The sequence below is a fragment of the Rhizobium sp. H4 genome (genome assembly GCF_003013335.1).
Lineage (GTDB): Bacteria > Pseudomonadota > Alphaproteobacteria > Rhizobiales > Rhizobiaceae > Rhizobium > Rhizobium sophoriradicis.
In genome coordinates, this window is the sequence record NZ_PSOW01000011.1 from 111,649 (window position 1) to 166,957 (window position 55,309).

The window sequence follows — 55,309 nt, forward strand, 5'->3', positions numbered from 1 at the left end:
CCTGATGGCCGATGTATTGCTCTATTCGATCTTCGAATTCCTGACCGGTTTCTCTACCGGCCTCACCATGTTCCTCGTGTTGAGGGCGCTCTATGGTATAGCCATGGGCGGCGAATGGGGCGTTGGCGCCTCGCTTGTTATGGAGACGGTGCCGGAGGAGAGCCGCGGCATCGTTTCGGGCATTCTGCAGGCCGGCTACCCCACCGGCTATCTCCTCGCCTCGATCGTGTTCTTCCTGCTTTTTCCGGTCATCGGCTGGCGCGGCATGTTCTTCGTCGGCGCGGCTCCGGCGCTGCTGGTGCTCTACATCAGGCGCAATGTCGAGGAGAGCCCAGCCTTCCTGAAGCGGCAGGCCGAGGGAAGCCGGCCATTCCTCACGGCCTTGCGCCAAAATATTCCGCTGTTCATTTGGGCAGTGCTGCTGATGACGGCATTCAACTTCTTCAGCCACGGCACCCAGGATATCTACCCGACCTTCCTGGAAACCCAGCGCAGCTATTCGAGCTATACGGTCGGCGCCATCGCCATCGTCTACAATATCGGGGCGATCTGCGGCGGGCTGTTCTTCGGGGCGCTGTCGCAGCGGATCGGACGCAGACGCGCCATCGTCATCGCTGCGCTGATCGCCGTGCCGGTCGCGCCGCTCTGGGCCTATGCGCCGGGGCCGGTGCTGCTCGCCATAGGCGCCTTCCTGATGCAGTTTTTCGTGCAGGGCGCCTGGGGCATCGTGCCGGTGCATCTGAACGAGCTGTCGCCGGACGAGGTGCGCGGCACATTCCCGGGTCTTGCCTACCAGCTCGGCAACCTGCTGGCGTCAGGCAATGCGACGCTGCAGGCGGGGTTAGCTGTCCGCTGGGACGGCGACTATGCCTATGCGCTGCTGATCGTCGCAGCGATCGTGGCGCTCGTCGTCGCAGCACTTGCCGGCTTCGGCTACGAGAAGAAAGATGTGCGCTTCGGCACGGAGGAGGCCGACGAACCGCATCGCGCGATGCAAATCTAGCGCTGCCTGCGGCTATGGAGGGCCGGCGGCGATGTCGCCGTCCTTCCTTGCTGGCTGCCGCTGTGTCCTTCGAGTTCCTTACAACCCGGCTGGCGCGGGCGTTCCGGCAGCAACGGCGGAAGGCGAGGCGCATGGGCTCTCTCGATTTGAATCGCTGGCGGCGTGAGACGATTGGTCATGACCTTGTGGGCTTGCCGTCGGATGGCAGCATGCTAGGTAAGACCCGCCGGTATCGAGCTTTCGCTACCGGATCGACCGTTTCCTCCACAGCCCCCGAGTTTCTCCATGCTATTTTCTCCCGCCGCCCTCTGGCCTGTCGTCATGCTGTTTGCCTCCAACATCTTCATGACCTTTGCCTGGTATGGGCATCTCAAGCACAAGGGCACGGCCATCTTCCTTGCCATTATCGTCAGTTGGGGCATCGCCTTTTTCGAATATTGCCTGGCGGTGCCGGCCAACCGGATCGGCTCGGCGGTCTATACGACGGCGCAGCTAAAGACGATGCAGGAGGTGATCACGCTGCTGGTCTTTGCCGGCTTCTCGATCTTCTGGCTCGGCGAGGACCTGACCTGGAACCATGCGATCGGCTTCGCGCTCATCGCAATCGGAGCATCCTTCATTTTCCGGGCGTAAACCCCTAGCCTTTTCAATAGATTACAAATCGTCCATGTCTTGATAACGCCACATTTCCTACAGATTGGCGTCGCATTCGGCTGTCAGCGTGTCACTACGTAGTGATCAGGAGTTGATCGGCCATGAGCCTCTCTTTCCCGACGATGGCGGCGATACGGTTCGGCTATGGATTCCGGCCGGGCGAGGCGCCGCCGCAAAACAAGGATGAGCTGATCGGCCAGCTTGTCATAGGGGCCGCGGCAACGCCGGATTTTCCGCTTGGCGGCCCGGACATGCGTTACCGCGCAATCCTCAGCCTGCAGGAGCAGTTGAAGCAGATCCGCCAGGAGGCGAAGACGACGGAAGACGATCCGGCGCGGCGCGAGATGCGCAAGGGCGTCCAGCGTCAGGCGCAGCAGCAATTCCAGCACGACGCGAACCTGCGGCTGATGCAGGCGGTGCTGTCGCCCTACGGCTTCTTCGAGCGGCTTTCGACCTTCTGGACCGATCATTTCTCCACCAGCGCCAACAAGAACCTGTCGATGCGCCTTATCGTGCCGCTCTACGAGGCAGAGGCGATCCGGCCGTTCATATCCGGCAGGTTCGGCGATCTCCTGCGCAGCGCCACGGCGCATCCCGCCATGCTGATCTATCTCGATCAGGCGGATTCGCTCGGGCCGGATTCGGCCGGCGGCATGAAGCGCAACAAGGGGCTGAACGAAAATCTCGGCCGCGAACTTCTGGAACTGCACACACTCGGCGCCGGCAGCGGTTATACCCAGGCGGACGTCACCGCTGCGGCCAAGGTGCTGACGGGACTTACCATCGATCGCAAGGAGATGGACATCGCCTTCCGGCCGAATATTTCCGAGCCTGGGGCGCATGAGGTGCTCGGCGTCAGCTATGGCGGGCGCAAACGCTCGCGCGACGACTATCTCGACATGCTGGATGACCTCGCCGTTCATCCGAAGACGGCGGCGCATATCAGCCGGAAGCTCGCGGTTCACTTCGTTTCCGATCAGCCCGACGAGGGCATGGTCTCCGACATGGCCGCGGCCTGGAAGAAGACGGATGGCGATCTCACCGCCGTCTACACCGCCATGCTCGACCATCCCGCTGCCTGGCAGAACGAAGGCGCCAAGGCGCGCCAGCCCTTCGATTATGTCGTTGCCGGCTTCAGGGCGCTGAATGCCGGGCCGGTCAACGGCGTCGTCGGCAGCTTCCTTGCCGCCAATCAGCAGGGCACCGATGACGGCGACATGGCGGCGAATACACCCGGCATGGCCGGATCGCCGGTGCCGACGGACCCCGCCGGCGAGGCGAGGGACAAGCGTCTCAAGGCTTTCCGGACGGCGCGGGCGCTGGGGCAGGGGGCGCTGAAGCGCATGGGTCAGCCGACCTGGCTGCCGCCGAGCCCGGCCGGTTTCGAGGAAGGCTTTTCCGCCTGGATCACCGGCAGCCAGCTCGCCGAGCGGCTGGCCTGGGCAAGGCGGGCCGCAGCGCAGTTCGGCCGCGACGAGGATCCGCGCGAATTCCTGAAGTCGACGCTTGCCGATGCGGCGCGCGACGAGACGATCCGCGTGGTGTCGCAGGCGCCGAACAAGATCAGCGGGCTTACCCTGGTGCTGGCATCGCCCGAATTCAACCGCCGCTAAGCAGACTTTCGTTGGCAAGCCAACGCTTTGTCTGCTCAGCTCATTTGTTTTGTCGCAGGTTCTGACCGGAAAACCGCTGTACACTTTTCCGGACCCTGCTCAGGAGCCCCGCCCATGACGCTGTCGATGAACAGGATCTCGCTTTCCCGCCGCGGCTTTCTGACGTCTGCCTGCTGTCTTGCCGCCGCTCCCGTCTTCACACCGGTCGCCTTCGCGACGATGCCGGGTGATAAGCGCTTCGTCACCATCGTGCTGCGCGGCGCGATGGACGGGCTGGATCTGGTGCAGCCCTATGGCGATGCCGGCTTTGCGGCGCTCCGGCCGACGCTGGCGCTGACGCCCGATACCGGGCTTCTCGATCTCGACGGGCATTTCGGGCTTAACCCGGCCGCCGCGGATCTGATGCCGCTGTGGAAGAGCAAGGAGCTTGCCTTCGTGCACGCCGTCTCGACACCCTATCGTGACCAACGCAGCCATTTCGACGGGCAGGACATGCTGGAGTCAGGCGGCGAGCATGTCGCCGAGGAAAGGACCGGCTGGCTGAACCGGGCGCTTGCCGTCATTCCGCGCTCGGATTCCCGCAAGGCGATCGACGTCAACACCTCGACGGAACTGATCCTCTCCGGGCCGAACGAGGTCGATGTCTGGGCTTCGGATTCCAATCTGGCGCCGGCGCGTGACGAGATGCAGTTCCTGGCGCGGCTCTATGCCGGCGATCCGCCGTTTGCCGCAGCACTTGCCGAGGCGACGCGGGCCGATAGCGCCTCGATGATGACCGAGCCGGACGGCCAGCGCGGCGAAAAGACCGCCGATGTGGCGGCACTCGCCGCCAACATGCTGAAAGGCGATTACCGCATCGCCAGCTTTTCCATCACCGGCTGGGACACGCATATCGGCCAGGCCGGTCAGTTCAAGCGGCCGGCCCGGGATCTGGCGCAGGCGATCAATACGCTGAAGGCGACGCTCGGGCCGGAGATCTGGACGAAGACGGTGGTGCTGGCGATGACCGAATTCGGCCGCACCGTCCGCCAGAACGGCTCTGATGGCACCGACCACGGCACCGGCAGCTGCGCCCTGCTATCAGGCGGCGCCATCAACGGCGGCCGTATCCTCGGCAAGTGGCCCGGGCTCGGTGACGGCCAGCTGCTCGATGACCGCGACCTGATGCCGACGGCCGACGTGCGAGAAGTGGCGGCGGCGATGCTCTACCGGCAGTTCGATGTGGGTCCGGATGATCTGACGGGGAAGATTTTTCCCGGATTGAGCTTTGATAAGGGATCGCAGTTTTTGAAGGTGTGAAGGGCGGCGATTTTCTTCCTCTTCCGAGTGACGGGCACTGTGAGGAGAGGCGGGACGGCACGGCACACCGACCAGCCCTCATGGTGAGGGGGCCAGAAGGGCCGTCTCAAACCACGGGGGCGGGTGGCTTGGGGCCACGCCAGCCTTGGCATTTGGCGAAGCGGTGGCCACCCCGTCCTTCGAGGCCCCTGCGGGGCGCCTCAGGATGAGGCTGGACAGATGGCGGGGGCTTGAGACGCAGTTGTGGAGCAAGCCGCTGCCCCTCCGGCGAGCTGACCGTTTCCATGCCCTCGATCCTGGTCTGTCACTCCTCGGGGACTTGTTTTGGTTTGCCCTCTTCGTCGAGCGCCACCATGATGAAGGTGCCGGCGGTGACCTTTTCCATCTTGGCGTAACGCGAACGGTGCGCCCAGGCTTCGACAATCAGCGTGATCGAGGTGCGCCCGACGCGGTCGATATCGGTATAAACCGACAGCGTGTCGCCGATCTTGACCGGCAGTTCGAAGGCCATCTCCTTGACGGCGGCGGTGACGACGCGGCCCTTGGCGCGCTCGGCGGCGCGGATGCCGGAGGCAAGGTCCATCTGCGCCATAACCCAGCCGCCGAAAATATCGCCGGCGGGATTGGCATCGCCGGGCATGGCGAGCGTGCGCAGCGTCAGTTCGCCTCTCGGCTTGGCGGCATCGGTCATCAAGGGTTCTCCATCTGATGTTGGTCATGGGGCCGGCGATTCATCGAGATCACCCTAGTGCATGATCGCGAGCCGTGTCAGCGGTTTTCCCAGAGTCGACAGAAAAGTTCGAGGTCGCACTCTGGATAACACTATTTGTGGAAAATAACGGGTGATGCCGACCTAAATCCCAACCTCATTCAACGGTTGAATTTTACAACCAACACCTCACCAGGCGCTGTTTAAGTCAACCCTAAATAAGCTTTACGCTCCAGTAATTCCGGTGGTGCAGAATGAGACAGATCTCTCATAAGAATCGCCGGGAACCTCATGCGCAACGTCAAGATTTCCACTCGTCTTTATTGCCTCGTCGCCTTCACGCTTGTCGTGCTCGCAGCGACGATGGTCTTTTTTCTGAACTATTCCTATTCCGAGCTGGAAGAGGAGCGAAAGGCAGGGCTGGCGCAGCTGGATGCGACAGCGCTCGGCATCTTCGACAAATATTACAAGATGGAGCAGGCGGGCACCATGACCCGCGAGCAGGCGCAGACGGCGGCGAAGGATGTCATCGGCGCGATGCGCTACGGCGCAGACGGCTATTTCTGGATCAACGACATGCACCCGAAAATGGTGATGCACCCGATCAAGCCGGCGCTCAACGGCACCGATATCTCCCAGATGAAGGATCCGAACGGCAAGTTCCTGTTCGTCGAGTTCGTCAACAAGGTGAAGAAGGACGGCAAGGGCTTCGTCGATTACTACTGGCCGAAGCCGGGCGCCGATGAGCCGGTGCTGAAATACTCCTACGTCGCCGGTTTCGAGCCCTGGGGCTGGATCGTCGGCACCGGCGTCTATGGCGACGACCTTGCGGCGCTCTATCGCCAGAATGCGATGTGGGCCGCCGTGGTTTGCCTGATCGGCGCGCTGGCGACGATCGCGATCGCCTTCGCCATCGTGCGCAGCGTGACGGCGCCGATCGCGCGGCTGAAGACGGCGATGAATGCGATCGCCGCCGAAGAAGCATCGGTGGAGATTGCCGGCAGCGAGTGCCGCGACGAAGTGGGTCAGATGGCCAAGGTGCTATTGGTGCTGCGCGACTCCGTCGATGAGCGCAGCGCGCTGCGTGGGCGTGAAGACGAAAGGCAGCGGCAGATCGAGGACGAACGCCGCGGCAACGAGGCGAGCCTGCGCTCGGCTTCCGAGCGGCAGAGCCGCGCCATGCAGGCGCTCGGCGTCGGCCTGGAGAAGCTTGCGGGCGGCGATCTGACGGTTGCGATCGGCGATATCGGCGAGGATTACGCCAAGCTCAGGAATGATTTCAACACGGCAGTCGATGCGCTGAATGGCGTCATCCAGGCGATTGCCGAATCGAGCCGCGTCGTCAACGACAGCGCCTCCGATATCAGTGAAGCGACCGGCAACCTGTCGAAACGGACGGAGCAGCAGGCGGCGGCACTTGAAGAGACGGCCGCAGCCCTCGACGAGATCACCGCGACGGTCAAGACGGCATCGGAGCGGGCGAACGAGGCGCGTGAGATGGTGGCCGAGACCAAGGCGAGTGCCGGACGCTCCGGTGAGATCGTCCGCAATGCGGTGACGGCGATGGGCCGGATCGAGGAATCCTCAAGCCGCATCAACCAGATCATCTCGGTCATCGACGAGATCGCCTTCCAGACCAACCTTCTGGCGCTCAATGCCGGCGTCGAAGCGGCGCGGGCCGGCGAGGCGGGCCGCGGCTTTGCCGTCGTTGCCCAGGAAGTGCGCGAGCTTGCGCAGCGCTCGGCCAACGCCGCCAAGGAGATCAAGGAACTGATCCGCCGGTCGGCGACGGAAGTCGAGGGCGGGGTGGCGCTGGTGCGCTCGACGGGCGATGCGCTCCTGGAAATCGAGGCATTGGTCAATCAGGTCAACGATCACGTCGCCTCGATCGCGACGGCGGCGCGCGAGCAGTCGACAGGGCTCAACGAGATCAACAGCTCCGTCAACCACATGGACCAGATGACGCAGCAGAACGCGGCGATGGTCGAGGAGACGACGGCGGCAAGCCGCACGCTCGCCGACGAAAGCACCCAGCTGAAGACGCTGCTTGCGAATTTCCGCCTGCGCGGAGCAGAGCAGCAGCGGGACACCCGTTGCACACGGGTAGCGTGAGTTCGGCAGCAGTTGGAAGGCGGCGAAAGCCGCCTTTTTCAGTTCCGTCGCGTGTAGATTGCGTCGGTAAGTTTTCATTCACCGTTTTTAATTAAAATTGGACCGAGTTTTTTCGGTCACTCTGCGGCCGGCCCACGGAAGCGATAAGAGTATGGCGTTTGTTTCCTTTCCTCGGCGAGCCTTCCTGCCCGTGCTGCTCTCAGTGGCGCTGACGACCTGTTCGATCAGCGACGGACTGGTGCCGCCGGCCAATGTCGACAACGGCACCAGGGTCAGTTCGATTTCGCCGTCACGGGGTGCCGCGCGCATGGCGCCGGCCGTGCGCATGGCGCCGGTGGAAAGCCAAGCGTCCTATCCGGTTTCCAGCGCTCCGATCGGCAACACGCAAGGTTCGGTCGATTATCTCGATACGCCGAACCTCGCCGGTACCGGCCATGCAGCTCGCGCGCCGCGGGCGCTGTCTGCGCCGGGGGCGCAGGGGCGAAAACTGCCGATGATCGACAGTGACGAGGCGATGGCGGCCGGCCAGTCGAACGGCAACTGGGGCGGCACACAGAACCTCGCCGTCCCGTCCGGCGGCGTCAACATGGACGATGAGCTCGGCGCCGAACCGGTCGTCGGGCTGGCGCAGGAGCAGCAACAACAAATCGCCGAGGGCAATGCTACCGAGCCGGTCGTCGACGGCATCGGCACCGACAATCCGCTTCAGGTCAACCAACCGATACGCCAGCCCCCACCACAGGCAATGCCGCAGCCGGCCGCGCAGTCGCAGATGAGCCGGGCGCCCACCTGGAGCGACGGCAGTCCGGTCACGGCACCGTCCCGCGTTCCTGAGGAGGACGAGGCCGAAGAAGTGGCGATGCTGCGGCCGAACAATCCGATGATGAGCGAGCCCGCCGCACCGGTCGACCCGAGCGTCATGCCGGCTTCCGAGCTGGCCTGCCGGCGCGAGCTGAAGCGCATGGGCGTGCTCTTCGACGAGAAGCCGCCGATCTCGCAAGGGCCGGCCTGCCAGGTGCCGTATCCGGTATCGCTGAAGGGCCTCTCCGGCAATATCGGCGTCAGGCCGGCCGTGACGCTGAACTGCCAGGTGACGCTCGCCTTCGCCAAATGGGTGAAGAACGAGCTGGCGCCGTCGGCCCGCTACCGCTACTGGAGCGGCATCAGAACGATCCAGCCGCTCGGCGGCTATTCCTGCCGGCGCATGAACAACAGCCGTCAGCGATACAATCCGATGTCGGAACACGCCCGCGGCAACGCCATCGACGTCGGCAGGTTCGTGCTGAAGAACGGCCATGAGATCGACGTGCGCAAGAAGGGCCTGTTCTCGCTGCGCGAGGGTCGGCTGCTGAAGGCGGTGCGCACCGACAGCTGCCGCTATTTCAGCACCGTGCTCGGGCCCGGCAGCAACCCGGAACACTGGAACCACTTCCACTTCGATCTGCGCTCCCGCAAGAGCGGCAAGGTCTATTGCGACTGAGCTTGTCGCATTGTCGGGCAGGGGCGCAGTCACGCCGCATGACGTCCGCCGGCAGAAAAGGGTTCATCCCGGCCGCCGGGCGCGCTATAGATCGGCGAGGCGGATTGCCGTTTGAGAGTATGATCCATGAGCTATGAGTTTCATGTCGGCCAGAAGGTGGTCTGCATCAACGACACGTTCAAACATGTCAGCATCGACCAGCTGATCCGCAAGGGCGAGATCTATACGATCCGCTGGGTGGGCGAATATACCCATTATGTCGACGGCACTTTTATCGGCGTGAAGCTCGCGGAAATCCATCGCGGCAATGATGACGGGCCGGAAGGCTACGGTGCGGCCGACATGCCCTATCGCGCGACGCGCTTCCGGCCGCTGGTGAAGGACAAAATCGCATCGCTGCGCAAGCTTTTAGCGCCGACGCCGGATGCGCCGGTCGAACCGAAGGAAAAGACCAGGAAAAAAGAGAAGGTCTGAGCGCCGCTCCGGCGCTGCAGCGGCCGACTCCCGCATTGCCTTCGGCTGTGGAGGACATCTCAACTCTCCATCTAGGGGGGGCTCCTTCCCGGACAAGATGTGAACGCGCAACCGGTCCAGCCTGCCTGCGCGGCTGGCTCAAATCTTTTAGAGAGATAAATCGTATCCGATTAAATCGGAATGGTGTTGACATCGAATTCGGCTCGGCGTATTAACACGCATCCGATTTAATCGGATACGCTAGGAATCATCAACCGAAAGGATACAACAATGACTGAGAAGCTTCTTTTCGCCGGCAAGACCCACATCGCCGGCGGTCGCAACGGCTATGCACGCAGCAGCGACGGCACGCTCGACATCAAGCTGCCGCAGCCGCATCCGGCGGCCGAAAACCTGTTCGGGGCCGCCTGGTCAGCCTGCTATATCGGTGCCATCGAGCTCGCCGCCGCGCAGCGGAAAATCACCTTGCCGGCCAGTCCCGAGGTCGATGCCGAGATTACGCTCAACGGCGATAACGGCTCCTACTTCCTGCGTGCACGACTCAATGTCAGCCTTGCAGACATCGACCGTGAGATCGCACAGGAACTGATCGAGGCGGCCCACGGCATCTGCCCTTACTCCAAGGCGGTCCACGGCAATATCGACGTCGAAACCAAGCTTATCTGAACAGGAAGGGCCGGCCTCGCGCCGTCACCTTCAAGCGGGGGTCTGCCGACGGCGGCAGACCCGTTTCTGAGTCCACAGCCCACCGATCCGGAGAACATGCCATGATCAACAGCCACGCGGAGCCGCGCCGGGCCTATGCCGAGTTTTCGCTTGTGCTCGATCCCGATGTCTACGAGCCGTTACCCGACGATTGGCTGATCGGCATCACCGATGTCGTCAGCTCGACCGCGGCGATCCGATCGGGACGTTATGAAGACGTCAATTATGCCGGCGCATCGATCATCGCCGCCCTCGGCAATGCCTGGGGTTCGTTCGATTTTCCCTTCGTGTTTCGCGGAGACGGAGCAGCCTTCGCCTTGCCGGCGAACGGCATCATGGCGGCGACATCGGCCTTGCGTGACGTCGCGGGCTTCGCCAAAGCCGAGCTTCATCTCGACTTGCGTGTCGGGCTCGTCACCGTCGGCGAAATCCGTGCCAACGGGCGCGACGTCAGGATCGCGCGCTATGCCGCCTCCGAGAGCGCGACCTATGCGATGTTTGCCGGAGGCGGGATCAAATGGGCGGAGCAGCAGATCAAGAATGGCCGCTTTCTGGTCAAGCCCGGCCGCTATGCGATGAAGCCTGACCTGACGGGCTTGAGCTGCGACTGGGCGCCGTTCCCGAGCCAGCGCGGCGAGATCCTGTCATTGTTGGTTGAGCCGCGCGACCACACGCGCCCGGAGGTCTTTGCGGCGCTGGCAAGACGCCTTCTCGCGGCTTTCGATGCCGCGCCGTGCCGGTCCCATCCGCTTTCCGGAGGGACGGGTATGGCAAGAGAGAAGCAGGTCAGCGCGAAACGCTGGTCGGAGGTCGCCTCCAATTCGGATTTCCGCAAGTTCGACGACGGCCTGCGCCTGACGCTGGACTGCGCGCCGGACCAGATCGACAGCGTCGAAGCCATGCTCGTCGCAGCGCGGGCGCGGGGCGAGATCGATTTCGGGCTGCACCGCCAGTCGCATGCGCTGATGACCTGCCTGGTGCCGTCGGGCCGGCCGGATTCACACCTGCATTTCCTCGACGGAATGGGCGGCGGTTATGCCAAGGCGGCCGAGATGATGGAGGAGGGCGCGCTTGAAGAGGTGGTTCGGCAGCGCGCGCTGTAGGGGCGCGCCACTTCCGTCATCATGCCTTTTGGTTCGTTTTCGGTCCGAGCAGGTTTAAGATCAATTCAGCAAGCTGAGGCGGCGCCAGTTCGGTTTCGCATTCTATCTCGGCGGCGGTAAACCACCTGAGCGCCGTGTGTTCATCGTCGATAAGTCGCGGAGAGTCCTGCCATCGGTCGACGTGATAGACATGGAAGGTGGCGAATGCCCCGGGCGGGCTCTCCGAAACGAACTCTCCGGCAGACAGCCAGTGCTGCGGCGTCACGCCAATTTCCTCCAGCAATTCCCGGCGCATGGCCGTCTCGGCATCTTCGCCTTCTTCGAGTGACCACCCGGCAGGCTCCACCGATCCGGGCGCGTCCTGCGCTCCGAACTTCGCCTGGCGAGAAGAACGCTGCCATTTTCAATCAATGCGCCGACTGCGATCTCGGCCATGTCACCAGGTGCCGACATGTGCCGCGATCATGATTTTTGCGGCTCCGCCTGTGCCCGTAGCAGGTTGTCGCGCAGCCGCGTCACCGATTTCTGCACGACGGGGAAATCCTCGCCGAGGCCGACGGCGTCGGTCAGGGCGGAGCCGGGATCCGTTTCCAGAAGATTGCGCCCCGCTGGCGTCAGGCTGACACGCACCTGCCGTTCGTCGGCGGGATCGCGGTGGCGGGTGATAAAGCCGACCGACTCCAGCTTCTTGAGAATGGGCGTCAGCGTGTTGGATTCAAGGAACAGTTTTTCTCCCAGCGTGCTGACCGTCTGGTCGTCCTCCTCGGAGAGGGCCACCATGGCGATATACTGGGTGTAGGTCAGGCCGAGGGCGTCCAGGATCGGCTTGTAGGCGCGGCCGAAGGCGAGATTGGCCGAATAGACCGCGAAGCACAGGAAGGTCGAAAGCTTGCGGACCTCACCGCCACTCCCGGGAGAGGCCGATGGAGACTGTTTTGCGGTTTCAGATGTGGGCATAGGTCTATCCTGTCTCGGTTGCTACCGCAATTATATATATCGCATCCGATTAAATCGCAATGGTGACGGGGTGATTTCAGGTGATTCCCCGGGCGTCGCCTACAGCAGAGCTGCTGGCGGCGGCCAGATTCGGTGTCGGACGTATCAGCCGAATTTTTCAGCACGTCGCAGTCCTTGGGCGCGGGGGACTCACTTTAAGTTCGTCTGGAGGCAATCCACGGCGCGGACGCGCCGTGACTGGATTCCCGTGACAAGCATAGGAATGAAGGAGGCGGGGCGGTCTGCTCTATCGGCCTTTGGCCCGCGTAGCCTTGCGGCGAGAGCGGATGGGCAAGTAGCCGCCACTTAGCCTTGCATGGCCGGTGCTTTCACGCGACAAAGTCCGGATGAGCATTCCCGCGACACATCCTTTCGCCTTCGATCCCACTTACGGCATGCAGCTCGACGAGCTGCTTGCGGTCGAGCCGCCGAAGGAGCCGGATGGGTTCGACCCATTCTGGGAGGCGCGGTATCAAAAGGCGCTGACGGTCGATCCGCAGCCGGCGCTTTCCCGCAGCGAGATCACCCATCCCGACTGGCACGTGCTCGACCTCGTCTATCTATCCACGGATGCGTTCCGGATCGGCGGCTGGCTGCTGCTGCCGCGGGCTGGGCGGGTGCGGCGCGGCCTGGTCGTCGGGCATGGTTACGGTGGACGCGAGCGTCCGGATTTCGACCTGCCGGTCACCGAAACCGCGCTCATCTTTCCCTGCTGCCGCGGGCTGTCGCTCAGCGCTCATCCGCCGATTTCCGAGAATCCTTCCTGGCATGTGCTGCACGATATCGACAAGAAGGATTCCTATATCATCGGCGGCTGCGTCGAGGATATCTGGCTTGCCGTCTCGACGCTCGTTGCGCTCTATCCCCGGCTGTCAGGGCATATCGGCTATAGCGGCATCAGCTTCGGCGGCGGTGTCGGGGCGATGGCGATCGCCTATGATGACCGCATGGACCGCGGGCATCTGGCGCTTCCGAGCTTCGGGCACCAGCCGCTGCGCCTCAAGTTGCCGAGCGTCGGCAGCGCGCAAGGGGTGCAGGAATATCAGGCAAAACATGGAGACGTGCTGGAAACGCTGCGTTTCTACGATGCGGCGACAGCGGCGCGGCGGATCAAGGTGCCGATGCTGACGGCGGTCGCGCTTTTCGATCCCGCCGTCGCGCCGCCCTGCCAGTTCGCTGTCGCCAATTCGATACCGAAATTTAATGAAATCTTCATCCTGGACGCCGGGCATTTCGACTACCCTGGAAGTGCTGAGCAAGAGGCGGTTCTCCGCGACAAGATCGGACAGTTTTTCAGGGTGTCATGAACCGCGAATATCTGCGCTGGTACAGTCAGCGTCTGCATCGAGACATGGAGATGCTGGTGTTCGGCCATGCCGGCGCCAAGGTGCTGGTTTTCCCGACGCGGGAAGGGCGCTTTTTCGAATATGAGCAGCTCGGCCTGGTCGCAAGCCTTGCAGACAAGCTGCAGGCCGGCCATCTCCGGCTCTATTGCATCGAGGGCCTGGCGGCAGACAGCCTCTACGGCTTCCATCGGCATCCGGCCGAGAGCATCCGCCAGGCATGCGGCGCTGGAGGATTATATCCTCAACGAGGTGCTGCCGCTGATGGCGGCGAAGAATTCGCATGACTGCACCATTGTGCATGGATGCAGCCTCGGCGCCTTCCAGGCGGCGAGCCTCGTCTTCCACCACCCGCATCTCTTCCGCAAGCTTGTCGCCTTTTCCGGGCGCTACGACCTGACGATGAAGGTGGAATCCTTCGGCGACCTGTTCGACGGCTATTACGACGACAGCGTCTATTTCCACACGCCAACACATTTCCTGCCCGGCCTCGGCGCCGACTGGCGGCTCGACAGGCTGCGCGAGATCGACATCGTGCTGACCATCGGCGATGCCGATCCCTTCCTCGCCAACAATCGCTATCTCAGCCGGCTGCTGGGCGAGAAGAATATTCGCCATCAGCTGCATGTCTGGGACGGCCGCGCTCATCGCGCCGGCGCCTGGCGGAAGATGGCGCCACTTTACATCTGAATACTGTCGGTCACGGCCAATATAAAGCCGCCGTTGCCACCGGCGCGTCCCAGAGCGAGCGCTCCTCGTCAGTCAGCAAAGCGAGAGTAACGGACAGTCCCTGCATGTCGAGGGAAGTGACGTAGTTTCCAACAAGCGAGCGCTCGATCGGGATGCCGCTCTCCTCGATGAACCGGCGGGCACCGTTATAGGCGAGGTAAAGTTCGGCCGGCGGCGTGCCGCCGAGGCCGTTGACGAAGAGCAGCGCCCGGGCGCCCGGCGCCGCGGCGATGTCACTGATGATCGTCTTGCAGAGATGGCCGACGATGGCGTCGGCGGTGGCGAAGGGCTGCCTGGCATGGCCGGGCTCGCCATGGATGCCGACGCCCATTTCCATCTCGCCGGGTTCGAGCGCAAACGTCGTGCGCTCGGTCTGCGGCACCGTCACGCCGTTCAGCGCCACCCCCATCGAGCGGATGCGTGTGTTCAACCCTTCGCCGAGCTGCTTCAGCTCGTCAAGCGACATGCCGCGTTCGGCCGCAGCACCCAGGATCTTTTCGACGATCAGCGTTCCGGCGACGCCCCGACGGCCTCGGCTTTCGCCTGTTCTCGACGTTTCGATATCATCACTGACGATGACCATGTCGAGGCGGTGGCGCTCGCCAGCCATCTCGATCGCCATTTCGAAATTCATCAGATCGCCGTCGTAATTCTTGACCACGAGCAGGCAGCCGGCGCCGGTATCGGCTGCTTCGATGGCGGCAATGATCTGGCCCGGCGTCGGCGAGGTAAAAATGTGGCCGACACAGGCGGCGTCCAGCATTCCGTGGCCGACGAAGCCGATATGCATCGGTTCATGGCCGGCGCCGCCACCTGATATGAGCGCCACCTTGCCCGATGTAAGATGGCGGCGGCGGATGAATCTGCGCTCCGGCCCGAACATCACGAAAGTCTCATGGGCGCGCACGAAGCCTTCGACGCTTTCGGCGACCATGGTTTCCGCAGTGTTCATGAACTTCTTCATCAAGCCCCTCCCAAGGCCAAGGGCATTACGTTACGTCAAGCATGTCACTCGTCATTCCGCACCGATATCGCGACGATCTTCTGCACCAGATCGGAGATCGCCTCTTCCAGCAGGCGGTTTTTCCTGTCGTCGCCGAAATCCGGCACCATCAGCGACAGGTGCCGCAATTTCTCGGAGTGGCCGAGATCCGGCAGCTTGCCAGGATGGGCGGCCTGATAGGCTTCGAGGAAGCGTTCCTCCTCAGTGGCGCTGAAATGGCAGACGCGGACGATCGTCGCGAGATGGCGCGCCGGCAGCGGCGTCGCATAGGTCGGGCTGGTGATCTGGGTGACGAAGCTTCGGTGTTTTCCAAGTGCCGTTGCCAGGCGCTGGCGCGTGCCCGAAGGCCTGTTGTCGATGATCTGCGCCAGAATGGACTTGTAGGCAATAATGGCGTCTTCGGTGTCTTCGCGCGCCATCCTACTCTCCGGCTGCCCTTGTGCCATCGGCGTTGAGCCCGATGATCGCCGATCTTATCGCGGGACGCCGGGCCGGCGCCACGGAAAAATGCCTGAGGCCGGCGGCGAGCAGTCCCGGCAGATAGCCGGGGTCGCCGGCCATGTCGCCGCAAATGCTGACCGGCTTGCCGGCGGCGAGCTTCACCGCCTGGGCAATCAGCCGGAGCACGGCGGGGGCTGCCGTGGCGGCATCGGCATCGATGTCGTCACGGGCGGAGGCGGCAAGATATTGCGTGAGATCATTGGTCCCGAAAGAAAAGAATGAAGCCGACCCAAAGGTGTCGAGCATCAACGCGGCTGCCGGCACCTCCACCATCATTCCGATCGGCGGCATTCGGTGAAGCAGGCCACGGCGGCCGAGCTTTTCGGCTTCTTCGCGAAACAGCTCGCGCATCCTGTCGATCTCGTCGGGCAAAGTCACCATCGGCAGCATCACCGAAAGCCTGCCGAAGACAGCGGCGCGTAGCAGGGCGCGGGCCTGGACGCGGGCGATTTCAGGCCAGGCAAGCAGCAGCCGGATGCCGCGCAGACCCGAGGCCACGGCAGGCAGATCTTCAAGGCCGGGGAGCGGCTTGTCAGCGCCAATGTCAAGCATTCTAATGCTCACTGGCCTGTCGTCCGCCTGTTCCAGCACGCGGCGATAGATCGCCAGCTGCCGTTCCTCGTTGGCAACATCGGCGATCGAGGTGACCGAAAATTCCGAGCGCATAAGGCCGACGCCTGCCGTTGCCGGATCCAGCGCGCCGATCTCGGCGGGATCGTTGATGTTGATGGAGATGAGGATCGGCACGCCGTCCGCCGTGCGTAGCTCGCCGCTTTCGGTTTGCCTGTCGGCGGGGGGAGTTCGTGCAGGCACCGGCGATGGGATCAGCATGCCGCCCGCCTTGAGGAAGACCGCACCGGCGTCGCCGTCCACCCTCACCGGATCTCCGTCCACGGCGGAAAAGCGGCCCGTGCCGACCACCATCGGCACGGACTTCGCCCGCGCGAGCATAGCGACATGACCGGCGATGCTGCCAGAGAAGAGCGCGATGCCACCGCCTTTCGACCAGTCATGGGCGAGAAAGCGGCTCGGCTCCATGTCCTTGCCGACAAAGACGGAGCCTGGCGGGAAATCGGCGGTCGGGGTGCCGGAGAGCGCATCGAGCACACGATTCTTGATGTCGAGAATATCGACGGCACGCGCCCGCATCTGCTCTTCGTTGGCCGTTTCGAGTTCAGCGATATAGGCATCCAGAGTGGCGACCCAGGCAAAGACGACGTTCTGGTCCTCTTCCATGCGTGCGCCGGTCGCTTCGGCGATGCTGGGATCGCGCAGTACCTCGATTTGGAAATCGATGATATCGCGGCTTTCGGCGTCGGCCCCCTCGGCAAGCCGCTCAAGCTCGCCGATCGAGATGTCGATCGCCTTCTCCAGCGCGCCGTATCCGCCGGCGGTCTGGGGCGCACGACCAGCACCCGACCGCTCGGCCAGAAAGGCCGGGCCGGATGCGATGCCCGGGGATGCGCTCTTTGCTCTCAGCCTAAGCGGTTCGGCCATGTTTTTTTTCCTCATCGAAGTTGCGCTCGATGAGTTCCTTCAACGCGCGGATCGCCTCTTCGGCGAGGATGCCGTTGGCGCGGATCCTGAGGATCGAACCTTTGCGGATTCTCGCGCCCATGATCTTGATGATGCTCTTGCCGTTCAGCCAGACATCGCTGCCGTTGACTGCGATCTCGATCGAACAGGGGAAGGATTTGGCAAGCCGCGTGAAGGTGACCGACGGGCGGGCATGCAGCCCCACGCCATGCTTGACTTCCACCTCCGTCTGGCAGTTCACCTTAGATGGCTCGGGCAATGGCTCGGGCTCCTGTTTTTCTATTCGCAATCCGCTGGTCATCAGGGGGACAGCTCCTCGGCTGTAGCGACGACCTTGGCCAGGGACGCGCCACCCGACGCTTCGGCGGCAGCGATGACGGCTCCCTCGACCAGCGGCGCGTTGCAGATGGAGACGAGGCCCGAGCGGGGAAGCCCCAGCATTTCGATCGCCATCTCGCTGTTGGTTTCGGCGCCGCCGAGATCGACGAAGACGGCAACGCCGGCATCGGACCAGGCGGCCTCGATCGCTCTCAGGATGCCGCCGGCATCGGTGCCGAGTTCGCCATCGACATTGCCGCCGGACCAGGAGAGCGGCACGCAGTCGCCGACCATCTGCCGCACCATGTCGGCGATACCCCTGGCCACCAGCGGCGAGTGGGAGACGATCACGATACCCACATTTGCGGTCTTTCCATTCATTCCGGACGATGCTCCCCGAGATAGCGGCAGATCGCCGTGGTTAGCAGCGCGCAGCTCGACGCTCCGGGATCGACATGGCCGATCGAACGTTCGCCGAGATAGGCCGCGCGGCCGCGCATTGCCTTCATGTCGGCAGTGCGGCTGGCGGAGCGTTCGGCCTTGCGGGCAATGTCACCGAGTGGAGACCGAGCCTCCAACTCGGCATGCACAGGATAGAGCACGTCGAGCAGCGTCTTGTCGCCGGCATGCGCGCGCCCGCGCCTTGCGACGGCATCGATCGCCTTTTTCAGCACCAGCGAAAAATCGGCCTTTTCCTCGCTTTTGCGAAGCTCACGGCCGATTTCCATCAGCAGCGTGCCGTAGAGCGGGCCGGCCGCACCGCCGACACTCATGACAAGCGTCAGGCCGATCTTTTCCACGGCGTCAGCGAAGGGCAGGCTGGACAGGCTTTCGCCTTCGGCGCTCACCGCCTCGCAGCCGCGCCGCATGTTGGTTCCGTGATCGCCATCGCCGATGGCACGATCGAGCGCGCAAAGGTGATCGGTGTTTTCCGCGATCGTCGCGCGGCACACCTCGATCAATCCCGCAACAAGCATCGGTTCCGCCTGCACTGTCATCCTCCCTGTCGTCGCATCTCCCGCGCGGCTCTCAAACCTTACTCCGGTCAGGCGAGGCTTGCCACCACGCCGAATGCGCCGGCAACCGCGACGGCACCGGGATCGGCAACGCCAAGTAGATCTCTTTCGCCGACATAGGAGGCGCGTCCGGCGCCGGCCTTCGTCATCGCCTTGGTCGATTCCGCACCCGCTGCCGCAGCTCTGGCCGCCGCGGCGAGATCGCCGGAGGCGAGCGCCTGCAGGGCAGGCGACAGCGCATCGACCATCGTCCGGTCGCCGACTGCGGCTCCGCCATAGAATGTCATCCTGTCCAGCCCGGCAAGGAGGGCTGCCGATAAATCGGCTCTGTCGGCCATGGCCTTCGCGGCAGCGGTGAAGAAGATCGACAGCAGCACGCCGCTCGATCCGCCCATGCTGGCGCCGAGGATATCGCCGAGCGAGGCAAGTGTTGCCGCCGGCCGGTCGAGCGGCAGCGTGTCGAGGCGAGCAAGCACGCTGCGGGCGCCTGACGCCACCGTCGAGCCGGTGTCACCGTCGCCGACGCGGCCGTCCAGCCGGTTGAGTTCGCTTTCCCGAGAGATAAGATGCTCGCAGAGCGCCGTGATCAGGCGGCGGTTGCGGGCGTTCTCCCCGGCCGCAGCCGCGCCGTTCAAGCCGGCAGCCGTCCTCGGTGCGGCGATGATCCGGATCTCGTGGCGTTCGACCGCCGGCATCCAGGCATGCGGCTCGACCGCCGCCATCAGCGCCGCATCGCGAGCGTCATCCAGCCGAATCAGCGACAGCGAGAAACCCTTCATGTTGAGCGCGGTCATCATCGGCCCCGGGCCGATGATCAGCCGGACGCGGCGGCCAAGCGGCGAGGACAGCACGGCATTGGCAATCACAGCCATTTCGAGCGGCGGCACCGCGCCGAGATTGTTGATGAGGAGGGCATGGCTTTCCCCCTCGCGCAGCGCAGGCGACAGGCGCGCCACCATGGTGGCGACGATATCTGCGACCGGCTGCAGCGTGATGCGCTCGACGCCAGGCTCACCGTGGATGCCGAGGCCGAGTTCGCCTTCGTTCTCGCCGAGGCGGTCCTCATGCGCCTGGCCAGGCACGCTGCAGGTGGAGAGAGACATGCCGAGCGACACGATGTCGCCGGCAGCAGCAGCGGCATGGGCCGCGACCGTCTTCAGGTCGTCGCCCCTTTCGGCGTGGTAGCCCGATATCTTATGAACGAACAGCGTGCCGGCGACGCCACGCGGCTGGTTGATACCGGGAATGGCGATATCGTCGGCAACGATGACCATCTCGACATCGAAGCCCTCGGCGCGCGCCTTTTCGGCGGCAAGGCCGAAATTCAGGCGGTCGCCGGTATAGTTCTTGACGATCAGCAGGGCGCCTTTTGGTCCAGTGACGGCGCGGATCGCCGTCAGCACCGCATCGACGCTCGGCGAAGCGAAGATTTCGCCGGAGACGGCCGCCGTCAGCATGCCCTTGCCGACGAAGCCGGCATGGGAGGGCTCATGGCCTGCGCCGCCGCCCGAGATGATCGCCACCTTCGACTTGTCCCAATCCGCGCGCAGGATGACCTTGATATCGGGGAAGCTGTCGAGGCGGGCGAGACGATCGTTGCTGCTCGTCAGAAGCAGACCATCCAGAGCTTCGGTGACGATGTTTTCCCTGCGGTTGAAGAAGTGTTTCATCGATTGAGACCCGTCTGTTTGTTTCTTCATGCCATCGTCACGTCTGTTTGCCGGTCAGGACAGGCGCTGTCCAGCCGCATCGAAATAAAGGGGATCGCGCAACGCCAGACTGATCCGGTCGCCCGGCGCGATCGCCAGATATGGATCAGCAAGTGTAACGAGCTTGTGATCGCCCGCCCTGATATGCAGATGGTTCTGGTCGCCGAGATGTTCGATCCAGTCGATCTCGGCATTGGCTTCCTTGCCGACGGTGATGTCGAGATGCTCGGTACGGGCGCCGACCGTCTTCGTGCCGGCCGGCGGCTTGCCGCCCGGAAGCAGGTCCGCCGGCAGAAAGTTGATATGCGGTTGGCCGAGGCGGGCGGCGACATGCAGGTTGGCGGGATTGCCGTAGATCTCGCGCGGCGTTCCCACTTGCATCAGCTGGCCCTCGGCGAGGATGCCGATGCGGTCAGCCATCGTCATGGCTTCCACCTGGTCGTGGGTCACATAGAGCAGTGTCGAGCCCAGCTCCTTCTGGATGCGCTTCAGCTCCAGGCGCAGTTCGGCGCGCAGCTTGGCGTCGAGCGAGGAGAGCGGCTCGTCCATCAGATAGATCGCCGGCCGGCGCACCAGCGCGCGGCCGATAGCGACACGCTGCATCTCGCCGCCGGAAAGCCTGGTCGAGCGGTTCTCCAGCTTGTGGTCGATCCTGACCATGCGCGCGACCTCTCGCACGCGCCGGTCGATCTCCTCCGCGCTCAGCTTGCGGACCGGCGCCTTCAGCGGGAAGGCGAGGTTCTCGTAAACCGTCATGTGCGGATAGAGCGAATATTGCTGGAAGACGAAGGCGACATCCCGTTCGGCGGGCGCTTCGGCCGCGACGTTGCGGCCGCCGATCTCGATGCGGCCGCCATCTGGCTTTTCGAGGCCGGCGATCAACCGCAGGGTCGTCGTCTTGCCGGCGCCGGTGGGACCGAGCAGCACGACGAATTCGCCGTCGCGGATCGACAGATCGAGATCGGACAGAGCCTGGGTATCGCCGAAGTGCTTATTGAGGTTTCTGAGGACGACATCAGCCATTCCGGGTCTCCTGATAGAGCTGGGAGGGTACCGCGCGGCCCGACGTGCAGTCGAAGAGCGCGAGTTTTGCCGGGTTGAATTCAAGGCCGACTGTCTCGCCGATCCGGAAGCTGCGATTGGCGGGAACGCGGGCCTTGATCAGGCCGCCCTGGGTTTCCACGGCCACGACCTGGTTGGTGCCGAGATATTCGCTGCCGTAGACGGCGCCGCGCAGCCGCGAGGCGTCGCTGAAGCGGATATGCTCCGGCCGCACGCCGAGCGCCAGCTCGCTTTGGGCCATGTCCTGATGGATCTCCGGAACGGCGACATCGACGCCGTCGAGCAGGATGGAGCGGTCACCGCTTTTCAGGCCCGAGATGAAGCGCATGAAGTTCATCGGCGGCGAACCGATGAAATCGGCGACATACATCGTAGCCGGCTTGGCGTAGATTTCCTGCGGCGTGCTGAACTGCTCGATGACGCCATGGTTCATCACGGCGATCTTATCGGCCATCGCCATTGCCTCGTGCTGGTCGTGTGTGACGTAGACGGTGGTGGCGTGGATGCGGTTGTGCAGTTCGCGCAGCTCGTGAACCATGATCTCCCGGAACTCGGCGTCAAGCGTGCCGAGCGGCTCATCCATCAGGAAGCATTTCGGCCGGCGGACGATAGCGCGGCCGAGCGCTACGCGCTGCCGATCGCCGCCGGCAAGCCCTGAGACCGAACGATCGAGGATATGGTCGATCTGCAGCAGGCGGGCCGTCTCTTCGACTCGCTGACGGATCTCGGCTTTGGGCATGCCCTGCGACAGCAGCGGGAAGCCGATATTTTTGCGCACGTTCATATGCGGGTAGAGCGCAAAGAGCTGGAAGACGAAGGCGATGTCGCGGGCGCTGGCGCGGTTGAAGGTGACGTCCTCGCCATCGAGATAGATCCTGCCGCTTGTCGGCAGTTCGAGCCCCGCGATCATACGAAGCGTCGTCGTCTTGCCGCAGCCGGAAGGCCCGAGCAGCGCCAGGAACTCGCCGTCATGGACGGTGAAGCTCGAATCCTGAACGGCGACGAAGCTGCCGAATTCCTTGCGGAGATTTTCAATACGGATGTCCGCCATGGTTCACTCCGGGAACTTCGAAACGATGATGAACATCACGGTACCCAAGAGCAGGGTCACCAGCGAATAGGTGTAGAGCACCAGCAGGAAGGGCTGGAACAGCATCAGGAAACCGAGCCCGATCAGCACGGTTGCGATGTTTTCCATCGGGCGGCGGCGCAGAAAGAATGACCGTTTCGGGCGGGCAGGGGTGCGGGTGCGTGTTTCGATCAGGTGGCTCATTTGCGGACGGCTCCGAAGGTGATGCCGCGCAGCAGCTGCCTGCGCAATAAAATGGTGAAGACGAGGATCGGGATCAGGAAGATCGTCGTGCCGGCGGCAACGGCCGGCCAGTCCTGCCCGCCTTCGCCGATGATCGTCGGGATGAAGGGCGGTGCGGTCTGGGCCTCGCCCGAGGTCAGCAGGGCGGCGAAGGCATATTCGTTCCAGGCAAAGATGAGGCAGAAGATCGCGGTCGCTGCGATGCCGGTGGTTGCCTGCGGCAGCACGACCTTGCGGAAGGCCTGCAGCCTGGTATAGCCGTCGATCATGGCCGCTTCCTCGTATTCGCGCGGGATCTCGTCGATGAAGCCTTTGAGCAGCCAGACGGCGAGCGAGACGTTGACGGCAGTGTAGAGCAGGATCATGCCCAGGGCCGTGTCCGACAGGCCGAGCTCGCGGTACATCAGGTAGACCGGGATGGCGACGGCGATCGGCGGCATCATTCGCGTCGACAGGATGAAGAACAGCAGGTCGTCGGCGAGCGGGATCTTGAAGCGGGAGAAGCCATAGGCGGCGAGCGTGCCGAGGAAGACTGCGAGGAAGGTGGAGCCGAAGGCGATCACCAGCGAATTGACGAAGCGCGGCAAGAAATTCGACGGACCGGCGATAACCATGTTGCGCTTGCGCGTCACCTCATCACAGGCGCCGACCGGAGCCGGCAGCGAAGCGATATAGTCAGGGGTCTGCCGGGTGCGCGTCGTGAACAGGTTGCAATAGCCTTCGAGAGACGGCGTGAAGACGATCTTCGGAGGATAGCTGATCGAATCCGGCGGCGACTTGATGCTGGTCAGGAAGATCCAGACGAGCGGGATGAGGGTGATCAGCGCGTAGAGCACGACGATCGTCCCGGCGATGCGTTTGCTGGACAGGCTCGGTACGACGACCGAATGGGCGGAGTTGGCGGCGCTCATCGTTGCTTCACCTTGTTCAATGCCTTGACATAGATGTTGGCGAGGCCGAACACCGCGACGAAGAGGACGATGGCGAAGGCCGAAGCCCGGCCGGTCGCCCAGCTTTCAAAGGCGGCGCGCTTCAGCGTGATCGAGGCTACCTCGGTGACCGAACCCGGCCCGCCGCCGGTGAGCAGCGTCACCATGTCGAACATCTTGAAATTCTCGATGCCGCGGAAGAGCACGGCGAGCATGATGAAGGGCAGGGCCATCGGCACCGTGATCGACCAGAATTGGCGCCATGGCGAGGCACGGTCGACCTCTGCCGCCTCGTAGATATAGTCGGGGATCGAGCGCAGGCCGGCGAGGCAGATCAGCATCACATAGGGCGTCCACATCCAGGTATCGACGATGATGATTGCCCAGGGCGCCAGTGTGACGTTGCCGAGCATCTGGATATCTGAGGTCGGAACGCCTGATACCAGCGAGACGGCATAGGCGAAGAGCCCGATCTGCGGCTCGTAGAGAAAGCGCCAGAAATTGCCGACCACGGCGGGCGACAGCATCATCGGGATCAGGATGATCGTCGTCCAGAAGGCATGGCCGCGGAACTTGCGGTCGATGAGATATGCGAGTGTAAAGCCGATCACCGTCTGCAGCACGATCGTCCAGAAGACGAAATGCGCAGTGGTCTGCATCGCCTGCCAGATATCGGGATCGTTGAGAACGCGTTCGTAGTTTCCAAGGCCGACGCCCTGGACCGGCGCATTGGGCCGGTTGGCGCGGTAATTGGTGAAGGAGAGATAGACCGCCCAAAGCAGCGGGAAGATATTGATCGCCAACAGCAAGGTGATGGCCGGCGCAATGAACAGCCAGGCGATCGCCCTGTCGGAGAGGCCGCGAACGCGCCTGGCGACCGAGACCGGCGTTGCCCTTGCTGTCGCATCGGCCGCCTTCTCGACAATGGAGGAATGGGAAATGGTCAATTTTTCACCCGGTCTATAGGGATACGGAAGATCTGGCGGCCCGGCTCGTCTGCCGATCCGGGCGCCATCCTAGTCAGGATGGCGCGCAGAAGGATGCCGACTGTCGCGTCGTCCGGCACTAGATCTTGCCGTCGTCCTTGAAGACGTCGCTCCAGTCCTTCACCAGGCCGTCGAGCGCTTCCTTGGCGGTGCCGTTGCCGGCGACCACGTAGTTATGGACGCGCTTCTGCATGGCTTGTAGCAGCGAGGCGTAGCTCGGCTCGGCCCAGAAGTCCTTGACGATCGCCATCGAGTCCAGGAAGGCCTGGGCATAGGGCTGGCTCTTGGTAAAATCCGGCGCGTTGACGACGGAGTTCAGGCAGGAGAACCCGCCGAGCTCCCACCATTTGGCCTGCACTTCGGGCTGTGCGAACCACTTGATGTATTGCAGGGCGGCGTCGCGCTTGTCGGAGTAGGACACCACAGAAATGCCCTGGCCGCCGAGCTGGGCGAAATGCGCCTTTTCAGCAGGATTGGGGAAGAAGCCGATCCTGTCGCCGCCGACCTTCTCGTCCTTGTAGAGGCCGGGCCAGGTGAAGGCGAAGTTCATCTGCATCGCGACTTGGCCGGATTTGAAGGCGTCGGCGGATTCGACCATATAGACGTTGGAGCTGCCGGGCGGAGTGCAGCAATCATAGAGCGACTTGTAGAATTCGAGACCCTTGACCGCGTCGGCCGAGTTGACGAAGCCCTCCATATCGTAAGGCTTCTTCGGGTTGTCGTACTGGAAGCCCCAGTCGTAAAGCACGTTGGTTACGCCCATGGTGATGCCTTCGGAACCGCGCTCGGTATAGATCGAGGCGCCGTAGACGGTCTTGCCGTCGATCTCGCGCTTCTGGAAGAACTCGGCGATCTGCTTCAGTTCGTCGTAGGTCTTCGGGGCTGCGAGATCGTGGCCGTATTTCGCTTTGAATTCCTTCTGCAGTTCCGGCTTCTCGAACCAGTCCTTGCGGTAGGTCCAGCCGACGACATCGCCCATGGCGGGCAGCGCCCAGTAGTTCGGCGTGTTCTTCGGCCATTCCGAGTAGCCGACGACCGTCGCCGGCACGAAGTCATCCATCTTGATGCCTTCCTTGCCGAAGAAGTCGTTGAGCTTGACGTAGTGGCCGTTCTCGGCCGAGCCGCCGATCCACTGGCTGTCGCCAATAATGAGGTCGCAGAGCTTGCCATGGGAATTCAGCTCGTTGAGGAAGCGGTCGGCATAACTCGTCCAGGGAACGAATTCGAACTTCATCTGCGTGCCAGTCTTGGCGGTGAAGTCCTTCGACAGCTCGACCAGCGCATTGGCGGGGTCCCAGGCGGCCCAGCACAGCGTCAGTTCATCGGCTTTGGCGAGATTGGGCAATGCCGACGACATGACGAATGCCGCGGACAGCCCAAGAAGGGCTTTCGATGTTTTCTGCATAAGTTCCTCCCAGAACCAATGCCGGCTCCCCGCCGGCGTCGCATGTTCACCCGTTTTAGAGAATGCTCACATGAACTCCTCAATCATCATGTTTAGCAATATGTTTAGTGATACGCATTTTTATAAACATTGCAAGGCACAATCGTCGCTGCAGCGCACGCGCCGCGTCGGTCGGCGGCAGCGGGTCCGGCCCTCTATTTCCGAAAATCCGGGAAATTTCTGCGGCAGGCGTACCAATGGGACGAAATCTGGCCTCGCGGCGATATGGGCCGCAGGATATGGAGTCGACGCCGCTCCTGTTTTCCCGGGAGGGTTCAAACTTGGCCTCGCTTCGGCGGGGCTTTTTCTTTGGGCCGACTGCCGGCCGTATCGGGAATATTCTGTCCCACTGCAAGATTTAGCCTTTCCGGCCTGATGCAACGGGCGTATTCAGCCAACGCGCGGCGTCGTTCGCGCGCTTCCCGCGGCAGATCCTCCGATCGGCTCCTTCCAGTTTCCCGCCGCGCCGACAATTCGCATTGTGAGATCGATGACCACGGCAGAGACAAGCGAGAACCGGCAAGAGGCGGCAAGCGGCCGCCAGGCGAAGATCGTGGCGCTGGTCGTTGCCGTCTCCTTCTTCATGCAGATTCTCGACGGTACGATCGTTGCCACCTCGTTGCCGCAGATGGCGGCAAGCTTCGGCGTGCAGCCGGTGTCGATGAGCATCGGCATCACCGTCTATATGCTGACGATGGCGGCCTTCATTCCGCTGTCGGGCTGGCTCGGCGATCGCTTCGGCGCGCGCCGTGTCTTCCTGATGTCGATCGGCGTCTTCACCGGCGCCTCGCTGTTCTGCGGGCTGTCCGGCAGCCTTATGGAATTCGTGCTGTGGCGCGCCGTCCAGGGGGCGGGCAGCGCGCTGATGACGCCGGTCGGGCGCATCATCGTGCTGAAGAACGCCCGCAAGTCCGAACTCGTCCAGGCGATTGCGCTGATCACCTGGCCGGCGCTGACCGCGCCGGTGATCGGCCCCGTGCTCGGGAGTTTCATCACCACCTATGCCAGCTGGCACTGGAATTTTCTCATCAATATCCCGATCGGTATTCTCGGCATGGGACTGGTGCTGCGCTTCGTGCCGGAGCAGCGCGAAGCCGACACCGGCCGTCTCGATCTCGTTGGCTTCGTGCTTAGTGCGGTAGGGCTCACCTTCCTGCTCGCCGCCCTGGAACTCTCGGTCAAATGGGAAGGCGGGCTCCTGCCGGTCATATCCATGCTCGCAGCCGGCATCGTGCTCTCCGTCATGGCGACGCGGCATTTCCTCGCAGTCGACAATCCGCTTCTCGACCTTTCGGCCTTCCGCGTACAGACCTTCTCGATGTCGACGCTGTCGGCGGGCACGGCCTGCAGGGTCGCCGTCAATGCGACGCCGTTCCTGCTGCCGCTATTGTTCCAGCTCGGTTTCGGGCTGAGTTCAATTGCCGCCGGCACTTATCTGCTCGTCTATTTCCTCGGCAATCTCGGCATGAAGACGGTGACGACGCCGCTCCTGCGCTTGTTCGGTTTCCGCACGGTGCTTGTGCTGAATGGGCTAATCGCGGCGTTTTCGATCGTCGCCTGCGGGTTTCTGACGCCTGACACGCCGCAGTTTTTGATCCATGCGCTGCTTTTTCTTGCCGGCCTGTCGCGGTCGATGGAATTCACCGCGCTGAACACGCTGGCTTTCGCCGATATCGGCCCGGCGCAGCGAAGCTCGGCCTCGACGCTGTCGAGCATGCTGCAGCAGGTGTCGATGCTGCTCGGCGTGGCCGTGGCGGCCGCCGTGCTCAACATCGCGGCGGCTCTCAGAGGCGCCGAGACGCCCGTTCTTGCCGACTTCCGCTGGGCCTTCGTCTTGGTCGGAGCGATCGGGGTCGTCTCGTCGCTGCGCTTCATGCAATTGCCGGCGGAGGCGGGAGCGGAAGTTTCGGGTCATCGGAAATTCCGGAAAAACTAACCCTGCCGACGGAGCTTATCAAGCCGCTGTCGATGCCGGTTTTCCAATATCGTCCTTGTGCGCAGCCTGCGACAAGAGCGAGGGATAACGGCTGTTTACCTCGGGCGATCGATGCAATACGACATTGCCATGCGGACGAGTCGGACGCTTGCGGTCCGTCGTCGCTGCGGGAGAACGCCGGGAGACGGAATGAGCAATTCTAGCGGCGATGCGGACGGCCTGATCCACATCCTCTATATCGACGACTACGAGGGGCTGGCATTGCTGATGCAGAAAAACCTGCTTAGGCGCGGCTTTTCGGTCGAGTGGGCTAAGAACGGCGCTGCCGGTCTGGCGAGGCTCGGCGAAGGCGGAATCGATGCCGTCGTGCTCGATCACGTGCTGGCTGACGAAACCGGCCTCGACATTCTGCCCTGCATCACAGCGATGCCCGATCATCCGCCGGTCATCTATGCGACGGGTTCAGATGATACCAGCATCGCGGTCGCGGCGCTGAAGGCGGGTGCCGATGACTACGTGCTGAAGGGGATTTCGGCCGATTATTTTGATCTGCTCGCGGCTGCTCTCGAACAGGCATTGGAGCGGACGCGTTTTCGCCGCGAGACGGCGCAGGCGCAGGAGGTGATCCGCCAGCAGCGCGATCTCGCCGAGATGCTGCTTGCCGAAGTCAATCACCGCATTGCCAACAGTCTCGGGCTGGTCGGTGCGTTGATCCGCATGCAATCCTCGATGACCAAGGACCAGGTGGCGATCGATGCTCTGCACGAAACGCAGATGCGCATCAACGCCATCGCCAGCGTGCACCGCCGGCTCTATACAAACCGGCAGGTCGGATCGGTGCAGCTCGATGAATATCTGAACAGCCTGCTGACCGAACTCGAAGCGTCGATGCGTGACGACAAGCGGCCGCATCGCATCATGCTGACTGCCGCACCCGTCAATCTGGCAACCGACAAGGTTATCACGCTCGGGCTGATCGTCAGCGAACTCGTCACCAATGCCTTCAAATATGCCTATCCGGACAGCGTGACGGGTGAGATCCGGGTCAGTGTCGACCAGACGGAAGAGGTGCTGAGGGTCATCGTTGAGGATGACGGCGTGGGGTTTGATCCCGAGAGCCCGGCCAGAGGGACGGGGCTCGGGACGCGAATATTGACGGCGATGGCCGCCAGCCTGAAATCGGATTTCGCCTATGATCCCAGTCATGACGGAACGAGGGCGACGCTGGTGTTTTCGTTGCATGAGGGGAAGTAGGATATGTGGTGCAGGGCGTGCCGCCCCCTCATCCGCCCTAGGGGCACCTTCTTCCGAAGGGAGACGGGGAATCGAGACGTTGTCACGAGTCTCTTCTACCCTCGGGGAGAGGTGCCGGCAGGGGCCGCACGGCACAGCATTGTCCTTTTCCGCAATAGCTTACTGACATCGCATCATCAAACCTGACGCAAGGGGAGGACAGACATGACGACGATCCGCACGCCGCGTGAAGTCTATGATTTCTGGTTCGTTCGATGCGGCCGGGAGCTGTGGTTCCAGCCGCCGCCGGAACTCGACGTGGAGATCCGCGATGTTTTCCGCGATACCCATCTGGCGCTGGCCGCAGGCATCAGTGACGAGTGGCGGGCCGATCCGATATGCCGGCTGGCGGCGGTCATCGTGCTCGACCAGTTCCCCCGCAACATCTATCGCGGCACGCCGCTCGCCTTCGCAACTGACGGACTGGCGTTGCGGGAAGCCAAGCTCGCGCTTGCGGCCGGCGCCGACAAGGCGGTCGAGGTCGCCTGTCGCACCTTCTTCTACCTGCCGTTCGAACATGCCGAAAACCTCGACGAGCAGGAACGTTCGGTGGCCTTGTTCACGGCGCTTGGCGACGCGGAATATCTCGATTATGCCATCCGGCATCGCGACGTGATCGCCGCCTATGGCCGATTTCCGCACCGCAATGCTATCGTCGGACGGGAGGCGACGGCTGCGGAGCGCGACTATCTCTCCCGGCCCGGCGCCGGCTTCTGAGTGCTTTCATGCATCGGTTCGATTTCGCTGCGAGGCGCTTTAGGCATCTTCCGCCTTTCTGTCGCCTTTGTTTGCAATGAAAAGCTGACATTCTATCCCGACGACAACCTTCCCGGAGGCGCTTTTGCGGCTGAGAACGATCCTGCTTCGCACAATTCTTCTGATGACGCTGGCGTTTGCCGGGGCGCATTTCGAGAGTGCTGCAGCCTTGGCGCAGGAGCCGCAGACGCAGGCGGCGGCAGAGACGCCGATTGTCGATACGCCATCCGATCAGGCGGCGAAGGAACTCGAAAAGGCGAAAGTCCAGCTTGGTTCGCTTCAGGACAGCGTCAAGCAGAACGCCGATAATGACGATGCACTGGTCGGGATTGCGGCCAAGGCCGACGAACTCAGCCGCGCCGTCATCACTATCTCGGTCAATCTCAGGCCGCGTTTCGATCAGATCAAAAACCGCCTTGGCGAGATCGGCGATGCGCCGAAGGATGGACAGCCGCCCGAGGCTGAGATCGTCACCCAGGAGCGCAATGCGCTTGCCGCCGAGCGTGCGCAGATCAATGCGGTGACAGGCGACGCCGAAAACCTGTCGATCGCGGTGACGAAGCTTGTCAACGAAATTATCGAGATGCGACGACGGCTTTTTGCCGATACGCTTTTCAGACGCACCGAAATCTCCGTCTCGGTGCTCGACGATGCCGCCGGCGCTTTCGTGCACGAGGTCAGCGAATTCTCGCAGGCCCTGTCGAGCTGGGCCGCCTTCGTCTGGAAGTTCAAGCGCTTCCCGTTGTTTGCGGCGATCTTCCTGTCGCTCGCCTCGGCGCTCATTCTGCTCTCCGGCAGCTACCGGCTGTTTGGCGCATATCTGCGCCGCGATGAGGCGGTCGAGAACCCGTCCTATATCGGCCGGCTGTCGATTGCCTTCTGGTCGACGTTGATCCGCACCCTGGCGCTTGCGGTGCTGCTCGTCACCTCGTTCTTCTTCCTCAATAGTTTCAATGTGCTCAGGCCCGATATCGCACCCGTCATCGGCGCGCTGTTCGGCACGATCGGGCTCGTCTATTTCGTCGGCCGGTTCGTCAACGCCATCTTCGCGCCGCGCGAACCGCGTTGGCGGCTGGTGAAGCTTTCCAATCTCGGCGCCCGCTCGATCGGCTACTGCCTGCTGGCGATGGCTGTCGTCAACGGGCTCGACTATCTGTTCGGCACGGTCAGCGAGGCGATGGGTTCGCCACTGGTGCTGACGGTGGTCAGGAGCCTGATCGCTGCGCTCATCATTGGCGTGATCCTGATCGCTGCCTCCTTCGGCAAGCCGATACTGGCAAGAAGCGGCGATCCGGATGCGCCGGGCCGGCATTGGCCGCGCGGCATGGCGATCATCCTGCGCGTCGTCGGCGCCGGCCTCATCGTCACGGCGCTCTCAGGCTATGTCGGGCTGGCGCGCTTCGTCGCGACGCAGCTCATCATCACGGGCGCAGTGGTCGCCACCATGTATGTCGGCCTGCTCTCAGGCAAGGCGATCTCGCGGCAGGAGAGCTTCGGCGATACCTTCTTCGCGCGCTTCCTGACGCGCCGCTTCAATCTCGGGCCGGTGGCGATCGACCAGGTCGGCTTGCTCGTCGGCCTTGCGATCTATGCGGTGGCGCTGCTCGTCGGCATCCCGCTGATCCTGCTGCTCTGGGGATTCCATGTGCAGGACCTGCAGCTGATCGCCTACCGGCTGTTTACCGAGGTCAAGCTTGGCGGCATCAGCATCTCGCTGCTCGGCATCTGTACCGGCATTCTGCTGTTTGCCGGCGTCTACCTGTTGACGCGCTGGTTGCAGCGCTGGCTCGACGGCAATGTCATGGCGCGAAGCCATGTCGATCTCGGCGTGCGCAATTCGGTCAAGACGGGCATCGGCTATCTCGGCGTCGGCATTGCGGCGATCATCGGCGTTTCGGCCGCCGGCATCGATCTGTCGAGCTTTGCGCTCGTTGCCTCGGCGCTCTCGGTCGGCATCGGTTTCGGCTTGCAGAACATCGTCTCCAACTTCGTCTCCGGCCTGATCCTGCTGGTGGAGCGGCCGTTCAAGGTCGGCGATCATGTGGTTTCCGGCACGGCCGAAGGCATCGTCAAGCGCATCTCGGTGCGCGCTACCGAGATCGAAACCTTCCGCAAGCAGTCGATCATCGTGCCGAATTCCGAGCTGATCAACGGCCTGGTCGGCAACTGGACGCATCGCAATAAGATCGGCCGCTCGGAAATTCCAGTTTCGGTCAGCTACGACGCCGATCCGCAGAAGGTGATGGACATCTTGCTGGAACTGACGGCCAAGGTTCCGCTCGTCATGCGCAATCCGGAACCGCATGTCGAATTCCTGCGCTTCGGCCCCTATTCGCTGGATTTCGAGCTGCGCTTCTTCCTCGCTGACATGGGCGACAGCATGACGGTGCGCAACAATCTGAGGATCGAGATCCTCCAGCGCTTCAAGGCCGAGGGCATCGAGATCCCGTTGCCGCAGAGCGATCTGACCATCCACCGCGAGGCGCCCGCGGCCATCGCGAACGAGGGCAGGGACGTCAGGCCCAGTTCCGCGGACGGGGCTGCCGGCGACGATGAACATCGGGTGCGACAGCTGCGCGGCCGCACCGCCGAGGCCAGTCTGAAGAGCTGAACGGCTCATTCAGCCATCATTCACAGGTCTATGTGCATGATCCCTCGCATCGGGATCGCTGCCGAGGGCAGCACCGATCGTTCGAGGGGAGGGCGCACCCGCGCCGCCGCACATGATGGCAAGATTTGCCGCCGTTCTGCTTATCCCGCTGCTTGCCGCGCCGGCGGCCCATGCGGCATCCGTCACCAACACCGATCCTGCAGCCGTGGTGCTCGTCATCACTGAGGGCGGCCAGCGCGTCGAGGTCGTCGTCGATGCCGGGGCTTCGGAAAATCTCTGCACTTCTGGCTGCTTCATGACGACGCCCGACGGTGACCGCATCGGCCTCGATGGCGGCGAGACGATCGACATCATCAAGGGCTCCGCCGTCGTTAAATAAGGCTGCGGCCCCGTGGGGCTACGGCCGTCCGCGCGCCAGTGCCGTTTGCGCCGGTGCGGACATCCGCATCAGCGGCCGGATGGCGAGGAATGCCGCCACGGCCGCGGCGCCGAGCGCGGCAGTGATCGACAGCGACCAGGATACGCCGATATTGCCCATCAGGAAGGCCAGCGCGAAAGGCGCCGCCGAGGAGATGACGAGGCGGGCCGACATCACTTTTCCCTGCCGCTGGCCATAGCCTTCGCTGCCGAAGAGCGCCAAGGGCAGCGTTCCCTGCACGATGCTGCTGAGGCCGGAGCCGAGGCCGAAGATCACGGCGAAGACCACCGCGCCGGGAACGGACGGGGCGGTGAGGAGGAGAATGACAAGAGCCGCCGGCAGCAGCACGGCGGAGATGACGGCGAGCGTGAGCTGCGGCAGGCTGCCGCCGAAGACCATGTTGATGAAGCGGCTCAGCACCTGCGAGGGTCCGAAAAGCGTGCCGGCTATTAGGGCCATGGCGCCGAGTCCGAGCGCCGACATGACGGGCACCATATGGACCAGAAGTGCCGCGTTGACGAAGCTTTCCAGCGCAAAGCCGGTGACCATCAGGATGAAGGCCGGCGCGCGCGCGGCGGCGGGAAGGCTGGATTCGATAGGCCTCGTCGCAGCGCTCTTCTCGCTCGTGCTGTCATGGCCCGCACTGCGCGCCAGCCAGGCATGAATGGGAAGGCAGACGAGCAGATTGATCGCGGCGAAGATGAGATAGACGCTCTGCCAGGAGAAGTGCGCATGCAGCGCCGTGGTGATCGGCCAGAAGATGGTCGAGGCGAAACCGCCGATCAGCGTGAGATAGGTGATGCTGCGCTGGGCCACCTGCGGCCTTATCTGAACCAGCAGGGCAAAGGCTGCGCCATATTGCACGAGATTCGACGCCGTCTCGACGGCGATCAGGGCGATGACGAAGGCGACCTTGCCGGGAGCAAAAGCGCAGCCGGCAAGGGCGATTGCCGCAATCGCCGAGCCAAAGGTCATGATCCGGCCGGCGCCGAAGCGATCGATCCACTTGCCCATGGCGGGTGCCGCCAGGCCGCCGATCAGCAGCGCCGCCGACAGCGCGCCGAAGATCCATTCCGCCGACCAATCGAGCCCGCGCGCCATTTCGGGCGCCAGGATGCTGAAGCTGTAATAGAGGGTGCCGTAGCCAATGACCTGCGTCAGACCGAGCGCGAGGATGGCGGCAACCGGCGGCCGTTCGGAAGCGGCGGGGGTCATATGAATTTGAGACCCACACGTCGTTCAAGCTTGTCGGCTTCTTCCCTGCGCTCGCTGTAGCGGTCGGTGAGATAGGCCGAGGCATCGCGCGTCAGCCATGTGAACTTCACCAGTTCCTCGCAGACGTCAACGACGCGGTCGTAATAGGATGAGGGCTTCATGCGCCCGTCGCTGTCGAACTCCTGGAAAGCCTTTGCCACCGACGACTGGTTCGGAATGGTGATCATCCGCATCCACCGGCCGAGGATGCGCATCTGGTTCACGGCATTGAACGACTGCGATCCGCCCGATACCTGCATGACGGCGAGCGTCTTGCCTTGCGTCGGCCGGACCGAACCCACCGACAGCGGTATCCAGTCGATCTGCGCTTTCATTATCCCGCTCATTGCACCGTGTCGCTCGGGGCTGACCCAGACCTGGCCTTCCGACCAGGCAGAGAGCTCGCGCAACTCCTGCACCTTCGGATGGGCGACCGGAGCTCCGTCGGGAAGGGGAAGACCTTCGGGATCAAAGATCCGCACCTCGCAGCCGAAGTGCTCGAGCAGGCGTGATGCCTCATGCGCCAGGAGACGGCTGTAGGATACGGCGCGCAGCGAGCCGTAGAGGATGAGGATGCGCGGCTTGTGCGTCGAGAAGGGCGGCCGCAGGGCCTCCAGATCCGGCTGGTGAAGATGGGCCGGTGAAGTCGCTGGAAGGTCAGACAATGCGCTTGCCTTCGGCATCGAGCACCTTCTCGCCGTCTTCCTTGGTGAAGGCGCCCTTGTGCGTATCCGGCAGGATTTCCAGGACCAGCTCGGAGGGGCGCGACAGGCGCGTGCCTAGCGGGGTGACGACGAAGGGCCGGTTGATCAGGATCGGGTGGGCGAGCATGACGTCGAGCAGCTGATCGTTGCTCAGATCGGGATTGCCGAGGCCGAGTTCGGCGTAGGGCGTGTCCTTCTCGCGCAGGGCCTGGCGCACGGTCAGGCCGGCATCGGCGATCATCTTGACCAGCTCAGCACGCGATGGCGGGGTGTTGACGTATTCGATGATATCAGGCTCGATTCCGGCATTGCGGATCATCGCCAACGTGTTGCGCGACGTGCCGCAAGCGGGATTGTGGTAGATGGTGACGTTCATAGTTTCGCCTCGGAGGATAGGGTTGATGACGATGACGCGGCTGGCTGCAGCAGCCAGGTGAACAGAAAGAAGGCTGCGACCGCACCTGATACTTCGGTAAGCCAGAAGCCCGGCAGGTCGACCGGGCGGATGCCGGAGAAAGTGTCGGTTAGGGAGCGGGCGAAGGCCACGGCCGGATTGGCAAACGAGGTCGAGGCGGTGAACCAGTAGGCGGCGGTGATGTAGAGTCCCACCAGCCATGGAACGGCTTTCTGCTCGAAGCGGATGCCGGCGAGAATGACCGCGACGAGGCCGAAGGTCGCAATCCCCTCGGAAAACCATTGCGCGCCGCCGGTGCGGACCTTGCTCGACAGTTCCAACAGCGGCAGGTTGAACATCAGATGGGCGCAGATCGTGCCGGCGACGCCGCCGGCAAACTGCGCCAGCACGTAGCCGCCAAGGTCGCGTTTCGGCAGCGAGCCCGATATGGTGAAGATCAACGAGACGGCCGGGTTGAAATGGGCGCCGGAAATCGGCCCCAGCACGGTGATCAGCACCACCAGGATCGCGCCGGTCGCCAGCGTATTGCCAAGCAGAGCGAGGCCGACATCCGTAGTCAGCGATGTCGCCATGATGCCGGAGCCGACCACTGTTGCGACCAGCATGGCGGTGCCGAGCGCCTCCGCGACCAGTCGCCGCGATAGATCATATGGCGCCATCAGCCGGCTCCTGTCGGTTTTGCCGTCGTGCCTTCCATCGCGCCGATCTGGCGCAGGTGCGCTTCCAGCGCCAGCTTGTCGATCGAGGCCAAGGGCAGGCTGAGGAAGGCCATGATCCTGTTTTTCAGGAAACGGGCGGCCTGGGCGAAGGCGCGGCCCTTCTCGACCTCGCTGCCCTCGACGGCGGCCGGATCCTCGACGCCCCAGTGAGCGGTCATCGGATGGCCGATCCAGACAGGGCAAGCTTCGCCGTGGGCGGTGTCGCAGACGGTGAAGATGAAATCCATCTGAGGTGCATCGGGCTTAGCGAATTCGTCCCAGCTCTTCGAGCGAAAGCCGGTTGCGGGATAACCCAACGCCTGCAGCTCCTTCAGCGCCAACGGGTTGACTTCGCCTCTCGGCTGGCTGCCGGCGGAGTAGGCCTTGAACCGGCCCTTGCCTTCGGTCTCGAGGATCGACTCGGCCAGGATCGAGCGCGAAGAATTGGCAGTGCAGAGAAAGAGCACATTGTAAACGCGATCTGTGGTCATTGCAGTTCCTCCTTGGTTGCAGGTGTACAGCATGCGGCGACGGCGGCGGCGGGCGCGCAGATCTCGGCGTTCCCTCCGCAGCAATCCTCCATCAGAAAACGGATCAGGCCGCCAAGCGCCTCGTAATTGGCGGTGTAGATGATTGAGCGCGATTCACGCTGCTGGGCGATCAGCCCGGCTCGTTCCAGCTCCTTCAAGTGGAAGGAGACGTTGGACGGCGAAACCTCCGCCTTTTCGGCGATGGAGCCCGCCGCCATTCCGTCAGGACCCGAGACGACAAGCATGCGAATGATGTGGAGGCGGGTTTCCTGCGAAAGCGCTCCGAACGCGGCGAGGGCTTGACGTTGATCCATATTTCAATAATCCTTGAATCGTTGAAACAAGGATTAGCGCAGATGAACGCCATCGACAACAATAAAATCCAGGCGGAGGAGATCAGTCTCGGCCTGTTGCTTGATGCGCTCTCCGGCGACAAGGACGCGACGCTGGTTTTCCATTACGATGGCCGGCGGGTGAAGCCGGGCTATCATATCACCGAGGTCAAGGCGGGCCAATTCTCGGCGCTTGATTGCGGTGCCAATCCCGAGGCCTGGACTGAGATCTTCATCCAGCTCTGGGACATCGCCGAGGGTGAGCGCACGCATATGCCGGCCGGCAAATTCCTTGCGATCATTCGCAAGGTGACGGAGCATGTGCAGCTCGACGGTTCGGCCAAACTTACCTTCGAAGTCAGCGACGGCGTGCGGCCGATGCAGCTTTATTGCGCGGCAATGCCGATTTTGCGTGGCGGGGCCGTGCATGTCGATCTTTCGCCGCGGCCGGCAAGCTGCAAGCCGCGCGACCGCTGGCTCGCCGAGGAGACCAGAAAGGCTGCAGCCTGCTGCGGTCCGTCAGCGGCGGAGGGCGGCTGCTGCGCATAAAGACCTGCGGGGATGGGGCAATGGTGGGCTGCGCCGAATTGCTGCGCGCGGTCGAGGCGCATGCCTTGCTCTTGCTGGGCTTGGCGTCAGGTATTGATTGAGGCGTGGGCATCCCACCATCGGAGCACCCGCATCGCCCGGAGCGTGATCCAGCGCGAGGGCTGACCTTCTCCCTCGTCGATCTCGAACCAGACGCGCCCTGGCAGGGTCCAGTCGAGCGGCCATCTGCCGTCCTGAAGGCGGCGGATGCGAAGATGGGCGATCGCCTCGCCGAGGCGCGGATCGGGGGTGGAGCCGGTCAGGAGGGTGCTTGACCGGAAATAATCGAGGGCGCGGAGGATGTCGTAGCGCCAGCGGTTCGGGTGCAGGAGGCGCAGGAAGCGTTCGTCGGCTGGCTCGCCGGTGCCGAGACGCCGGAAAAGGTCGCGCTTGAGCAGGAATTCCTCGCCCGTTCTGCGCGCCTCCCGGGATTGCGGCGTACCACCGGTCGCTCGCTCGAACTCCAGCAGCCCTTCCAGCACGTTGATGGTGCTGGCAAAGGACGACCGAATGGAGCCGTTGCACCGTTCGCAATTCCAGCCGCCGTCCTCGAGGCGCTCGCCGGTCAGCTTCTCGACAATGGAGGAGACGTCGATACCGAAATAGGCGCCGTCGGCGACGGTGCGACCATTGATGCATTCCTCGACTTCGCCGTTCCAATAGGGCTGACCGCCTTCCTCCCAATGGGCATTGGTGCCGATCAATGCGACGGTGCGCCTGGCCCGCTCGCAGGCGGGATCGAGACCGAATTCCCGCAGTTGCGATAGCGAAAAATTTGTCGCCGTCCACGGCTGGCCGCGCTCCCGCCACTCGCGAGGGTCGAAACCGGCGGGAAGAAAGGCGCCGCCCGCCCATTGGCCGTCCTCGTCCTGGCAGGTAAGCAGCCTCGCGCCCCAGCCTTGCGTCTCCACCTTGGCCCGCTCGGCCATCCAGTCCGTCTCGGGGACATCGATGAGATCGCGCATCACCTGCCACCGGATTGCCGGGTCGGAATCGAGCAGCCATTCGATTACCGGGTCGGGTTGGGTCATGAGCACATCCGCCCATAGGTGTGGGTCGATGACGCACTTATAATGGCTTCTGCGGAGCTTCGCCAGCCGGACGGGTTCAAGGCAGCTCTTGTCTCGCGGCGTTGCGACGCTCTATCTCCGCACCGGTCTACCTGGTTCCGGCCGTCGCATACGAGATATGTCTTCGATCAGTCGGTAAGCAGATGCTTGCCATGCCGCGACCCGACTGCGCCAAAGAGAGCACGGAGCTGAGATCAAGGTTCACGACCTATAACGTGACAATTGTCGGCGAAAGCCCGTTCGATGCGGACAACGCGGCGCTTGGCGCCTGATTTCTTAATCATATCTGCAAGAAAATCGCGGGCGGGTCCAGCTGGACGCTTCGCCGTCTCTCGCTGATTAATGATTAGTCAAATCAATTGATGTATCAGTTTGAGCCGGGGATGGATTTTACATTAAAGGTTTACCATGGCGTTTTTGGGTATTTCGGGGATGCAATATTCCGGAGAGATGTTTGCCGGCGCGCGCATTATTGTCGCGGAAGATTCAAACGTGTTCACTTCGATGATCAGCAAACGCCTCAAGGAGTTGTTCGACATTGACGTCGAGATCTGCCGCAACTTCGAGGATCTGCAATATTCCTACGACAAATCTTCCGATTCGATCACGCTGGCGATCTCGAACATCAATCTGCCCGGCGCCGAAAACGGCGAAGCGCTCGAATATCTGGTCGATCTTTCCATTCCCACCATAGTCTTCACCGGCACCTTCCACGACGGCATGCGCGACAAGCTGATGGCCAAGGACATCGTCGACTATATCCTCAAGGACAATATCTTCGCGGTCGATCTGCTGGCGGAGTCGATCTGCCGGTTCCTGACCAATCATCGCCACCATGTGCTGATCGTCGACGACAGCGCGACGGCTCGCGCGTTGTTGTCGAGCCGGCTGAAACGCTATAATTTCCGCGTCAGCGTTGCCGAGAGCGGCGGCAAGGCATTGGAGATCCTGAAGGCCAATCGCGATATCGGCCTGATGATCACCGACTACAACATGCCCGATATTGACGGCTTCGAACTGACGCGGCGCATCCGCGCCAATATCGGCTCGCACGAACTGCGCATCATCGGCGTTTCCTCCTCATCGAACCGGCTGCTTTCGGCGCGGTTCCTGAAAGCCGGCGGCAATGATTTCATGCTGCGCCCCTTCATCGACGAGGAGTTCTACTGCCGCGTCAACCAGAATCTCGATACGCTTCTGCAAATTCAATCGATGCGCAAGGAGCGGGCGGTTGCCTGACGGCTCTTCCAGCATCGGCGTCGCGACGGCGCGGGAGATGACGGCGGGAAACCGTCAACGAATTTCTGCAATTACAAGTAACGCTCACATTTGTCCCCTTCACGCGCATAGGCCTCTCGGTTATCGTCCGCCCCGCCGGGGAGGGGGTCGAGTCGAGCCCGTCGGGCGCAGGGGGGAATAGCAACTGTGGCTTTTCAAGCGGATTTTCAGCGGGATGGAATCGGGCTGCGCTCCGGCGGGCTCAAAATACTTCTGGTTGAAGATTCCCGGATGTTTTCCGCCGTGCTCTGCCACCGGTTCCAGACCGAACTTGGGCTTGCCGTCAAATCCTGTTCGTCGCTGAAAGCGCTTCGCCGGGAGCTTGCCGAAGACGGTCACGGCTACACCATGGCCGTCGTCGACCTCAACCTGCCGGATTCGCCCTATGGCGAGGCGCTCGACTGCACGATCGAGCACGATATCCCGGCGATCGTCTTTACCGCCACGTTCGATCTCAACACGCGCAACAGGATCATGGAGCGCAATGTCATCGATTACGTGTTGAAGGACAATGAGTTCGCGCTCGACAATCTGGTCGCTACCGTCCGCCGGGCGATTTCCAACCGCAAGACGCGGGTGCTCGTCGTCGACGATGTCGTCTCGGCACGCCAGGTTCTTGTCGACCTCCTGAAGGCGCAGCAATATCTCGTCGTCGAGGCAAGCTCGGGACTCGAGGCGCTGGCCGCTCTCGAAGCTTACAGCGACATCGAGCTCGTCGTCACTGATCACCATATGCCCGATATGAGCGGTTACGAGCTGACGCGGCGGATCCGCCATCGCTTTGGTTCCGACAGGCTGCGTGTCATCGGCGTGTCTTCGTCCAACGACCGCATGCTGTCAGCCAGTTTCCTGAAGGCGGGCGCCAGCGACTTCCTCTACCGGCCTTTTGTCGCTGAGGAGCTGCAATGCCGCATTGCCAACAATGCCGAGACTCTGGCGCAGATGCGGCAGCTGAGGGCGGCGGCGGCCTGCGACTACCTGACCGGCCTCTATAACCGCCGCTATTTCTACGACAACGGCCCGAAGCTGGTGAACGAATGTCTGCGGCTGAAAGTCCCGAGTTCAGTCGCCATCCTCGATATCGACCATTTCAAGCGTCTGAACGATACCTACGGTCACGAGATCGGCGACAAGGTGCTGAAGGCGGTGGCGAACCGGCTGTTTACGATCTTCGAGGGCAGCGACAATCTTCTCTCGCGGCTTGGCGGCGAAGAATTCGCCATCCTCTTCCCGCAGATGGATTCGGCTGCTGCGACCAAGCTTTGCGATGAGATCCGCTCGGATATCTCGCGGTTGAAGGTCACCGCCGACGACGAGGACCTCGGCGTCACGATTTCGATCGGCATTGCCGAGATCGGCGGCTACGAGACCTTCGAGAATTATTTGAACGCCGCCGACCAGTTCCTCTACATGGCCAAACACCGGGGCCGCAACCAGGTCTATTCCGACGCCAGGATGACGGAGGAGGCGGCGCAGTAAATTGGGCTGTCCCCACTGGTCGTCATCCTCGGCCTTGTGCCGAGGACCTGCCCGATCAACCCGTGGTCAGATGCTCGGCACAAGGCCGAGCATGACGAAGGAATGGTCAGCTTCTTGTGTTGCGGCCACCTCAGGCGGCGACCGCCTGCCTTGCCGTCGCCATGGTCATCTTGCGCTCGGCGCGCTCCTGCTGCGGCGAGCGATGGTAGAGTTCGCGATAACACTTGGAGAAATGCGAGGCCGAGACGAAGCCGCAGGCGACGGCGACTTCGACGACGGGCATCGAGGATTGCACCAGCAGGTGGCGGGCGCGGTCGAGGCGGATTTCGAGATAGTAGCGCGCCGGCGAGCGACCCATCTCCTGGCGGAACAGCCGTTCGATCTGGCGCCGTGAAAGGCCGGCGCCGTCGGCGATCTCGATCAGCGACAGCGGCTCGGCCAGATTGCCTTCCATCAGCTCGATGATCGACAGCACCTTGGCATTCTGCACGCCGAGGCGGGCGCGCAGCGGCAGGCGCTGGCGGTCGTGCGGGTTGCGCACACGATCGGTCAGGTGCTGTTCGCAGATGCGGTTGACGAGGCTTTCGCCAAAATCCTCGCCGACGAGATTGAGCATCATGTCGAGCGAGGCGGTGCCGCCGGCGCAGGTATAGAGATTGCCGTCGATCTCGTAGAGATCGGCATAGACCTCCGCCTGCGGGAAGGCTTCGGAGAAGCCCGGCAGGTTTTCCCAGTGGATGGCGCAGCGCTTGCCGTTCAAGAGCCCGGCCTGGGCCAGCACATGTGCGCCCGTACAGAGGCTGCCGACGGCAACGCCGCGATTGTAGCATTCGCGCAGCCAGGCATTGACCGATTTGTTGTTGAACTGCTCGACATCGATGCCGGAACAGACGAGCACCATGCCCGGCCGGTTTTCGCCGCCGAGATGGCGGCGCTCCTCAGCGAGCGAGGAATTCGCCTCGACGCCGATGCCGCAGGAGGAGTAGACCTTTTCCCCGTCGAGGGAGGCGAGCCGCCAGGTATAGGCCTGATAGCCGAGCATGCGATTGGCGATGCGCAAGGTGTCCACGGCGGCCGAGAAGGGCAGCATGGTGAATTGCGGTACCATAAAGAAGACCAGTGAACGCTTCTTGATCTGCATCCTGTTCATAGCGAAATCCATGCTCGAGGGACGATGACATATTCGTTGCGCGGAATGCGTCGCGCCGATGTCCTGAAAGCGACACTGGCATGGAAAAATGCGGCCGGGAAGAGCAAATATGCGACATTGACCGCGATTTGACCGGTCAAGTCCCGGGCGAGGGCGCCGACGGGGCGGAAGAGAACTTACAGTCAACCGAAATTCAGGGGCTGAAGTGGAATGGGGAACGAGATGGCGGACACGAAAAAGGCGGCGTTGCAAGATGCAGACGCCGCCCTCATCTCAGGAGGAATGTCGCATTCATTACATGGTCCGGTGTTTGCTGTCGTCGGTGCTCGGCCAGCCAATATCCTTGCGGACGTCGAACGGCATGGCTTCGATTTCGCGGGCAGTCTGCCAGCGGGTCCAGGCGAGCACGAGCTTGTGGGCATAATGGCCCAGATCGAAGCGGCCTTCGCTGGAGGTGAGGTTCTTGCCACCACCCCGATAGGTGAGCGTGGTCATTTTTCGGTTCCTTTCTTGAGCCGGGACATGGTCGCGATGGGAGGTTCGTCCTTGTCCATGCTGCTAATATGGGCTTCGCGAACCCATCATTCAAACGAATAGAGTTTATGGATAACATCAACGATTTTGAATGATCCCAGCGCGTCCCCGGGGGTAGCTTTGACATCGGTCGGAGCGGCGAATGCATGCCGAACCGTACTTAACATCGAGCGCTTGGCCTTCTTGCGACAAGTGATACAGTTGAATTTCGGTCGTTCACCTGGACAATACGAAAAAGGAAACATTCCATGGCAGACCAGAAGCGCCCGCTACAGCCTGGAGATTCCGCGCCCGCGTTCGCACTAGCCACGGCCAACTTCGACGGAACGGTCTCGCTCGCCGACTTGAGCGGTCGCCCGTTCTTGATCGGCTTCTTTCGCGGGCTGCACTGCCCGTTCTGCCGGCGTCAGGTAGAACAGCTCGCCGGCGTGCAGCCGTCCCTGCGCGCCGCCGGGCTGGAGACCGTGGCCGTTATCAACACGCCGGTGGAACGCGCCCGCCTGTATTTCCGCCACCGGCCGACGCCGGTGACGCTTCTGTGCGACCCCGACTGCCGCACGCATCGCGCCTACGGCGTGCCGCATGCAGAGTTCTTGCCCGATGTGAGCAGCGGACAGTCCGAATGGCCATATGGCGCAACGATGGCGCAATTCCAAGCGGCACGCATCAACCCAACGGGCGAGCTGCCAGAACCGCTACAGCCGATGGAAGCCAACACGATCCTCAACGCCAAAGACCGCTTCGAGCTTGATGAAGCCGATAAGGCAATATTCGAGAAGCACGCTACTCAGCTTGTCGGGCACTTCCTGGTTGATGCGAACGGCACTATCGGCTGGGCTCAACTCGAAGCGCTCGACGGACCGAACAGCCTTTGCATCTTCCCGACCGCGGCGGAGATCATCGCCGCCGCTGGCAGCCTTGGACGCTGACCTGCAGCGAACCGTCCGAGTTGCTATACGATGTCGAATAAAGGCGATCACCCATGGGCCGCTCCGGGGGCGGGGGCACTTCCTTAGCCTGCATATCCTTGATGCCAACTCTCAGACTCATCGACACTTCGAAGCTCCAGCAGGCGGGCAGCGTACCTGCTGGACGATGCGACCAGAAAATACCCCGAGCAAAGCGACGCTCAACGTGGTCGTCCGAACCGTTCAATCGCCCCTGCTAGGTCGTCGTAGTTTTCGACAATAATATCCGCGCCGGATCGCATTAGGCTTTCACCATGATCCGCCGAGCAATGGTTGCCAGCGGTAAAGCCGATGACACGCATGCCAGCCGCTTTGCCTGCAATGACGCCATTGACGCTGTCTTCGACAACGACGCACTCGTGCGGGAGTGCGTTCATCGCCGTGGCTGCATGGAGAAAGAGATCCGGGGCTGGCTTTCCATTTGCGACCAGATCAGCTGAGAAAATATGCGGGTCGAATAGATCGATCAATCCAACATGCTGCAATTTCCAACGCAACCTTGTGGAAGGGGTACTGGAGGCTACGCACCGCAGTGTCGCGATCTTGTTTATCGCTTGCCGCGCGAACGGTATTTCCGCCAAATCAGCTTCCAATCTCATTGTCGATATGTGCTCGATTTGAGCATAGAAATCGCGCGGAAGAGGTGTTCCGGTTTTCGCCTCCACGCAATTCTGAAGCTTCGCTTCCCACATACTGGGAGAGAGCCCCATGAATGACTGCATGTAGGCTTTGGGTTCAAAACCAGCGCCGATGGAATCCAGAAATTCGAGTTCAGCAGCGAGATAAATCTCCTCGCTATTCCGAGGACGCCATCGCAGTCGAAAATAGTCAGTTTCATCAGGCGTACCTTGGCAGTCTATTAAAGCGGGGTCTCACCCGATGGAAGAGGGTATAAAGCCGAAGCGCCCTTCAGTATCTGGATAATCTATCGAACGGTAACCTTTACGCGGCAGGTTGTATTTATACAGGTTGTATCCGCGTATTCCACCTTATATGCAGCTATCTCCCGACCTCTTAATGCGCGGCGGCTGGGGTGATGATGCCGAGGCTGCCAAGGCCGGTGACGATCAACTGAACTGCGACCGCCGTCAGCAGAATGCCGAAGACGACCTCCGAGACGATCATGCTGACCGGCTTCATGCGCTTGGCGAGCTTGTCGATGTTGGTGAACACCAGATAGTCGAACGCGCCGACGAGCAGGATCAGAGCGGTGACCAGTATCGCGCTGGCGATCGAGGTGACTGCGCCGGAGGCGATGATGATGACGGTGATGCCGACGGGATTGAGCAGGTAAGGGACGGCGAGCGGAAATATGGCCAGCTTGTCCGGGTCGACCGGAGCGGCGAACTCGTCGTGCGGCTTCTCTGTCGGTCCAGACGCCATCTTGATGGCGATAAGCGCGAGGATGATGCCACCGGCGACGGCGACGGAGCCACCGGTAATGTGGAGAAGCCGCATCAGCAGAGCGCCTGTCGCGAATAGGATCAGCGCCGTGACGACAGCGATCAGAACCATCTGGCGGCCGATGCGCACCTTGGTTTCAGTATCGAAAGCGTGGGTCTTTTCCAGAAACGGCACCAGGGCGATCTTCGGCCCCATGCCGATCAGAAGCAGCAGCAGAAGTTTTCCGACGAGTGCGATGTCGATGACTGTGAAATCCATGGAACGTGCCCTCTAAAATTCGCGACGCGAAAATCGTGGCCCTCCCCACTGTGGGGAGGGCGTTGACGTAGTAAACCAGACGGACTCGCCGGTCTTTCTGCGAGCCGCTCAGCGCGGGCATACGTCCCAGAAGCCCGTCGTCTTGGCGGGCGAGGTGTAGTACCAGCATTGACCGGATTGAGGCGGCGTACCTGCCAATGAAACGGCGGCAGCTCCGGCGACGAAGCCGATGGCAGCACCTGCGGCAATGGCGGTACCCGGACGCCAGTAGCGGCGAGGGGTAACGACCACGACGCCACGCCGAAGGGGCGGCCGAACGGCGGGTCGGTATGCCGGACGGGTCCGGACAGCAGCGCATCCGCGCGGCCCGCAAGCCGCAGCGCCGCAACCTCTCGGGCCGCAGGCCGCCACTCCACGACGGGCGGCCTCGGCCGTCGCCGGAACGAGGACGGGCGCGCTGATCATCATCAGCACGGCAAGTGTCGTCAGCATGTGCGATAGATTGACCAAGATCTTCATTTCAAATCCTCCCTTGCTCTCGTGTTTCGTGCCATTTCCAAAGAGGTCCCCTCAGGCCGGGTTTGCGGCGGCCGCTGCGCTGTGCGCTGCGAGCGTCTGCTGGGCAGCGGCAGCGACGGCGTCGTCCTTTCCGCCCGAGACCTGGACTGTGGGCACGGCGAGCTTGATGCCGTGTTCGTTGAACGCCTGATGGATCATCCTGAGGGCCCGCCGCTTCAGCGTGAACTGCTGGCCGGGAAGGGTCATCACCTTCATCCGCAGGAGCAGGCCGGAGTCGCCTAGACTGTCGATTCCCTGCATCTTCAGAGGCTCGATCGTCGTCGGTTTGAACTCCGGATCCTCGAATAGCTCCAAGCCGATCTTCTTGATGATCTTTCGGGCCTTCTCGATATCGGAATCGTAGGTGATGGTGATCGTCATCTTCTCGATCACCCAGTCGCGGCTCATGTTCTGGATCGCTCCGAGCTCGCTGAAGGGAACGATGTAGAGGGCGCCGCGGTGGTGCCTGAGCTTGACCGATCGCAGGCTGAAGGACTCGACGGTGCCCTTGTAGCTGCCGCTCTGGATATATTCGCCCACGCGGAAGGCGTCGTCGAGCAGGTAGAACATGCCGCTGATGACGTCCTTGACCACCGTCTGCGCCCCGAAGCCGATTGCGACGCCGACCACTCCTGCGCCTGCGATCAGCGGGCCGATTTCAACGCCGAGCGACGACAGGGCCATCATGATGGCGACGGCCGAAAAAAGGATCATGACGAAGTTGCGCAGGATCGGCAGCAGCGTTCTGAGACGCAGGCGCCGCCGCTCCCGTTCGCTGCCGATTTCATGGGTCGCCTCGGTGTCGCCGAGCTTGCGATCGATCAGCACTTTCACGATGTTCCAGGCAAGATCGACGATCATGAGAATGATCCCGGCACTGAGAAGGCCGCGCACCAGGCGCAGAAGCGGGGAATCCTGCGTCGTCATCTCAGTGAGCCGCACATCCAGCGCACCAGCGAGCAGAATGATGGCTCCAACGATCAGTGTCGCCCGGATGCCGCGCTCCACGATCACCGAGGCGACCGTTCCTGTCTTGTGGCCGCCCTCTTCGGCTGAGGAAGGGCGAAGGATATTGTTGACCGACGCGTTGGTCAGGGCGATGGCGCAGGGCAGCGCCGCGCAGGCCAGCGCAATCCAGAACAGCCGCATGGCGCCGACCACCCACAGCAGCCAAAGGGTGACGAAATAGACTGTCCACAGCCAGTTCCGCACCCGCAGACTGATCCGCCTCGGCGGGCCGGCTGATAGTTGCGATGGCCGCCTCCAGACGGCTTCGACACTGATGACAAGGAGCACGAGGCCGAGGGAATAGGCGGCCAGCTGCCGGACCGGGAGGGAAAAGCCGAGCGTGCCCAACAGGCGGATGGTCACCCAGCCAAAGGCAAACCAACCGACGAGATAGCTCAGGCGCTTTGCCCAATGGCGGGCCGCCTCGTTTCCAAGCGGGACGACACGAAAGCCGTTTTCTGCCTCGGCCCGGGGTGCCAGAAACACATCGAAAAGCGCGCTCGCCAGACGGAAGACGACGATCGCCAACAGGTATCCGACGACGATTTCTCTGATGATCGGTGGCCATTGGAACAGCAGGAAGAAGCCGATGCTGCCAAGGCCGAACGAAAGAACATAGCATGCCGCCCACAGAAGCCTCGCAGCCAGCGCGGTCATTCTTTCGAGAACCGTTCGATAGGGCGCGCGGGCCATCCATGACCGCCAGCCCGCGCTGATCGACCGGAACAGCCACTGCGCGGCCAATCCGGCGGCGATAAAGGCGATGATCAAGACGATCGGCCGCGTTCCGCCATTTGCCTGAATGTCGCCTTCGAGTGCACTCCTGCCCCGGGTCGCTTCCGAGGGAAAGGAATTGACGGCTCCGAGAAGGCCTGCGGCGTGCGCGCGGAAGCGTGTTGCGAATTCGGAAAATGAAGGGTCGCGGTTCGGCGTTTCCGGCGGCGGCGGCTCTGTCGCATCCTTGGCGGCTTGCGACTGCTGCTGGAGGAAGCGCTGGACGTCGGGATCCGCGAGCATGCCGATAAAGCGATGAACGCTTTCAGGCTGCGGGCTCACAGGTGCCGTACCCTGGGCCACGGCGATCGAAGCCCAAAGGAGAGCGGAAGCCAGGGCAGCCGCCATGGGAAGCGGCACAACCATGCGGATCCTGGAGAATAAAGTCATTTTCCACCCTGATCTATGAACCGGTCCCCGAACCGCAGCGGAAAGGATCAGGCCCGCAGCGTTAATCGCCGCGGCGCTCAACGCGGCACCGAGGTCAGACTATGCGAAGATGAGACGGCTTACCCGTATGATCGGGTATGTTACGGTCGGGGAGACGGCATCAGCGGGGTTGCGGGTCCGAGGTGCCCGTGGCAGTCGACGCCATTTTTTCCGGATCGGGCACTGCCAGCCCCGCCTTCCGAAGCCCTTCAATCAGCCGATCGCGATCGCCAGGCTGCATGTTACGCATCGCCAGTTCGGCGAGAATGTTCGGCAGGAAGTCAGGCCGCATGCTGACGAAAACCTCTCCCTCCCGGCGGGCCTCGTCCGTCATGCCGGCCTCGGCATAGATGATGGCGGCGACAGCATGGAACAGAGGGAACTTCTGCATATTGGCCTGTCGTATCTCCAGCACCGCGGTCTGGTTGTCGTGAAGCATGTATGCGGCCAGAGCCCGTGTTCCATGATAGAAGCCGCCACCACCCGGATTGAGGGCGATGGCTTGGTCGAGGAGGGCTGCGCCGCGCTGCCACTGGCCACCGATCGCGAGCCGCGTTCCGAACTCACCCATCAGTTCTGTGTCGTTGGGATTCGTGGCGAGCGCCAGTTCTCCGACGCGAAACGATTCAGAAAGCTGTCTGTCGAAGAACAGCACCGTCATCAGTGCTTGAAGTCCGCGGGTATTGCTCGGATCGATTTGCGTTGCGCGTCTGGCGGCATCGAGTGCGCGGTGTATGGCTGCGTTCTGGTTTGCTGTTGGATTGAACTTGTAGCGATCTTCATCGAGGTAGACGATCGACAGCATCGCCCAGGCGGTGGCGTAGTTCGGAAACCGGGCAAGCGCCGTCTCAAGGCAGTTGCGGACTTGCGCATGCGCCTCGACGCTCAGTTCCGAACGATACGCATAAAAGCGCAAGGTGCACTCATAGGCGCCCAGATCGTCCGGCGGAGGACTTGCGGCGTCGACCTGCGCCATGACCCCGTATGGCTGAGCGATCGCGGTCGCCACCTTTCTGGCGACGTCGGTCTGGATCGCAAACAGGTCTCCCGATGCAAGATCCTTGTCATAATTCTGCGACCAAAGAATCTCGCCGTCTGACGTATCGAGCAATCTGGCCGTTACACGAAGACGCTTGCCCGACGTGCGCACCCCGCCGGCAAGGAGATAGCGCGCGCCGAATTCGGCCCGGATTGCCGATGCGCCGATATCGGCGGGAAGGGACTTGGAGGTCTCGCGCCCGAAGACCTTGATTTCCTTGAACCGTGGCAGGATGGTCATCAATTCCTCGGTCAGGCCGGCAGCATAGAGCTGCGCCTCCGGGCCTTCTCCGAGATTGGCAAAGGGAGCCACCACGAGGGCCGGACGATCGGGCGACAGACTTGCAAGCCGTTCGAGCGGCGGCGCGGGCGACCATGTCCCGATCCAATAGAGCGACATGGCGACTGCGGCGAGGGCGGCAACGCTTGGCAGCGAAAGCCGGCGTGCCTGCCGCCAGCGCCCGGGCGGGGCCGGGGAGGGTATTATTTCGCGAGGTTCTTCGGTGCGCGTGTCGGCCGAGGCCGAGGACGACCAGGTGAAGGTTGGGATATAGCCACCCTTTGGAATGTCGATCCTGACCGGATCATGCTGCCCAGCGACGAGATAATAACGCTCGAGAGACCGTCGCAGCCGTCCAGCCTCGATCCTGACGACCGGATCGTCCTGGGTGAAGCCGGCATCCCTGCCGAACACTTCGATTGCAATCGAATAGGCTTTTATCCGGTTGCCCCGACCGTTCAGCGTTTCCGACACGACGTAGCGGAGAAACGCTGCGGCACGACCTACACCGGGAAATTCAGGGCTGGAAATGACACGTTCAAGTTGCGCCTGGATCTCGTCGGCCTGAGGCGCAGGTTTTGAGGGAGCCCCCGCAGACCCCTCCGCTGGTATCGACGTCTGCATCTCTGTCCCCAATCCCCCGTTGAGTCACATCAGCCAGACCGTATCTTACAGTAACATACTCCACGAACCGGTCGTCGTCCACGAAGATCGGGATCGACACATCTTGCAGTGGCAGCCTCTCAAATGCGGTCAAGGAGTGAACCATGGACAAAGGGGTGGCCGCAGTCTGTCGGCAGTTTCCAGCCAGGATCAAGACGATCGACGATCTTTCTGCCCGCAGCGAAGACTTCCGGGAAATCTGCAGAGATTTCGCCGACGCCCAATCCGCGCTGAAGAAATGGACCGTCTCAACCGATCCGAAGCGCAATGAGCGCGTTGCCGAGTACCAGGAACTGATCGCAGAACTTTCGAAGGAAATAGAGGGCGCGCTCGACCAGGTTTTGCGGCCACCATCTGTTCGCTGATGCGCGCAACGGGCCGGCGGCAAGCCGTCGGACGGCGTATGTTACGGTTATCTACTTGCGTTTCATCTTGCCGGTCATGACCATTGTGACAAACGTCCGGCGCTGAAACTCTCCGCGCTTTACGCAACGCTTCGGAAGGATATTGTCGTGGTTTCCGAGAACTTGGACGAGCCTGCCATTTCGTCGACGCCGCGCAATCCGCTGCGCAGGATCGCCCTGATCGTCGTCCTGCTGGCGCTCGCCCTGTTCGTGCTCTCCATCTTCATGGAGCGGCGGACGCCATCGACCTCGCAGGCTCAGGTTCAGGCCTATATTGTCGGCATCGCGCCCGAAGTCACCGGCCGGGTCGTGGAAGTCGGGGTTGCCGACAACTCCCGTGTCGAGGCCGATCAGGTTCTCTTTCGTATCGATCCCGAGCGCTATGAACTGGCCGTCAGCGAGGCCGAAGCAGCGCTTGCGAGCGTGGGCCAATCGATCGGGGCATCGACTGCATCAGTCGATGCGGCGCAGGCCAAGCTTGTCCAGATGCAGGCCGACAGAGACAATTTGCGCGATCAATATGCCCGGGCGACCGAACTGGTGAAACGCGGCGTTTTCTCGAAGGCTCGGTTCGATGCAGCCAAATCCGCTTATGATCAGGCGGAGGCTTCCGTTTCGGGGGCGCAGGCCGACCTTGCCAAGGCGAAAGAGCAACTCGGCCCGTCCGGCAACGACAATCCGCAACTGCGCGCTGCTCTTGCCGGACTGGAGAAGGCGCGGCTCGATCTGGTGCGCACGACCGTGCACGCGCCTTCTGCCGGTGTCGTCACCAACCTGCAGCTCACCATCGGCAAGGTGGTCTCGGCCGGCCAGCCTGCCATGACCTTCATCGACGCCGGCACCATCTGGATCAATGCGGCCTTCAAGGAGAACAGCCTGGAGAAGGTCGCCGTCGGCAACAAGGCGGACATACTTTTCGATGCGCTTCCCGGCCGGCTGTTTCCGGCGACGGTCGAGAGCGTCGGGTTTGGCGTATCGCAAGGCAGCACGGACCCGAACACCGGATTGCCGACGATCCGAAACGATAGCGGCTGGGTCCAGGAGGCGCAGCGTTTTCCCGTCCGGCTCGTCATCGAGGAGGCGCAGCGGCCCAAGGGCGGCGTGCGCTACGGCTCGCAGGCGACGGTCGTCATCTATACGGGCGACAACCCGGTGACCAATGCCTGGGGATCGCTCTGGATCCGCATCAAATCGGTGCTGACCTATGTCAATTGAAAGGAGCCCTGCGGTCGAGGCGCAGAAACGCCAGGGGTTGCGGGTGGCGCTGGCGGTCTCCGTCGGCTTCACGCTCGCGGTCCATGCTGGGGCTATCGTGCCGTTCCTCGGTCCGCTCTTTGCCGCCCAGTTCCTGCTCGGCAGCTCGCGCCCTATGCCGTTCGGTAAGACCGTCGGCGCGGCGGTGGTCATTCTGATCGCCGGGATGGCGATGATGGTTCTGACCAACGTCCTCGGCGACCGTCCGGCGCCCTTTCTTCTGATCCTGGGGCTGACCTATTTTGCGTGCTTTGCCGCACAGTCGACGGGAAAGGGAGGACCCGCGGTCTTTCTCGTACTCGTCGTTTCGATCATCGTGCCTCTGCTCGGCATCCTGAACAAGGAACTCGCCAATTCCATCCTGTCCATCCTGGTCGCCGGGGTGCTGTCGGGCACGGTTCTAATGTGGTTCGCCCATGCGGTCTTTCCCGAACCGCTCTCCGGGAATGTCGAGGCGGCACCAATCGAGCGGCGACCGCCGGCCTTGCTTCGGGCGCTAGCAAACACGGTGATCCTTCTCGGCTCCGTCGTGATCTGCCTGACGAGCGACAACCTGACTGCTGCGGCGGTCATTCCGATAACGGTGGCGTCGCTGCTCGGGCAGCTGGACATTGCCGCAAGCGCGCGAACGGCGATCGGGCTCGTGCTCGTCAACCTCTTCGGCGGCGTGCTTGCCTCCGTCGCCTATGCCGCCCTGTCGCTGCGCCCCAATCTCCTCTCGATCTTCCTCATCGTTCTCATCGTCGTCCTTCTCATTGGAGGGCGTGCTGCCGGCCGCTCGAGGAACGCTCCGGTTTTTGCCGGCGCCCTGACAATCTTCCTGATCCTCTTCGGTCTCGGGGTCTCGCCTCTGCCGGGCAGCGCTGCAGAATCCTTCGCCACCCGCATCATCTATGTCGCGGCAGCCTTGATCTACGCGCTGCTGTTTGCCGCGATCCTGTGGCCGCGGACGGGGGAAGCGAAGAGGATGCCGGCGTGAACGGCCGCTTCGCCGCAGCTCGGTGCATCAGCGGTACCAGTGACGCTTCCGCTGTCGATTCCCGTCACCGGAATGAATGTAAGCGCGATTGAATGTATGGTGCGAACAGCCGACACACCATGTCTGACCGTAAGGAGGATTTGAGATGGCTAGACCTCACGCATTGTTGCTCGCCACGGCCCTGTTCCTGCCTTTTCCAGGCCCCCCGTTTTCACCACATCTGTTTCTGACCGCCACCGCGCAGGAGCCGGTCGCTTCCGGTCCCGTCGCGGCCGAAGATGACGCGCCGGCGCCGCTCAGCGAAGACGAACTCGATATATTGGTGGCGCGAATCGCGCTTTATCCGGACGAACTCGTTGCCCTCGTCACGTCGGCATCGCTCTATCCGCTGCAGGTCGTGGAAGCGGCCCGGTTCCTCGAAACCTTGAAGAAGCAGCCCGAGCTCAAGCCGAAGACGACGTGGGACGGCAGCATCGTTTCCCTGCTGAATTATCCGCAGATCGTCACGATGATGAGCGAGGATCTGGATTGGACGCAGTCTCTCGGTGAGGCGCTCTCCTACCAGCAGAAGGACGTTCTGATCGCCATACAGCAACTGCGCGACAAAGCGGTCGCCGACGGCATCATCAAGACCGATGACAAGATCAAGGTCAGCCAGGAGAACGACAACGTCGTGATCGTCTCCGCCAGTCCCGAAAAGATCTATGTTCCGCAATACGCGCCGGAGATGCTGTATGAACCGAACTTTGTCGCCGAGCCGATCGGCTTCTATCCCGACCCCTATCCAAACTACTACTATCCAACAGCCACCTTTTTCGCAGGCGTGGTGACGGGAGCGGTGTGGGCCGCCGCCGTCGACTGGAATCGCTGGGGCGTATGGGGCGGGCGCTGGAACGGCAACGTCGATATCGACTGCAACAATTGCCTCAACAACATTAACGGCAAGGTGAACATCAACGATGTCGACTGGAAAAACGTCGACCGCAGCAAGATCGTGTTCGACGGCGCCCAGTTCAACAAGATCGATCGCAACGCCTTCCGGACCAGTATCGTGGCGAACGCCGGCAACAGGGTCGGAGCAAGAGGCAACGACCGTGCGAACACGATCCGCGACCAGCCGGGCAAAGTCAGTGTCAACGATGTCCGCAAGAGCAAGATCGATGCGGACAGGGTAAATGCTGCTCGCAACAAGGCAGGCAATACAGGAGCCGCCGTTGGAGGCGGGAAGGCAGCGCAGGCCGCACAGAACCACAGGCCCGACGCAAGAACGACGAACAGGGCAGCCGAAATTGCACAGCCTGGGGTCAACGCCAAACGCCCGGTCGCAAAGCCGAAGCCCGCGGCCAAGGTCGACAGCCGGCCGAGAAAGCCTTCGGCGCTCGGTCAGGTCGACAGCGGCAGGCGCGCTCAGATGCAGTCCAGCCGAGGCAGGCAGGCCATGGCCGGTGGCAATCGCGGTGGCGGTGGAGAAATGCGCCGCGGCGGCGGCCGTCGCCGGTGACCGGAAGAAGGAGGAACGTCATGACAAAGTCAGTCAGAAACATGCTTCTGGGTTTGGTATTCGCCCTTGCGGCTCTCGCCACCGATCCGGTTTTGATGTCTGCAGCAGAGCCATCCGATACAACCGTCATCGCGGGCTTCGCTTCGCAGAGCGATCCGCCGGTATTCGACACGCCGGAACAGGCCGTCGACGCCTTTAAAGCGGCGCTCGCAGCTGATGATTTCGACAAATTCGCGGCACTGCTCGGTATCGATGCAGCGAAAGCGAAGGCGGGCGAAGGGGTGATGGACACCTACGCACAAATCCGGGACGGCACACAGAAGAAGATCGTCGTGAATGATGTCGATGGCCGCAAGATCATCGAGATCGGCGACAAATTATGGCCTCTGCCATTTCCGATCGTGAAGGGTGGCGATGGCAAATGGAACTTCGACACCTTCGCCGGCTTCGAGGAGATCATCGAGCGCCGCGTCGGCGAGAACGAATTGCAGACCATCGAAACGATGCGGGCCTATGTCGACGCTCAAAAGGAGTATTCCTTCGCCGACCACGACGATGACGGCGTGCTGGAATATGCGCAGAAACTGATCAGCAGCGACGGCAAAACCGATGGTCTCTACTGGTCGCCCGATTTGGGCGCGGGCGATAGCCCGGCGGGCAACGCGCTCGAAGACAATGCGGCGCTTGACAAGGCGAAAGCCGGTGAGGG

Annotated in this window: 54 protein-coding genes and 2 pseudogenes (2 of these 56 running past the window's edge); 26 read left to right on the forward strand and 30 right to left on the reverse strand. The window is 62.4% G+C overall.

The window, feature by feature from the left end:
• The 4 genes from C4N04_RS18340 to C4N04_RS18355 all read left to right on the forward strand — a co-directional run.
• On the forward strand, positions 1–1,003 hold the 3' portion of the coding sequence (locus C4N04_RS18340) for an MFS transporter (RefSeq protein WP_077989367.1). It extends 248 nt beyond the left edge of the window; the window shows 1,003 of its 1,251 coding nt (coding positions 249–1,251); its start codon lies beyond the left edge, outside the window; it ends in the stop codon at positions 1,001–1,003.
• 285 nt (positions 1,004–1,288) lie between these two features.
• A complete protein-coding gene (locus C4N04_RS18345) occupies positions 1,289–1,636 on the forward strand; it encodes a DMT family protein (RefSeq protein WP_009994093.1) in 348 nt (115 codons plus the stop codon).
• 122 nt (positions 1,637–1,758) lie between these two features.
• On the forward strand, positions 1,759–3,270 hold the full coding sequence (locus C4N04_RS18350) for a DUF1800 domain-containing protein (RefSeq protein WP_106796682.1): 1,512 nt from the start codon (positions 1,759–1,761) through the stop codon (positions 3,268–3,270).
• A 114-nt stretch (positions 3,271–3,384) separates the two neighbouring features.
• Complete coding sequence (locus tag C4N04_RS18355) at positions 3,385–4,569, forward strand: DUF1501 domain-containing protein (RefSeq protein ID WP_106796683.1); 1,185 nt, start codon at positions 3,385–3,387, stop codon at positions 4,567–4,569.
• A 304-nt stretch (positions 4,570–4,873) separates the two neighbouring features.
• Here C4N04_RS18355 and C4N04_RS18360 read toward each other — a convergent pair whose 3' ends face one another.
• Positions 4,874–5,260 carry an acyl-CoA thioesterase gene (locus tag C4N04_RS18360; protein WP_038689585.1) on the reverse strand — a complete coding sequence of 129 codons (387 nt, stop codon included), beginning with the start codon at positions 5,258–5,260 and terminating at the stop codon, positions 4,874–4,876.
• 309 nt (positions 5,261–5,569) lie between these two features.
• On the opposite strand from C4N04_RS18360, the gene C4N04_RS18365 reads away from it, so the two are divergent.
• The 5 genes from C4N04_RS18365 to C4N04_RS18385 all read left to right on the forward strand — a co-directional run bounded on the left by C4N04_RS18365 (position 5,570) and on the right by C4N04_RS18385 (position 11,152).
• On the forward strand, positions 5,570–7,390 hold the full coding sequence (locus C4N04_RS18365) for a methyl-accepting chemotaxis protein (protein WP_106796684.1): 1,821 nt from the start codon (positions 5,570–5,572) through the stop codon (positions 7,388–7,390).
• 151 nt (positions 7,391–7,541) lie between these two features.
• Positions 7,542–8,870 (forward strand): extensin family protein, encoded by a 1,329-nt coding sequence (locus tag C4N04_RS18370; protein ID WP_106796685.1) that lies wholly within the window; start codon positions 7,542–7,544, stop codon positions 8,868–8,870.
• Positions 8,871–8,996: 126 nt separating this feature from the next.
• Complete coding sequence (locus C4N04_RS18375) at positions 8,997–9,344, forward strand: hypothetical protein (protein WP_008535048.1); 348 nt, start codon at positions 8,997–8,999, stop codon at positions 9,342–9,344.
• Between the two features lie 270 nt (positions 9,345–9,614).
• The gene (locus C4N04_RS18380; protein WP_039620462.1) at positions 9,615–10,010 is read left to right on the forward strand and encodes an Ohr family peroxiredoxin; all 396 of its coding nucleotides are present in this window, start codon (positions 9,615–9,617) and stop codon (positions 10,008–10,010) included.
• Between the two features lie 101 nt (positions 10,011–10,111).
• Positions 10,112–11,152 (forward strand): DUF3095 family protein, encoded by a 1,041-nt coding sequence (locus tag C4N04_RS18385; protein WP_106796686.1) that lies wholly within the window; start codon positions 10,112–10,114, stop codon positions 11,150–11,152.
• 19 nt (positions 11,153–11,171) lie between these two features.
• Here C4N04_RS18385 and C4N04_RS18390 read toward each other — a convergent pair.
• Positions 11,172–11,587, reverse strand: a pseudogene (locus tag C4N04_RS18390) (NUDIX domain-containing protein).
• Positions 11,588–11,614: 27 nt separating this feature from the next.
• Positions 11,615–12,109 (reverse strand): MarR family transcriptional regulator, encoded by a 495-nt coding sequence (locus tag C4N04_RS18395; protein ID WP_038689573.1) that lies wholly within the window; start codon positions 12,107–12,109, stop codon positions 11,615–11,617.
• Between the two features lie 386 nt (positions 12,110–12,495).
• Here C4N04_RS18395 and C4N04_RS18400 point away from each other — a divergent pair, with 386 nt between their 5' ends.
• Both C4N04_RS18400 and C4N04_RS18405 read left to right on the forward strand, forming a co-directional pair.
• Positions 12,496–13,455 carry an acetylxylan esterase gene (locus C4N04_RS18400; RefSeq protein ID WP_106796687.1) on the forward strand — a complete coding sequence of 320 codons (960 nt, stop codon included), beginning with the start codon at positions 12,496–12,498 and terminating at the stop codon, positions 13,453–13,455.
• Positions 13,452–14,181 (forward strand): annotated as a pseudogene (locus tag C4N04_RS18405) (alpha/beta hydrolase-fold protein). Before C4N04_RS18400 ends, C4N04_RS18405 begins: the two are co-directional and overlap by 4 nt.
• A 10-nt stretch (positions 14,182–14,191) precedes the next feature.
• On the opposite strand, the gene dhaK reads toward C4N04_RS18405, so the two are convergent.
• The 13 genes from dhaK to C4N04_RS18470 form a co-directional block, all read right to left on the reverse strand.
• Entirely contained in the window at positions 14,192–15,184 is a 993-nt protein-coding gene (gene dhaK, locus C4N04_RS18410; protein ID WP_009983281.1) for a dihydroxyacetone kinase subunit DhaK, read from the reverse strand.
• Positions 15,185–15,228: 44 nt separating this feature from the next.
• Entirely contained in the window at positions 15,229–15,642 is a 414-nt protein-coding gene (locus C4N04_RS18415; RefSeq protein WP_077989359.1) for a hypothetical protein, read from the reverse strand.
• A 1-nt stretch (position 15,643) separates the two neighbouring features.
• A complete protein-coding gene (locus tag C4N04_RS18420) occupies positions 15,644–17,221 on the reverse strand; it encodes a putative PEP-binding protein (protein ID WP_106796688.1) in 1,578 nt (525 codons plus the stop codon).
• Positions 17,205–17,561, reverse strand: a complete 357-nt coding sequence (locus C4N04_RS18425) for an HPr family phosphocarrier protein (protein ID WP_077989357.1) — start codon at positions 17,559–17,561, stop codon at positions 17,205–17,207. Before C4N04_RS18425 ends, C4N04_RS18420 begins: the two co-directional genes overlap by 17 nt.
• Positions 17,561–17,959: a dihydroxyacetone kinase phosphoryl donor subunit DhaM gene (dhaM, locus tag C4N04_RS18430; protein WP_009983349.1), complete on the reverse strand. Its 399-nt coding sequence runs from the start codon at positions 17,957–17,959 to the stop codon at positions 17,561–17,563. Before dhaM ends, C4N04_RS18425 begins: the two co-directional genes overlap by 1 nt.
• The gene (gene dhaL, locus C4N04_RS18435) at positions 17,956–18,576 is read right to left on the reverse strand and encodes a dihydroxyacetone kinase subunit DhaL (protein ID WP_077989356.1); all 621 of its coding nucleotides are present in this window, start codon (positions 18,574–18,576) and stop codon (positions 17,956–17,958) included. The genes dhaM and dhaL overlap by 4 nt, the downstream gene beginning before the upstream one ends.
• Before the next feature lie 47 nt (positions 18,577–18,623).
• Positions 18,624–20,264 carry a dihydroxyacetone kinase subunit DhaK gene (locus tag C4N04_RS18440; protein WP_106796689.1) on the reverse strand — a complete coding sequence of 547 codons (1,641 nt, stop codon included), beginning with the start codon at positions 20,262–20,264 and terminating at the stop codon, positions 18,624–18,626.
• A gap of 54 nt (positions 20,265–20,318) precedes the next feature.
• Positions 20,319–21,326, reverse strand: a complete 1,008-nt coding sequence (locus C4N04_RS18445) for an ABC transporter ATP-binding protein (protein ID WP_077989354.1) — start codon at positions 21,324–21,326, stop codon at positions 20,319–20,321.
• Entirely contained in the window at positions 21,319–22,416 is a 1,098-nt protein-coding gene (locus tag C4N04_RS18450; protein WP_106796690.1) for an ABC transporter ATP-binding protein, read from the reverse strand. The genes C4N04_RS18445 and C4N04_RS18450 overlap by 8 nt, the downstream gene beginning before the upstream one ends.
• Positions 22,417–22,419: 3 nt before the next feature.
• Positions 22,420–22,638 (reverse strand): hypothetical protein, encoded by a 219-nt coding sequence (locus C4N04_RS18455; RefSeq protein WP_064682447.1) that lies wholly within the window; start codon positions 22,636–22,638, stop codon positions 22,420–22,422.
• Positions 22,635–23,588 carry a carbohydrate ABC transporter permease gene (locus C4N04_RS18460; protein WP_077989352.1) on the reverse strand — a complete coding sequence of 318 codons (954 nt, stop codon included), beginning with the start codon at positions 23,586–23,588 and terminating at the stop codon, positions 22,635–22,637. Before C4N04_RS18460 ends, C4N04_RS18455 begins: the two co-directional genes overlap by 4 nt.
• Positions 23,585–24,553 carry a sugar ABC transporter permease gene (locus tag C4N04_RS18465; RefSeq protein ID WP_086156243.1) on the reverse strand — a complete coding sequence of 323 codons (969 nt, stop codon included), beginning with the start codon at positions 24,551–24,553 and terminating at the stop codon, positions 23,585–23,587. The genes C4N04_RS18460 and C4N04_RS18465 overlap by 4 nt, the downstream gene beginning before the upstream one ends.
• Positions 24,554–24,671: 118 nt before the next feature.
• Positions 24,672–25,997 carry an ABC transporter substrate-binding protein gene (locus C4N04_RS18470; RefSeq protein ID WP_077989350.1) on the reverse strand — a complete coding sequence of 442 codons (1,326 nt, stop codon included), beginning with the start codon at positions 25,995–25,997 and terminating at the stop codon, positions 24,672–24,674.
• Positions 25,998–26,067: 70 nt separating this feature from the next.
• On the opposite strand from C4N04_RS18470, the gene C4N04_RS31885 reads away from it, so the two are divergent.
• The 6 genes from C4N04_RS31885 (at position 26,068) to C4N04_RS18495 (ending at position 33,011) form a co-directional block, all read left to right on the forward strand.
• Positions 26,068–26,412 (forward strand): hypothetical protein, encoded by a 345-nt coding sequence (locus tag C4N04_RS31885; RefSeq protein ID WP_199852485.1) that lies wholly within the window; start codon positions 26,068–26,070, stop codon positions 26,410–26,412.
• Between the two features lie 114 nt (positions 26,413–26,526).
• Positions 26,527–27,972 carry an MFS transporter gene (locus C4N04_RS18475; protein ID WP_077989349.1) on the forward strand — a complete coding sequence of 482 codons (1,446 nt, stop codon included), beginning with the start codon at positions 26,527–26,529 and terminating at the stop codon, positions 27,970–27,972.
• Between the two features lie 189 nt (positions 27,973–28,161).
• Positions 28,162–29,226 carry a histidine kinase dimerization/phosphoacceptor domain -containing protein gene (locus tag C4N04_RS18480; RefSeq protein WP_106796691.1) on the forward strand — a complete coding sequence of 355 codons (1,065 nt, stop codon included), beginning with the start codon at positions 28,162–28,164 and terminating at the stop codon, positions 29,224–29,226.
• A gap of 204 nt (positions 29,227–29,430) precedes the next feature.
• Positions 29,431–29,982, forward strand: coding sequence for a DUF924 family protein (locus tag C4N04_RS18485; protein WP_039620449.1), 552 nt, complete (start codon positions 29,431–29,433; stop codon positions 29,980–29,982).
• 124 nt (positions 29,983–30,106) lie between these two features.
• Entirely contained in the window at positions 30,107–32,632 is a 2,526-nt protein-coding gene (locus C4N04_RS18490) for a mechanosensitive ion channel family protein (protein WP_039620447.1), read from the forward strand.
• A 112-nt stretch (positions 32,633–32,744) separates the two neighbouring features.
• A complete protein-coding gene (locus C4N04_RS18495; RefSeq protein ID WP_038689555.1) occupies positions 32,745–33,011 on the forward strand; it encodes a hypothetical protein in 267 nt (88 codons plus the stop codon).
• Positions 33,012–33,029: 18 nt separating this feature from the next.
• Here C4N04_RS18495 and arsK read toward each other — a convergent pair whose 3' ends face one another.
• From arsK to C4N04_RS18525, 6 genes are read right to left on the reverse strand one after another with little or no spacing between them, the layout of a single operon-like run.
• Positions 33,030–34,265: an arsenite efflux MFS transporter ArsK gene (gene arsK, locus C4N04_RS18500; protein WP_106796692.1), complete on the reverse strand. Its 1,236-nt coding sequence runs from the start codon at positions 34,263–34,265 to the stop codon at positions 33,030–33,032.
• Entirely contained in the window at positions 34,262–34,987 is a 726-nt protein-coding gene (arsH, locus tag C4N04_RS18505) for an arsenical resistance protein ArsH (protein ID WP_183737728.1), read from the reverse strand. Before arsH ends, arsK begins: the two co-directional genes overlap by 4 nt.
• A complete protein-coding gene (gene arsC, locus C4N04_RS18510) occupies positions 34,962–35,384 on the reverse strand; it encodes an arsenate reductase (glutaredoxin) (protein WP_106796693.1) in 423 nt (140 codons plus the stop codon). The genes arsH and arsC overlap by 26 nt, the downstream gene beginning before the upstream one ends.
• Positions 35,381–36,082 carry an MIP/aquaporin family protein gene (locus C4N04_RS18515; protein ID WP_077989346.1) on the reverse strand — a complete coding sequence of 234 codons (702 nt, stop codon included), beginning with the start codon at positions 36,080–36,082 and terminating at the stop codon, positions 35,381–35,383. The genes arsC and C4N04_RS18515 overlap by 4 nt, the downstream gene beginning before the upstream one ends.
• Positions 36,082–36,612 (reverse strand): arsenate reductase ArsC, encoded by a 531-nt coding sequence (locus C4N04_RS18520; protein ID WP_039620436.1) that lies wholly within the window; start codon positions 36,610–36,612, stop codon positions 36,082–36,084. The genes C4N04_RS18515 and C4N04_RS18520 overlap by 1 nt, the downstream gene beginning before the upstream one ends.
• The gene (locus C4N04_RS18525) at positions 36,609–36,965 is read right to left on the reverse strand and encodes a metalloregulator ArsR/SmtB family transcription factor (RefSeq protein WP_009996912.1); all 357 of its coding nucleotides are present in this window, start codon (positions 36,963–36,965) and stop codon (positions 36,609–36,611) included. The genes C4N04_RS18520 and C4N04_RS18525 overlap by 4 nt, the downstream gene beginning before the upstream one ends.
• A gap of 42 nt (positions 36,966–37,007) precedes the next feature.
• On the opposite strand from C4N04_RS18525, the gene C4N04_RS18530 reads away from it, so the two are divergent.
• Positions 37,008–37,532, forward strand: coding sequence for a DUF6428 family protein (locus C4N04_RS18530; protein ID WP_106796694.1), 525 nt, complete (start codon positions 37,008–37,010; stop codon positions 37,530–37,532).
• Positions 37,533–37,618: 86 nt separating this feature from the next.
• Here C4N04_RS18530 and C4N04_RS18535 read toward each other — a convergent pair whose 3' ends face one another.
• Complete coding sequence (locus C4N04_RS18535) at positions 37,619–38,602, reverse strand: squalene cyclase (RefSeq protein ID WP_106796695.1); 984 nt, start codon at positions 38,600–38,602, stop codon at positions 37,619–37,621.
• Positions 38,603–39,049: 447 nt separating this feature from the next.
• On the opposite strand from C4N04_RS18535, the gene C4N04_RS18540 reads away from it, so the two are divergent.
• On the forward strand, positions 39,050–39,880 hold the full coding sequence (locus tag C4N04_RS18540) for a response regulator (RefSeq protein ID WP_106796696.1): 831 nt from the start codon (positions 39,050–39,052) through the stop codon (positions 39,878–39,880).
• A gap of 186 nt (positions 39,881–40,066) precedes the next feature.
• Entirely contained in the window at positions 40,067–41,398 is a 1,332-nt protein-coding gene (locus C4N04_RS18545) for a diguanylate cyclase (protein WP_039620426.1), read from the forward strand.
• A 130-nt stretch (positions 41,399–41,528) separates the two neighbouring features.
• Here C4N04_RS18545 and C4N04_RS18550 read toward each other — a convergent pair whose 3' ends face one another.
• Entirely contained in the window at positions 41,529–42,548 is a 1,020-nt protein-coding gene (locus tag C4N04_RS18550) for a GlxA family transcriptional regulator (protein WP_003579912.1), read from the reverse strand.
• Between the two features lie 294 nt (positions 42,549–42,842).
• Positions 42,843–43,043: a hypothetical protein gene (locus C4N04_RS18555; protein ID WP_106796697.1), complete on the reverse strand. Its 201-nt coding sequence runs from the start codon at positions 43,041–43,043 to the stop codon at positions 42,843–42,845.
• 287 nt (positions 43,044–43,330) lie between these two features.
• On the opposite strand from C4N04_RS18555, the gene C4N04_RS18560 reads away from it, so the two are divergent.
• On the forward strand, positions 43,331–44,011 hold the full coding sequence (locus tag C4N04_RS18560) for a redoxin domain-containing protein (protein WP_106796698.1): 681 nt from the start codon (positions 43,331–43,333) through the stop codon (positions 44,009–44,011).
• A gap of 200 nt (positions 44,012–44,211) precedes the next feature.
• On the opposite strand, the gene C4N04_RS18565 is transcribed toward C4N04_RS18560, so the two are convergent.
• The 5 genes from C4N04_RS18565 to C4N04_RS18585 all read right to left on the reverse strand — a co-directional run bounded on the left by C4N04_RS18565 (position 44,212) and on the right by C4N04_RS18585 (position 50,423).
• Positions 44,212–44,910 (reverse strand): HAD family hydrolase, encoded by a 699-nt coding sequence (locus tag C4N04_RS18565; protein ID WP_348628314.1) that lies wholly within the window; start codon positions 44,908–44,910, stop codon positions 44,212–44,214.
• 154 nt (positions 44,911–45,064) lie between these two features.
• Complete coding sequence (locus C4N04_RS18570; RefSeq protein WP_106796699.1) at positions 45,065–45,712, reverse strand: MarC family protein; 648 nt, start codon at positions 45,710–45,712, stop codon at positions 45,065–45,067.
• A gap of 108 nt (positions 45,713–45,820) precedes the next feature.
• Positions 45,821–46,231 (reverse strand): hypothetical protein, encoded by a 411-nt coding sequence (locus tag C4N04_RS18575; protein ID WP_077989342.1) that lies wholly within the window; start codon positions 46,229–46,231, stop codon positions 45,821–45,823.
• A 51-nt stretch (positions 46,232–46,282) separates the two neighbouring features.
• On the reverse strand, positions 46,283–48,442 hold the full coding sequence (locus tag C4N04_RS18580) for a mechanosensitive ion channel family protein (protein ID WP_106796700.1): 2,160 nt from the start codon (positions 48,440–48,442) through the stop codon (positions 46,283–46,285).
• A 160-nt stretch (positions 48,443–48,602) separates the two neighbouring features.
• Complete coding sequence (locus tag C4N04_RS18585) at positions 48,603–50,423, reverse strand: adenylate cyclase (RefSeq protein ID WP_077989340.1); 1,821 nt, start codon at positions 50,421–50,423, stop codon at positions 48,603–48,605.
• Between the two features lie 143 nt (positions 50,424–50,566).
• Here C4N04_RS18585 and C4N04_RS18595 point away from each other — a divergent pair, with 143 nt between their 5' ends.
• From C4N04_RS18595 to C4N04_RS18615, 5 genes are all read left to right on the forward strand, one after another.
• The gene (locus C4N04_RS18595; RefSeq protein ID WP_010033769.1) at positions 50,567–50,827 is read left to right on the forward strand and encodes a hypothetical protein; all 261 of its coding nucleotides are present in this window, start codon (positions 50,567–50,569) and stop codon (positions 50,825–50,827) included.
• A 147-nt stretch (positions 50,828–50,974) separates the two neighbouring features.
• A complete protein-coding gene (locus tag C4N04_RS18600; RefSeq protein WP_077989338.1) occupies positions 50,975–52,081 on the forward strand; it encodes an HlyD family secretion protein in 1,107 nt (368 codons plus the stop codon).
• Entirely contained in the window at positions 52,071–53,099 is a 1,029-nt protein-coding gene (locus tag C4N04_RS18605; protein WP_077989337.1) for a DUF2955 domain-containing protein, read from the forward strand. The genes C4N04_RS18600 and C4N04_RS18605 overlap by 11 nt, the downstream gene beginning before the upstream one ends.
• A gap of 145 nt (positions 53,100–53,244) precedes the next feature.
• Positions 53,245–54,600: a DUF3300 domain-containing protein gene (locus C4N04_RS18610; protein WP_106796701.1), complete on the forward strand. Its 1,356-nt coding sequence runs from the start codon at positions 53,245–53,247 to the stop codon at positions 54,598–54,600.
• 20 nt (positions 54,601–54,620) lie between these two features.
• Positions 54,621–55,309 carry the 5' portion of a DUF2950 domain-containing protein gene (locus tag C4N04_RS18615; protein ID WP_077989335.1) on the forward strand. Its footprint extends 268 nt past the window's final position, so only the first 689 of its 957 coding nucleotides appear in the window; its start codon is at positions 54,621–54,623; its stop codon lies off the right edge, out of view.

What these genes read in the sequence shown, in the direction of transcription:
- C4N04_RS18450 (WP_106796690.1), bottom strand. Translation starts at nt 22,416, where the DNA reads ATGGCGGACATCCGTATTGAAAATCTCCGCAAGGAATTCGGCAGCTTC.
- C4N04_RS18585 (WP_077989340.1), bottom strand. Translation starts at nt 50,423, where the DNA reads ATGCAGACGTCGATACCAGCGGAGGGGTCTGCGGGGGCTCCCTCAAAA.
- C4N04_RS18560 (WP_106796698.1), top strand. Translation starts at nt 43,331, where the DNA reads ATGGCAGACCAGAAGCGCCCGCTACAGCCTGGAGATTCCGCGCCCGCG.
- C4N04_RS18445 (WP_077989354.1), bottom strand. Translation starts at nt 21,326, where the DNA reads ATGGCTGATGTCGTCCTCAGAAACCTCAATAAGCACTTCGGCGATACC.
- C4N04_RS18345 (WP_009994093.1), top strand. Translation starts at nt 1,289, where the DNA reads ATGCTATTTTCTCCCGCCGCCCTCTGGCCTGTCGTCATGCTGTTTGCC.
- C4N04_RS18525 (WP_009996912.1), bottom strand. Translation starts at nt 36,965, where the DNA reads ATGGATCAACGTCAAGCCCTCGCCGCGTTCGGAGCGCTTTCGCAGGAA.
- C4N04_RS18595 (WP_010033769.1), top strand. Translation starts at nt 50,567, where the DNA reads ATGGACAAAGGGGTGGCCGCAGTCTGTCGGCAGTTTCCAGCCAGGATC.
- C4N04_RS18460 (WP_077989352.1), bottom strand. Translation starts at nt 23,588, where the DNA reads ATGAGCGCCGCCAACTCCGCCCATTCGGTCGTCGTACCGAGCCTGTCC.
- C4N04_RS18350 (WP_106796682.1), top strand. Translation starts at nt 1,759, where the DNA reads ATGAGCCTCTCTTTCCCGACGATGGCGGCGATACGGTTCGGCTATGGA.
- C4N04_RS18415 (WP_077989359.1), bottom strand. Translation starts at nt 15,642, where the DNA reads ATGGCGCGCGAAGACACCGAAGACGCCATTATTGCCTACAAGTCCATT.
- C4N04_RS18570 (WP_106796699.1), bottom strand. Translation starts at nt 45,712, where the DNA reads ATGGATTTCACAGTCATCGACATCGCACTCGTCGGAAAACTTCTGCTG.
- C4N04_RS18375 (WP_008535048.1), top strand. Translation starts at nt 8,997, where the DNA reads ATGAGCTATGAGTTTCATGTCGGCCAGAAGGTGGTCTGCATCAACGAC.
- C4N04_RS18395 (WP_038689573.1), bottom strand. Translation starts at nt 12,109, where the DNA reads ATGCCCACATCTGAAACCGCAAAACAGTCTCCATCGGCCTCTCCCGGG.
- C4N04_RS18380 (WP_039620462.1), top strand. Translation starts at nt 9,615, where the DNA reads ATGACTGAGAAGCTTCTTTTCGCCGGCAAGACCCACATCGCCGGCGGT.
- C4N04_RS18365 (WP_106796684.1), top strand. Translation starts at nt 5,570, where the DNA reads ATGCGCAACGTCAAGATTTCCACTCGTCTTTATTGCCTCGTCGCCTTC.
- dhaL (WP_077989356.1), bottom strand. Translation starts at nt 18,576, where the DNA reads ATGACAGTGCAGGCGGAACCGATGCTTGTTGCGGGATTGATCGAGGTG.
- C4N04_RS18530 (WP_106796694.1), top strand. Translation starts at nt 37,008, where the DNA reads ATGAACGCCATCGACAACAATAAAATCCAGGCGGAGGAGATCAGTCTC.
- C4N04_RS18480 (WP_106796691.1), top strand. Translation starts at nt 28,162, where the DNA reads ATGAGCAATTCTAGCGGCGATGCGGACGGCCTGATCCACATCCTCTAT.
- dhaM (WP_009983349.1), bottom strand. Translation starts at nt 17,959, where the DNA reads ATGAATGGAAAGACCGCAAATGTGGGTATCGTGATCGTCTCCCACTCG.
- C4N04_RS18535 (WP_106796695.1), bottom strand. Translation starts at nt 38,602, where the DNA reads ATGACCCAACCCGACCCGGTAATCGAATGGCTGCTCGATTCCGACCCG.
- C4N04_RS18610 (WP_106796701.1), top strand. Translation starts at nt 53,245, where the DNA reads ATGGCTAGACCTCACGCATTGTTGCTCGCCACGGCCCTGTTCCTGCCT.
- C4N04_RS18555 (WP_106796697.1), bottom strand. Translation starts at nt 43,043, where the DNA reads ATGACCACGCTCACCTATCGGGGTGGTGGCAAGAACCTCACCTCCAGC.
- C4N04_RS18420 (WP_106796688.1), bottom strand. Translation starts at nt 17,221, where the DNA reads ATGGCCGAACCGCTTAGGCTGAGAGCAAAGAGCGCATCCCCGGGCATC.
- C4N04_RS18540 (WP_106796696.1), top strand. Translation starts at nt 39,050, where the DNA reads ATGGCGTTTTTGGGTATTTCGGGGATGCAATATTCCGGAGAGATGTTT.
- C4N04_RS18355 (WP_106796683.1), top strand. Translation starts at nt 3,385, where the DNA reads ATGACGCTGTCGATGAACAGGATCTCGCTTTCCCGCCGCGGCTTTCTG.
- C4N04_RS18475 (WP_077989349.1), top strand. Translation starts at nt 26,527, where the DNA reads ATGACCACGGCAGAGACAAGCGAGAACCGGCAAGAGGCGGCAAGCGGC.
- C4N04_RS18400 (WP_106796687.1), top strand. Translation starts at nt 12,496, where the DNA reads ATGAGCATTCCCGCGACACATCCTTTCGCCTTCGATCCCACTTACGGC.
- arsC (WP_106796693.1), bottom strand. Translation starts at nt 35,384, where the DNA reads ATGAACGTCACCATCTACCACAATCCCGCTTGCGGCACGTCGCGCAAC.
- C4N04_RS18520 (WP_039620436.1), bottom strand. Translation starts at nt 36,612, where the DNA reads ATGACCACAGATCGCGTTTACAATGTGCTCTTTCTCTGCACTGCCAAT.
- C4N04_RS18605 (WP_077989337.1), top strand. Translation starts at nt 52,071, where the DNA reads ATGTCAATTGAAAGGAGCCCTGCGGTCGAGGCGCAGAAACGCCAGGGG.
- C4N04_RS18580 (WP_106796700.1), bottom strand. Translation starts at nt 48,442, where the DNA reads ATGACTTTATTCTCCAGGATCCGCATGGTTGTGCCGCTTCCCATGGCG.
- arsH (WP_183737728.1), bottom strand. Translation starts at nt 34,987, where the DNA reads ATGCCGAAGGCAAGCGCATTGTCTGACCTTCCAGCGACTTCACCGGCC.
- C4N04_RS18455 (WP_064682447.1), bottom strand. Translation starts at nt 22,638, where the DNA reads ATGAGCCACCTGATCGAAACACGCACCCGCACCCCTGCCCGCCCGAAA.
- C4N04_RS18515 (WP_077989346.1), bottom strand. Translation starts at nt 36,082, where the DNA reads ATGGCGCCATATGATCTATCGCGGCGACTGGTCGCGGAGGCGCTCGGC.
- C4N04_RS18485 (WP_039620449.1), top strand. Translation starts at nt 29,431, where the DNA reads ATGACGACGATCCGCACGCCGCGTGAAGTCTATGATTTCTGGTTCGTT.
- arsK (WP_106796692.1), bottom strand. Translation starts at nt 34,265, where the DNA reads ATGACCCCCGCCGCTTCCGAACGGCCGCCGGTTGCCGCCATCCTCGCG.
- C4N04_RS18385 (WP_106796686.1), top strand. Translation starts at nt 10,112, where the DNA reads ATGATCAACAGCCACGCGGAGCCGCGCCGGGCCTATGCCGAGTTTTCG.
- C4N04_RS18550 (WP_003579912.1), bottom strand. Translation starts at nt 42,548, where the DNA reads ATGAACAGGATGCAGATCAAGAAGCGTTCACTGGTCTTCTTTATGGTA.
- C4N04_RS18470 (WP_077989350.1), bottom strand. Translation starts at nt 25,997, where the DNA reads ATGCAGAAAACATCGAAAGCCCTTCTTGGGCTGTCCGCGGCATTCGTC.
- C4N04_RS18370 (WP_106796685.1), top strand. Translation starts at nt 7,542, where the DNA reads ATGGCGTTTGTTTCCTTTCCTCGGCGAGCCTTCCTGCCCGTGCTGCTC.
- C4N04_RS18360 (WP_038689585.1), bottom strand. Translation starts at nt 5,260, where the DNA reads ATGACCGATGCCGCCAAGCCGAGAGGCGAACTGACGCTGCGCACGCTC.
- C4N04_RS18575 (WP_077989342.1), bottom strand. Translation starts at nt 46,231, where the DNA reads ATGAAGATCTTGGTCAATCTATCGCACATGCTGACGACACTTGCCGTG.
- C4N04_RS31885 (WP_199852485.1), top strand. Translation starts at nt 26,068, where the DNA reads ATGAACTCCTCAATCATCATGTTTAGCAATATGTTTAGTGATACGCAT.
- dhaK (WP_009983281.1), bottom strand. Translation starts at nt 15,184, where the DNA reads ATGAAGAAGTTCATGAACACTGCGGAAACCATGGTCGCCGAAAGCGTC.
- C4N04_RS18440 (WP_106796689.1), bottom strand. Translation starts at nt 20,264, where the DNA reads ATGAAACACTTCTTCAACCGCAGGGAAAACATCGTCACCGAAGCTCTG.
- C4N04_RS18495 (WP_038689555.1), top strand. Translation starts at nt 32,745, where the DNA reads ATGATGGCAAGATTTGCCGCCGTTCTGCTTATCCCGCTGCTTGCCGCG.
- C4N04_RS18425 (WP_077989357.1), bottom strand. Translation starts at nt 17,561, where the DNA reads ATGACCAGCGGATTGCGAATAGAAAAACAGGAGCCCGAGCCATTGCCC.